A 54114-nucleotide genomic window follows, 5' to 3' on the forward strand; every position below is an offset into this window, starting at 1 on the left:
TGCCACCTCGCCGGTCAGCCGATCCTGGTCGGCACCGTGTCGATCGAGCGTTCGGAACAGCTGTCGGACCTGCTGAACCGTTACGAACACAAGGTCGAGGTCTCGCGCGAACTCAAGAAGGAGTTCGTCGGCAAGGCCAAGGAGGCCGAAAAGCTCGGCGACGCCGCCTATGACATCACCTACGAGACGAAGCTGCGCGGCATCCCGCACTCGGTCCTGAACGCGCGCCAGCACGAACAGGAGGCCTATATCGTCGCCGACGCCGGCCTGCCGGGCGTGGTGACCATCGCCACCAACATGGCCGGCCGCGGCACCGACATCCAGCTCGGGGGCAACCTCGAAATGAAGATGCAGAAATGGCTGCTGGAACAGCGCAACATGGCTGTCGAAGTGACCCATGAGGCCGAGATCGCCAAGGAGGCCGAGTTCAAGGCCGAGATCGCCGTCCAGAAGAAGATCGCCCTGGACGCCGGCGGCCTGTTCGTCCTGGGCACCGAACGCCACGAGAGCCGCCGGATCGACAACCAGCTGCGCGGCCGCACCGGCCGTCAGGGCGACCCCGGCACCTCGAAATTCTACCTGTCCTGCGAAGACGACCTGCTGCGGATTTTCGCCGGCGACCGTCTGGACTCGATCATGAAGACCTTCGGCGTGGCTGAAGGCGAGGCCATCACCCACCCCTGGCTGAACCGCGCCATCGAGACCGCCCAGAAGCGCGTCGAGACCCGCAACTACGACATCCGCAAGAACCTGCTGAAATACGACGACGTCGTGAACGACCAGCGCAAGGCCGTGTTCGAGCAGCGCCAGGAGTTCATGGACTCCGAGGATCTGTCGGAACTGGTCGGCGACTTCCGCCGCGACGTGGTGTCCGACCTGGTCGAACGCTACATGCCGCCCAAGGCCTATGCCGAACAGTGGGACATCGACGGCCTGGACGAGCGGGTCCGCACGACCCTGGGCCTGGAGCTGCCGCTGCACGACTGGGCCGCCGAGGAAGGCGTGTCGAACGAGGAGATCGAGGAGCGGCTGCTGGCCGCCGCCGACGCCCGCGCCGCCGAACGCCTGGAACAGATCGGCGCCGAACAGACGCGCGGTCTGGAAAAGCAGTTCATGCTGCAGATGATCGACATGCAGTGGCGCGAGCACCTGGTCCATCTGGACCACCTGCGCGGCGTCATCGGCCTGCGCGGCTATGGCCAGCGCGACCCGCTGAACGAGTACAAGACCGAGGCCTTCTCCCTGTTCGAGAGCCTGCTCTACGACCTGCGCCACAACGTCACCCGCTGGCTGATGACGGTCGAATTCCGCTTCCAGCCGCCGCCGGAACTGCCCGAGTTCCAGGAAATCCACCTGAACCCCGGCACCGGCGAGAACGAGATGGCCAATCCGTCGGCCCAGAACCCGGAAGGGACTCTGATCGGCGACGACCGTTCCAAACTGCCGGTCGACGCCCTGCCGGCCAACTGGGAAGTCACCGGCCGCAACTCGCCCTGCCCCTGCGGCTCGGGCCGCAAGTTCAAACACTGCCACGGAGCGCTGGTCTAAGCGCCCCGAACTCAACAATGGGGGCGCTGGTCTAAGCGCCACGCACCGCTAAACGACGAACGGCCCCGGGTTTCGATCCGGGGTCGTTTTCGTTCAGGTCAGCAGAGCCTTCAGCACCCCGTCCAGCACCGGCCGCCCGGCCGGTGTGGCGACCAGCCGCCCGTCCTCGACCGTCAGGAAACCGTCCGCGATCAGGTCCGCCGTCGCCCCGGCGGCCGGCGACAGACCCAGATGCGCCAGCAAAGCGACCGGCGCGCCCTCGACGGTGCGCAGGCCCAGCAGCAGCCGCTCCTCAGCCGCGCCGACGGCGTCCAGCCCCTCCCGCTCCGCCCAGGGAGTCCCCGCCCCGACCCCGGCGACATAGTCGGCGATGCGACGATGGGCGACGGTCGCCGTCCGCGTCCCGTCCAGGGTCAGCCGCCCATGGGCGCCCGGCCCCAGGCCCAGATAGTCGCCGCCACGCCAGACGTGCAGATTGTGGCTCGAGCGGGCGGCCACGCCCCGCGCATGGTTGGACACCTCATAGGCGTCGAAACCGGCGGCCTGCAGCACATCCTGCGTCGTCTCGTAGAGGGCGGCGGCCCTATCCTCGTCCGGCGGGGTCAGTCGGCCGCGCGCGAAGGCCCGGCCGAAGGCGGTCGTCGGCTCTATGGTCAGCTGATAGGGCGAGACGTGCTCGAACCCCATGTCTAGGGCCGTGCGCAGCTCCGCCGCCCAGTCGTCCGGCGTCTGGTCCGGGCGGGCGTAGATCAGGTCGATGGACAGGCGCGAGAAGGCCTGCCCGGCCAGACCGACCGCACGTCGCGCCTCGGCCGCCGAATGATCGCGGCCGAGGAAGCGCAGACTGTCGTCGTCCAGGGCCTGCACCCCCATCGACAGCCGGTTGATCCCCGCCTCGGCCAGGGCGGCGAAGCGGGACGACTCGGCGTCGGTCGGATTGGCCTCCAGCGAGACCTCGATCTCTCCCCGAGGCGGAAACAGCCCCCGCGCCGTCTCGACGATCCGGGCCACGGCCTCGGGCGCCATCAGCGAGGGCGTGCCCCCGCCGAAGAAGATCGAGGCCAGACGGCGCGGTCCCGCCAGCATCGCCTGGGCGCGCAGATCGGCCAGGATCGCCTCGACCAGCCCCGCCTGCTCCTCGCCGCGCCCCCGGTCGCGCACGACGTTGAAGTCGCAATAGGGGCAGATGCGCGAACAATAGGGCCAGTGGACGTAGAGGCCGACGTCCGATCCCGGATCGAGCAGATCAGTCAATCAGGGCGGCCCGCAGCTTGGCGAAGGCGCGGGTGCGGTGGCTGATCGCCTCCTTCTCGGCCGGGTCCATCTCGCCGAAAGTCCTGTCTCCGCCCTCCGGAATGAAGATGGGGTCGTAGCCGAAGCCCCGATCACCGCGCGGCGGGAAGACCAGTTCGCCCTTCACGATCCCCTCGACCACCACGCACGGCCCATCGGGCCAGGCCACGGCGAGCGCGGAGGTGAACCAGGCCGACCGATCGCCAGCCGTATTGGGCGCCCCGATCTCCTCCAGTCGCTCCTCGACCTTCTTCATCGCCATGGCGAAATCCTTGCCCGGCCCCGCCCAGCGCGCGGAGAAGATGCCCGGCGCCCCGTCCAGGGCCGTGACCGACATCCCCGAATCGTCGGCCAGCGACACCTCGCCCGACAGTTCCGCAGCATGGCGCGCCTTCAGCATGGCGTTGCCGACGAAAGTGGTCTCGGTCTCGTCCGGCTCGGGCAGATTCAACTGTCCGGCGGTGAGGATCTCGTAATCTTCACCAAGAAGGGCGGCGATCTCGGGGACCTTGCCGGGGTTGTGGGTGGCGGCGACGATCCGCATCCCCTTGATAAGCTTGAGATTCATCGACGATCACGTCCCTGAAACAGTCTATTGCCAAAGTTTAATATCGTTAAACGATATGTAACGTGCTTTTCCGTACCGCACGGCCTATCTATTGATCGTCAGGAACGGGGCCGCACCGTTCAGGACTTCCGGAAAAACCGGAATGATCGTGCGGGTTACAAAACCAACGGGCGATAATCGTCCAAACAAAACGACGGAGAAATACGATGCATACGATGAACACCTCGCTGTGGCTGGACAAGGTCGGCGCCGCTTTCGTCAACACGGTTCTGATCGCCGCCCTGCCGACCGCCCTGGTCGCCATCCTGGTCCAAGCCCTCTGATCGGCCCAAAGTCCACCCCTGTATCGATCACGAGAGCTTTGACGACCTTGAAGACAACCGCGATGTATAGCGTCACGCGCGGGTTCGCCGGACCCCGCGTGGCCATCGCGCCCTCGCCCCCGGCCTGAGACTTCTCGACCATGCGCCTGCCGACGCCGCGAAATCCATTCAAGCGAGGCGAGGCGCGCATTTCGAACCGACCCGGGCCGAACTGGCTCGGCGCGGTCAAGACGATGGGGCCGGGTTCGGTCTCCAGCGTCCTGAAGGTGGCTCTTGATGTCGCCTATGTTCTGCTCTGGCTGATCACCGGCGTTCTGCTGCTGCTGGTGATCGCCGCGATCTTCATCCCCCTGGACAATGTGAACATCACCGTGAGCGGCGATTCCGGCGGCCGACAGCTGCCGTTGACACGCCTGCTCCTGCTGTTCGGCCTGGGCGTGGCCACCGCCTATTTCGGCGGCTTCATGCTGATCCTGCGCAGCCTGCGCCGCATCTTCCGCACCCTGACCATGGGCGACCCCTTCCACCCCGACAATGTGCGCCGCCTGCGCCAGATCGGCCTGACCCTGGCGGTGGTGACCGGCGGCGTCTGGCTGGCCCAGGGCTATGTCGCCACCCGCCTGGCGCCGGGCGTCATGGACCCGCAGGGCCTGGGCGAGCTGCTGACCCCGATCTTCTCCGTCCTGATCGTCTTCGTCCTGGCGGAGGTGTTCCGCGAGGGTGCGCGCCTGCGCCGCGAATCCGAACTGACGATCTGAGCCGTTTCCAGTAGGACTACCCCATGGCCATCCGCGTCCAGCTCGATCGCGTTCTCGTCGAACGCCGCATGTCCCTGACCGAGCTGGCGGACCGCGTGGGCGTCACCGTGGCCAATCTGTCGATCCTGAAGACGGGCAAGGCGCGTGCGGTGCGTTTCTCGACCCTGGACGCCCTGTGCCGCGAACTGGACTGCCAGCCCGGCGACCTGCTGATCCACGAGCCCGGTCCGGCCGAGGCCTATGAGGACGACGAGGGCGGATGAAGCGGAAAGGCCCCGGCCGCGACGAGAACGGGCTAACGCCCGAGGACCGTCGCATCTGGACCCGGATCACCGGCACGGTCGTCGCGCCCCGCACCCGCAAGGCCGCGCGGGTCACACCCGGCGCCGAGGCCCCGGCCCATATCGTCGTGGCTCAACCGGCCGATCCCCGGCCTCTGGCCAAGCCCTCGCCCGCCCGCACCACGGCCGTCGCCAAACCGGTCGAACCCCGCCCCATCGGCAGCCGCCCAAAGCCGGCTCCCGAGGATCTGGAACCGCGCCGCAAACAGCGGCTGTCGCGCGAACGCGACCCCATCGAGGCGCGCATCGACTTGCACGGCTTCGGCCGGTTCGAGGCCGAGGATCAGCTCAAGGGCTTTCTGACATCCTGCCAGGCGCGCGGGATGCGGGCGGTCCTGGTCATCACCGGCCAGGGCCGGATGGGCGGCGGGGTGATCCGCTCGGCCTTTGCGGAATGGATGCAGTCGCCCGCCCTGCGCGGCGTGGTGTCCGGCTTCACGGTCGCTCACCAGAGGCACGGCGGCAACGGCGCCTTCTACGTCACCCTGAAACGCCGCGCCTGACTGCGGTCCGAATATCGAAGCCGGAACGACGTCTAGTCGCTGCTGCGATCCAGCACCGCCAGCAGGCGCCGGCCGCGATAGACCAGGGCCTCCGACGCATCCTTGCGCCCCAGCAGAAGCCGCAGGGCCGCCGCGCGCGCGTCCTCGTCGTCGGTCGCTCCGACCGGTTCGAAACTGGGCACCGACCGGCCGTCGATTTCGAGATAGATTTGGTATTCCATGCAATTCACCCCCGTGAGGCGAAAGCGTGCGGCCATATCCGCCGACTTCTTCCAGTCGCGACCGCCGAAAAACCCTGGCCGCGATGGATGTGAGAATGACTCTCGTCCGCCGCAATTCATAGTCCGGCGCCGGACACAAGGCCAAATAAAGCCAAGGCCCGCGCCGATCAAACGGACGCGAGCCTTGAACTTCTGAAAATTAGTCTTCCGAGTCCGTTACTTGGCGGACAGGGCTCCGGCCAGGATCACGTCGATCTGCTTGCCCATATGGTCGGACAGGGCCTGGGCGTCCCACTCGTCATAGGCGGCGCGGCGATAGTTCGACAGATAGGAGTCCCAGATCAGCTCGACCAGCAGGCGGATTTCGGCGTCCTGCTTCAGCTCGCCCTTGGCGACGGCCTCCTGCAGGATGTCGCCGATGGCCAGCAGCAGGTTCTTGGTGGCGGCGCGGGCGCGCATCTCGGCGGCCAGGGGCTGGAACCACGAACGAGCGACGATGGCCTGGAACAGCGGCAGCTGGTCCAGAGACGAATGATAGCCGGCGCTGAGAGCGCCCAGCAGACGCTGGCGAACCGGCTCGCCCTCGGGGGCGCCGGCCTCGACCACTTCGGCGAGACGCGACATGTCCTCGGTCAGGACCGCCTCGAACAATTCGGCCTTGTCCTGGAAGTTGGCGAAGACCGCCCCGGTCGACATGCCCGCGCCCTTGGCGATGTCGCGGATGGTGGCGGGCTCGTAGCCGCGCTCGGCGAACAGGCTGCGGGCGGCGTCCAGAACCTTCTGGCGGGTCCGGACCTTGGCGGCCTGGCGGCGGTTCAGACGGGGGGCGGCGTCGGCCGAGAGAACGGAATCGGTCATGAAATCAGGCTATACTCTACGCAATTTTCGGACGCCCAGACGGGATCCGAAGTTGACTTAAGGTGAAGCACTTAGGCCCGCGGGGAGAGACGTTCTGACCCTGCACCCGCTACCTGCGCGATACTTAGGCAAGGCTTGCATCACGGAACCATGACGAAAATGGGTCGCCCGCATAATCCTTGGGGATAGGGCGCCGATCTAAGCTTAACCGCTATCGTTACCTGTCCTATTCTGGGACATTCTCAACGCCCGGGTGGTTCTACCACGTCTTTCCACGGGAATTGCGGCCTGGAAGGTCTTGCGGAACTGGTCCCGTTTCTCGTGGATCGAGGCCAGGACCAGGCCCATGGGCACGCCCAGATCCACCAGGGTGTTTTCGGCCAGCTGCAGGCTGGCCTCCGTCGTCTCGGGCACGGCGTCGGTGACCCCCAGCCCGTACAGTCGGGCCGCGTGCTGGTCGTCCCGGGCGCGGGCGATCAGGATCAGGTCGTCGCGCAGGGCCCGCGCCGTGGTCACCACCTCGTCGACCTTGGTCGGCGCATCCATGGTCACGATCAGGGCGCGGGTCGAGCGGACGCCGCAATGCAGCAGCATCTCGCCCCGTCCCGCGTCGCCATAGAAGACGTCGAACCCGTCGCGCCGCCCGGCGGCGACAGCGGCCGCATCGGTGTCCAGGGCGATGAAGGTCTGACCGTGTTCCTTCAGCAGTTCGCCGATCAGCCGCCCGACCCGGCCGAAGCCGACGATGATGACGGCGCCGTCCGCCGCCTCCGGCGGGGCCGCGCCCTCGGGCGTCGTGGGGCGATCCGGCGCCTTGCGCCGCGACAATCTCTGGCCCAGAGCCGCCAGCAGCGGCACCGAGAAGATGCTCAGGGTCGCCGACAGGGCGACCGTGGTGGTCAGGCCGGCGGGGGCGATCCCCTCGACCATGCCGGTGGCGAAGACGACGAAGGCGAACTCGCCCGCCGGGGCCAGCACCAGGGCCGTCTCCAGCGCCGGCCGCGCGCCCAGCCCCCAGAGCCGCGCCAGGCCGAAGATCACCGCCGTCTTCAGCACGGTGATGGCCAGGGCCAGACCGAAGACGAAGACCGGATCGGCGGCGACCGCGCCCAGGTCCAGACCCAGACCGACCCCGACGAAGAAGACCCCCAGCAGCAGACCCTTGAACGGTTCGATCGAGACCTCGACCTCGCGCCGGAACTCGGTCTCGGCCAGCAGCACCCCGGCGACCAGGGCGCCGATGCTCATCGACAGGCCGCTGGCCTGGGCCGCCAGGCCGGCGCCGACCACGACCAGCAGGCTGGCGGCCACGAACAGTTCACCGCCCTGATCCGCCTTGCGCGCGCGCGCCACCGACCGGAACATCGGCCGCAGCACCACCCGCCCCAGCAGGACCAGCAGGCCCAGACCGATGGCGGCCGGGACCAGGGTGAACAGCGACCGGCCCAGAACCGCCGGGTCCAGCGCCCCGCCCGCCTGGGCCAGGGCCGCCATGACGCTGACGGTGATCAGGATGGGGGCGACGGACAGGTCCTGGGCCAGCAGGACCGCGAAGGTCGAGCGCCCCACGGTTCCCTTCAACCGCCCGCTCTCGGCCAGAACCGGCATGACCACCGCCGTCGAGGACAGGGCTAGGCCCATGCCCAGCACGGCGGCGCTGACCAGGGTCTGGCCCATCAGCAGGAACAGTCCCGACAGGACCAGGGTGCAGATCACCACCTGCATCAGCCCCAGGCCGAACACCAGCCGCCGCATGGCCCGGAGCCGTTCCCATGACAGCTCCAGCCCGATCATGAACAGCAGGAAGGCGACGCCCAGTTCGGACAGCTGGGCCAACTGGGCGGGATCGCTGATGGTGAAATAGGACAGCCACGGCAGGGCGCCCGAGAACCGGGCCAGCCCGTCCGGCCCCAGCAGCACCCCGGCCGCCAGAAAACCCAGCACCGGACTGATCTTCAGTCGATTGACCAGGGGCACGATGACCCCGGCTGCGGCCAGGAACACCACCAGATCCTTGTAGTCGCCGCCGTGCCCGTGCATCCGCCCTCCGTGTCGATTGCATCTGACCCGATCCGCCCGCCTGTGGCGAGACGTCGCGGCCGTTTCATGAATTTTTTTTAAGGCGACAGCCCCCGCCTCGGGTCTAGGGTCCGCGCCGACCCGCCCATTTCGGGGGCGGAGCCTAGGATCCAGTGATGAAAAGACTGCTTATCGGCGCCGCCGTCGGCGCCCTTCTGCTGCCCGCCAGCGCCGCCTTCGCCCAGGACGTCGACCACGACCATGCCTGCATCGACGAGACCTGCTCCATCGTTTCACTCTTCTCGGGCCAGGAGACCGCCAGCGGCTTCCAGGGCACCGTGGCGCCGAAATACGGAACCTGGGGCTTCGACCTGAACGGCCGCGACACCTCGGTGAAGCCGGGCGACGACTTCTTCCGCTACGCCAACGGCGCGGCCTTCGACAAACTGGTCATCCCGTCCGACCGCACCAGCTACGGCTCCTTCGCCCTGCTGCGCGAACTGTCGGACAACCGGATGAAGGAACTGGTGACCAGTCTCGCCGCCCGCACCGACCTGGCCGCCGGCTCGGACGAGGCCAAGGTGGCCGACGCCTACCGCTCCTACATCGACCAGGGCCGCGTCGATCAACTGGACGCCCAGCCGCTGCAGCCCTATCTGGCCGCCATCCGCGCCGCCGACAGCCATGAGAAGATGGCCGTCTATATGGGCCAGACCTCGGGCCGCTTCGGCGCCTCCTTCTTCGGCACCGGCATCACCATCGACGCCAAACAGCCGACCCGATACGCCGTCTCGACCGGCCAGTCGGGCATCGGCCTGCCGAACCGCGACTATTATCTGGACGCCCGCTACGCCGACAAGAAAGAGAAGTATCAGGCCTATGTCGGCCAGATGCTGGAGATGATCGGCTGGGCGAACCCGACCGAGACGGCCGCCCAGATCGTGGCCCTGGAAACCAGGATCGCCGAGGCCCACTGGACCCCGGTCGAGAACCGCAACCGCGACCGGACCTACAACGAATACACCATCGCCCGTCTGATCCAGGACGCGCCGGGCTTCGACTGGCAGGCCTATTATGACTCCGCCGAACTGGGCGGCGTGCCGCGCCTGATCGTGCGTCAGGACACGGCCCTGCCGAAGATCGCCGCCCTCTACGCCGAGACCCCGGTCGAACTGCTGCAGGCGTGGGAAGCCTTCCACACCGCCGACGACATGGCGCCCCTGCTGTCGCAACGCTTCTCGGACGCCCAGTGGGGCTTCCGCTCGCGCGATCTGTCGGGCCAGCCCGAACAGCGCACCCGCGAGAAGCGCGCCATCTCCTTCGCCGAAGGTTCGCTGGGCGAAGCCACGGGCCGTCTCTACGTCGCCCAGTATTTCCCGGCCGAATCCAAGGCCAAGATGGAAGAACTGGTCGCCAATCTGCGCACCGCCCTGTCGCACCGGATCGACAACCTGACCTGGATGGGCGCCGAGACCAAGGCGGCGGCCCAGGAGAAGCTGCGCAAATTCACCGTCAAGATCGGCTATCCGGACAAGTGGCGCGACTATTCGGGCCTCGACATCCGCGCCGACGACCTGGTCGGCAACGCCGAGCGCCGGGGCCTGTTCGAATGGAACTACGACCTGTCGCGCCTGAACGAGCCGGTCGACAAGTCCGAGTGGGGCATGACCCCGCAGACGGTCAACGCCTATTACAACTCGGCCAATAACGAGATCGTCTTCCCGGCCGCCATCCTGCAGCCGCCCTTCTTCGATCCGAACGGCGATCCGGCGGTCAACTACGGCGGCATCGGCGGCGTGATCGGCCACGAGATCGGCCACGGCTTCGACGACCAGGGCTCCAAGTCCGACGGCGACGGCGTGCTGCGCAACTGGTGGACGCCCGAGGACAAGGCCAACTTCGAGGCCCTGACCGCCCGCCTGGGCGCCCAGTACGACACCTACGAGCCCCTGCCCGGCTATCACATCCAGGGCGGTCTCACGATGGGCGAGAACATCGGCGACGCCTCCGGCGTGGCCGTGGGCCTGGAAGCCTATCACCTGTCGCTGAACGGCCAGCCCGCCCCGGTGCTGGACGGCGTGACGGGCGACCAGCGCTTCTTCTACGGCTGGGCCCAGGTCTGGCAGTCGAAGTATCGCGACGAGGCCCTGAAACAGCAGGTCGCCACCGACCCGCACTCGGCCGCCCAGTTCCGCGTCATCGGCCCGCTGCGCAACTCGGACGCCTGGTACGACGCCTTCGACGTCCAGCCCGGCACGAAATACTATCTGAAGCCGGAAGACCGCGTCCGCATCTGGTAAGGCGACGCTTCGTCGATAGGGTTAAAGGCCGGGGTTCGCCCCGGCCTTTTTCTTGACCGAAGCGCGAGAGGCCGCAAGGCGGGCGAACGACAGCGACAAAGTCCGTGAGCGCCTGGGTTCCAGGCGCGAAAAAGCCCGCTGCGGGGGATACATCGCAGCGGGCTTTCGCGCTCTTTAAAGAGCGGACGTTTCCTCCCCGAAACGCCTTCGAGTGCTGCGCGCTTGAGCAACGCTTGCCCTCGAGTGAGTTCATTTGGACCGAGGCCCCCGTGGCCGTCAACGGCCTTTTCAACACCAATCGAACTTTCTTCGACTTATCGCTGATAACCGATACCAGAAAGGGTTATTTATCGACGGTTATTCGATAATGGAACGAATGGCCGCGACCAGTCCTGCACGGCCGATCTTCATCTGCCCGGGGCGCTCGGCCTTCCAGGCGTCATTGTCGGTGATGGCGGCGGCGGCGGCGCGGCCGGCGTCCAGATCCTTGATGGTGACCTCCCCGGCGGCGATCTCGTCTCCACCCAGAATGACCACGGCGGGCGCGCCGCGTCGGTCGGCGTATTTCATCTGCGCCTTCATCCCCGCCCGCCCCAGATAGAGTTCCGCCGCGATCCCGGCGGCGCGCAGTTCGGCGACGGCCTCGAGGTAATGGGTCATGTCGTCCTCCGAGAAGACGATGACCACCACGGGCCCCCGCACGGCGTCTTCTGCGCCCCGTCCGGCCGCGCGCAGGGCCGAGGCCAGGCGCGAGACGCCGAAGGAGAAGCCGGTCGCCGGCACGCTCTGTCCGGTGAAGCGGGCGACCAGATCGTCGTAGCGGCCGCCGCCGCCGATCGAGCCGAAGCGGACCGGGCGGCCCTTGTCGTCGACGGTGTCCAGCAGCAGTTCGGCTTCGAAGACCGCGCCGGTGTAGTATTCGAGGCCGCGCACGATGGTCGGATCAAATTTTACGGCGTCCTGCCCCACCTTCATGGCGCTCAGCGCCCGGTCGATGGCCGCCAGTTCGTTCAGCGCCGCCTCGCCCGCCACGCCCAGATCACCCGACCGCGCCACCGCGTCCAGGGTCTCGGCCCGGGTGAGGCCAGGAGTGTTGGCCGAGGCCAGGAAGGCCTCGATGGCGGCCGTCACCTTGGCGGGCAGATTGGCGCCCTTGGTGTAGTCGCCGGACTCGTCGAGACGCCCCTCGCCCAGCAGCTGAACCACGCCGTCCCAGCCCAGCCGGTCGAACTTGTCGATGGCGCGCAGCGCCGTCAGCCGCTGACCGGCCTCGGTCACGCCGCCGGCGTCGAACAGGCCGTCGAACAGTTTGCGGTTGGAGACGCGGATCTGGGCCTGACCGGCGTCCAGACCCGCGCCCGCCAGACCTTCGCACGCCATGGCGATGATCTCGGCGTCGGCCTCGGGCCGGTCCGAGCCGACCGTGTCGGCGTCGCACTGCCAGAATTCTCGGAATCTACCGGGACCGGGCTTCTCGTTGCGCCAGACCGGGCCATAGGCGTAGCGGCGGAACGGCTTGGGCAGGGTTTCCCAGGTCTGGGCCGCGAACCGGGCCAGGGGCGCCGTGTGGTCGTAACGCAGGGCCGTCCATTCGCCCGGCTCATCCGAACCGGCGTCGTCCTGAAGCGCGAAGACGCCCTCGTTGGGGCGGTCGGCGTCAGGCAGGAATTTGCCCAGGGCGTCGGCGTATTCGAAGGCCGGCGTCTCCAGCGGCTCGAAGCCCCAGCGTTCATAGACCTCGGACACGCGCGCCACGATGCGGCGTTCAGCGGTCAGGTCGCGGCCGCGCTTGTCGGCGAAGCCGCGCGGATTACGGGCGAGCGGGCGGATGGGGGCGTCGGAGGTCATGGCGGGCGCTTAAGCCAAGGGGCGGATCACCGCAACTCGCCGAACGCGATCAGCGCTCCCAGACCTCGGCGTCTCCGACCGCCAGGGAGATGGGCTCGCCGTTCTTGCAGGTGCAGGCCACCTCGTCATGGCGATCGGTGGCGGACCAGAAGGTGGTGGTGAATCGGTCTTCGCCCGCAGGGCCGATCGCCAGAAACTCCTGCAGCCGGGAAGGGTCGGGTTCGCCCAGACGGATACTGAGCCTTGCGGCCTGCACGCGGCATTGTCCCACGGGGTCGGCGGCCATCTCGGGCGTGGTGGCGCAAGACGCCAAGGTCACGGCGACCGCGATCAGAACCCTGTTCGCCACTCCATCCATGGCAAGGAAACTCGCAGACCGACCCGTGGTTGCGCAAGCGGAAAGGCGCCCGCCGGCGACATCAGGCCTCCAGGGTCTCCACCGTCAGATTGCCGTTGGTGTAGACGCAGATCTCGGCGGCGATCTTCATCGCCTTGCGGGCGACCGCCTCGGCGTCGAGATCGGTCTCTTCGATCAGGGCGCGGGCGGCGGACAGGGCGTAGTTGCCGCCCGAACCGACGGCGGCGACGCCGTATTCCGGCTCCAGCACGTCGCCGACCCCCGTGACGGTGAAGATCGAGGTCTTGTCCGCCACCAGCAGCATGGCCTCCAGCCGACGCAGATAGCGGTCGGTGCGCCAATCCTTGGCCAGGTCGACACAGGCGCGCGCCAGCTGGTCCGGATACTGTTCCAGCTTGGCTTCCAGCCGCTCGATCAGGGTGAAGGCGTCGGCGGTGGCGCCGGCGAAGCCCGCCAGAACCTTGCCGCCGGCCAGGGTGCGCACCTTGCGGGCCGCGCCCTTGACGATGGTCGGCCCCATCGAGACCTGGCCGTCGCCGGCGATGACGGTGCGGCCGTTCTTGCGCACCGCCAGGATGGTGGTGCCGTGCCAGTCGGGAAAATTGGATTGGGTCATGGTTCGCAGATGGCGCGACGACGACCTTCGATCAAGTCCGCCCAAATTCGGATAACGGCGTCACATTTTGACCCCAGTCATCGCTATAACGCGCCAACCTTGGCTGTGGAAACCGGTATCGGAGATAGAGAATTGCTCTATCGGGTGCTTATTGTGAGTGAAACGGTCGGCATGACCGGACAGTCGGCCCTCAGCAAGGCCGCCATCCTCGGCGCGTCCGAACGCAACAATCGTCGCGACGAGATCAGCAGCGCCATGCTGTTCCACGAAGGCCAGGCGGCCCAGATGATCGAGGGCATGCGCGCCGACGTGGACCGGCTGATCGCCCGCCTGCTGACCGACAGCCGGCACCGGGATCTGCGGATCATCGCGGACCGCCCCATCGTCCATCGCCGCGTCACGGAACCCGTTCGACTCAACACCCTGTCAGCGCGCCAGGCGGTCGAATATCTGCGCGGTCGACGTCTCGGGGAAGTCGCGGCCGAGGGGCTGGAGCGCCTGTTGTCCTGTGACAAGCTGCGCGCCTCGGCCTGCGCCGCGTGAGGGCGGCTGCGCGTTTCGTTAACCCTATGGCCTTACCTCGGTTCACATCGGCCATCCGACGTAAAAGCGTATGAGTAATCAATGAGTTTGTTCCGCATTGTCTATGTCAGCGACGCCGTCGGCGACGCCGGCGCGGGCCTTCTGCCCCTGATCGACATCATCGGAGCCTCGGATCGGAACAATCGGCGCGACCATGTTACGGGCGTACTGATGCGACACGACAACCAGTTCTTCCAGGCCATCGAGGGCGCCCGGGTCGATCTGGACCGGCTGATGGGGCGTCTGCGCGCCGACCGCCGCCACATGAATATCCGCGTGCTGGCCGACGCCCGCATCGAACACCGCCTGTTCGCCGACTGGGCCATGGCCCAGGTCGACGCGCCGCCCGCCCTGGGGCGGCTTCTGTCCGGGATGCCGGCCGAGCCCATGGCGAAGACCCAGGTCGAACGGATTCTGTCGGACACCAGCCGGACGATGGCCTCCGCCTCCTGAGACGCCCCTCGCGCCCACGCCCCCGCATCGCTAGATGAGGCGGATGGTTTTCTCCGAAGATGAAGTCGAACGTTACGCCCGTCATCTGGTCCTGTCCGAAGTTGGTGGCCCCGGGCAGCAGGCGCTGAAACGCGCGCGCGTCCTGATCGTCGGCGCGGGCGGGGTCGGCGCGCCGGCGGCCCTGTATCTGGCGGCGGCGGGCGTCGGGACGCTGGGCCTGATCGACGACGACAGGGTCGGCCTGTCCAACCTGCAGCGCCAGATCGCCTTCTCCACGCCCGAGATCGGCCGCCCCAAGGTCGAGGCGGCCGCCGCACGGCTGGGCGACCTGAACCCCCATGTCACGATCGAGGCCCTTGCGGAGCGGCTGACCCCGGCCAATGCGGCCGCGCGGATCGGCGCCTTCGACATCGTGCTGGATGGAACCGACGATTTCGAGACCCGCCACCTGGTCAACGCCGCCTGTGTCGCGGCGGGCAAGCCGCTGGTGTCGGGCGCCCTGGGGCGCTGGACCGGCCAGGTCGGGGTGTTCACCGGACGCCCCTGTTATCAATGCCTGGTGCCGGACATCCCGCCCGACGCGGAGACCTGTTCCCGCGTCGGGGTGGTCGGCGCGCTGGCGGGGGTGATCGGATCCATGGCGGCGCTGGAGGTCATCAAGCAGATCACCGGCGCGGGCGAGCCCCTGGCCGGTCGACTGATGATCTATGACGGTCTGGCGGGAACTGCGCGGACAGTGCGGATCGCCGCCGATCCCGAATGCCCGGTCTGCGGCGCTTGAGGCGCCAGGCCAGCCCGGGGTCAGGCCGCCGTCGCGAACCTGACGTCGGCCAGACTCACGTCCGGCATGGGTTCGGCGAAGCCCAGGGCGGCATTGCCGACCACTGTCACCAGCCGTTCCCCGCAATAGAGATACAGGGTCTCGAATCCGACCCAGGCGCGGGACAGTGTCTCCAGCGCCTGATTGGCGGCTTGATCATCGCGCGCGTCGAGCACGCAGATGTCCCGCACCGGAACCCCGGGCAGGTTGACGATACAATAGTAGGAATCCAACGCACGCTTCCCCAGACAGGACGCCGGAAACGGTCTTCACCTCCGGCGGTTCCGCTCCTGCCCTTCAAATTCGACAGGCGCGTGAGTCGATTCCGACAATCATGTGAAAAGGAGACCGAATGGCCCGTCGCCCCGCCGCGCCCAAACGCCTGAACACCGCCAATCTGGTGGGTCTGGGCGCGGACCGTCTGGGCGAGCTGCTGATGCAGGCGGCCGACGCCGACGCCCTGTTGAAACGCCGCCTGCGACTGGTGCTGGCCGCCGAGGCCGGGCCGGACCTGCTGGCGGCCGAGTTGGACAAGCGCCTGACGGCGGTGGCGGCCAGCAAGGCGCGGGTGTCCTGGCGCAAGCGACCGGACCTGTTGCGCGATCTGGACATCCTGCGTCAGTCCATCGTGGAGAACCTGGGGCCTGCGGCCCCCGGCCAGGCGCTGGACCGGATGATCGCCTGGCTCGACCTGTTCCGAGGCCTGACCACGCGGGTCAAGGATCCTCGGGGCGAAGTGGCCGGAGCTTTCGAAAGCGCTGCGCCGGACCTGTGGAGACTGGCCCATGCGGCCGTAGAGGCCGACGCGACGGCGGCCGATCGGTTAGCGACGGCGATCGAGAGCCAACCGCTGGACTACGCCCGCTGGATCGGCGCGGCGGATGACGCCCTGACCCAAGACCTGGCCCGCGCCCTGCTCGACCGCCTGGATCCGGCCGTCAGCCTGGCCATCGGCCCGCGCGGGACGCGGACGGCGATCCGACGCCTGGCGGACCGGGCCGAGGATCTGGACCTGTGGCTGTCGCTGGCCACGTCGGAAGAGCGGGGATCGCCGGATTTCGCGGCGGCGGCGGCGACGCGGCTGCTGGCCGCCGACCGGGTGCATGAGGCGCGCGAGGCGCTGGAGACGGCGCTGGAACCCTCCCCGGCCAACAGACGCTGGACCTTCGGCCGGTCGGCGAACGGCGGGCCGCCCCGGCTGACTCCGGCCTGGGAGGCGGCGGCCATCGACGTGACCGAGGCCGAGGGCCGCAAGGACGAGGCCCAGACCCTGCGCTGGGCGATGTTCGAGCGGGACCTGTCGGCGCCCGTCTTGCGGACCTATCTGGCGCGCCTGCCCGATTTCGACGATGTCGAGGCCCTGGACCGCGCCCTGGCCCATGCCGCGGCCCATCCCGATTTCGAAAAGGCCCTGGGCTTCCTGATGGACTGGCCCGCTCACCGCGAGGCGGCGGCCCTGGTCGAGCGGCGCGTCCGAGAGGTCCGCACGCCCCTGCCGCTGAAATCCGACTGGGCCGCGCGCCTGGCGCAGAAATATCCCGAGGCGGCGGACCGGCTGCTGGCCGCGCCCTAGAGCATGGCCGGAATGACCCGATCCGGCGGGCGATGTCCGTTCTGGTAGGTCATCAGATTGGCGATGACCCTGTCGCCCATGTCCTGGCGCGCCTCCAGCGTCGCCGAACCCAGATGGGGCAGCAGGACGACATTGGGCTGGCCCAGCAGGCCGGGATGGATGTCCGGCTCGTTCTCGAACACGTCCAGGCCCACGCCGGATAGGGCGCGCATCGCCACGGCCTGGGCCAGGGCGGCCTCGTCGATCAGTTCGCCGCGCGCCGTGTTGATCAGGATGGCGTGGGGCTGAAGCCGGGACAGGCGTTCGACCGACAGCAGGTGATGGGTGTCCTTCGTCGCCGGGCAGTTCAGCGAGACCACGTCCATCCGCGCCAGCATCTGGTCCAGATCGTCCCAGTAGGTGGCGCCCAGCTCCTCCTCGATCAGGGCCGGGACCGGTTTGCGATTATGATAATGAACCTGCAGGCCGAAGGCCTTGGCGCGGCGGGCCAGGGCCTGGCCGATCCGGCCCATGCCGACGATGCCCAGGCGCTTGCCCCACAGTTTGCGGCCGCACATCCAGGTCGGGGTCCAGCCCTCGAACCGGCCCTCGGCCACCACCTGGGCGCCTTCGACGATGCGGCGGCTGACGGCCAGAATCAGGCTCATGGCCAGATCGGCCGTGTCCTCGGTCAGGACGCCGGGCGTATTGGTGACGATGATCCCGCGCGCCACGGCGGCGTCGACGTCGATATGGTCCACGCCTGCGCCGAAATTGGCGATCATCTTCAGCTGTTCGCCCGCGCCGTTGATAAGGTCGGCGTCGATGACGTCGGTGATGGTGGGCACCAGGACTTCGGCGCGCTGGACCGCCGCCTGAAGCGCCGCCCGGTTCATCGGCTGGTCTTTGAGATTCAGCTCCGCGTCGAAAAGCTCGCGCATCCGCGTCTCGACCGCGTCCGGCAGGCGTCTGGTTAATACGACCTTAAGCTTGCGGGCGGACATTGCGGGCCTTGGTTAGCGGGCGGCGAAATGGGGTCGAAGCCCGCGCGACGGGTCGTTCGAAACAGTGTCTAGCAAAGCCGCCGCCATCTTCCAAAACCTGCGACGCCGCGTCGTCATCGCCGGAGCCGTCCTGGGCCTGGGCGTGATGGCCGGCGCGGGGGCCACCATGCCCGACGGCCGCCCCACCCCGACCGGGCTGGAGGTGCCGCGCTGGATCTCGCTGAAGTCGTCGCACGTCCGCGCCCGCCAGGGGCCGGGGCTGGATTATCCGATCCTGTGGGAATACCGGGCCGCCGGCCTGCCCGTGCAGGTGATCGCCGAGACCACCGAATGGCGCAAGATCTGCGACCCGGAGGGCGCCGTGGCCTGGATCCACAGAACGGTGTCGTCGGGCCGCCGCTATGTGTTCAACGCCTCGCCGGAAGAGGTGATGATCCACGCCGGCAAGTCCCAGGCCTCGGCCGTGCGAGCCCGCCTGTCGCCGCGTTCCCTGGTCTCGCTGGACGAATGCGAGGACGGCTGGTGCCAGGTGCGGGCCCGACGCCTGCGCGGCTGGATCCAGGAACGGGCCGTGTTCGGCGTCCAGCAACGGGCGCTGTGCAACGCCAATCGCCCGGCGGGAACCGGACGAGGCTAGACCACCGCAAACACCCCCGCTGTTGAGCGAAGCGGCGGGGTCGTGTAACCCGCCAGCAACAGCAGACGTAAACGGAACCGCCTTGACCCAGTCCCAATACCCCTCGTCCTTCGATCACGAGGCCCTTCTCGCCTCGGGGCGCGGCGAACTGTTCGGTCCGGGCAACGCCCAGCTGCCCGCCCCGCCGATGCTGATGTTCGACCGCATCACGACGATCACCTCGGACGGCGGCGAATACGGCAAGGGCTATGTCGAGGCCGAACTCGACATCAATCCCGAGCTCTGGTTCTTCCAATGCCACTTCATCGGCGACCCGGTCATGCCGGGCTGCCTGGGCCTGGACGCCATGTGGCAGCTGGTCGGCTTCTATCTGGGCTGGATCGGCGGCCCCGGCCGCGGCCGCGCCCTGGGCGTCGGCGAGGTCAAGTTCACGGGCCAGGTCACCCCGGACATCAAGAAGGTGGTCTACAAGATCAACTTGAAGCGCGTCATCAACCGGAAACTGGTCATGGGCATCGCCGACGGCGTGCTCGAGGCCGACGGTCAGGTCATCTACACCTGCAACGACATGCGGGTGGGACTCTTTGGCGCCGCCAAGGACGAGCCAACCGGCGCCTAAGCGCCTATATAACCGCGGACAGCGCGGAAGACCCCCGGGTCGATAAGCATCAGAAGGAAACACCATGCGTCGTGTCGTCGTCACCGGCCTGGGCATCGTCTCCTCCATCGGCCACGGCGCCGAGGAGGTCACCCAATCCCTGCGTGAGGCCCGTTCGGGCGTCGTCCATGCGGCGGATCACGCCAAATACGGCTTCCGCAGCCAGGTCTGGGCGCCGCCCAAGATCGGCCCGTGGGAGGAGTTGGTCGACCGCCGCGCCGCCCGCTTCCTGGCCAACGGCACGGCCTGGGCGCACATCGCCTTCGAAGAGGCGCTGAAATCGTCGGGCATGACCGCCGACGAGATCAAGGACGACCGTATCGGCCTGATCGTCGGCGAGGGCGGCCCCTCGACCCAGGTGATCCTGCAGGCGGCGGCCACGACGGTCGAGCGCGGCTCGCCCAAGCGCATCGGCCCGTTCGCCGTGCCCAAGGCCATGGCCAGCGGCCCGTCGGCGGTCCTGTCGACCTGGTTCCAGATGCGCGGCGTCAACTATTCGATCAGCTCGGCCTGCGCGACCTCGGCTCACTGCATCGGTGCCGGGGTCGAACAGATCCAGTGGGGCAAGCAGGACGTGGTCTTCGCCGGCGGCTGCGAGGACATCGACTGGTCCATGTCGAACATGTTCGACGCCATGGGCGCCATGTCTTCCGACTTCAATGCGACCCCGTCGGTCGCCTCGCGCGCCTATGACGCCGCCCGCGACGGCTTCGTCATCGCCGGCGGGGCCGGCATCGTGGTGCTGGAGGAGTACGAGCGGGCCAAGGCGCGCGGCGCGACCATCTACGCCGAGGTCACCGGATACGGCGCCAACGCCGACGGCTACGACATGGTCGCCCCTTCGGGCGAAGGCGCCCAGCGCTGCATGAAGATCGCGCTGGAGCAGGCCGGCAATCCCAAGATCGACTATCTGAACCCGCACGGCACCTCGACCCCGGTCGGGGACTCCAAGGAGATGGAGGCCGTGCGCACCGTCTTCGGCGACCAGATGCCGATGATCTCCTCGACCAAGTCGCTGACGGGCCACTCGCTCGGCGCGGCGGGGGCCCAGGAAGCCATCTACTGCCTGCTGATGATGCAGAACGGTTTCGCCGCCGAGAGCGCCCATATCGAAAACCTCGATCCGGCCTTCGAAGGCATGCCGATCCTGCGCCAGCGCCATGACGGCGAACTGACCCACGTCATGTCCAACAGCTTCGGCTTCGGCGGCACCAACGGCACGCTGATCCTGTCGAAGGTCTGAGCCTGAGGGGCGGCAGACACGCGCCGTCGAAAGCCCCTAAAGCTTGACCTTATCGCCACGCTTCGGGCCGGTGTTATGATGGGTGAAGCCACTCATGCCGCCGGAGGTTCGTCTCGTGTTCGCCCTGCAAGTCGATGATCTGAGCGGGGAGGCGGTGCGCGCCCTGTTGACCTTCCACCTGTCGGGCATGCACGCCAGTTCTCCGGCCTGTCACGTCCATGCCCTGGACCTGACCGGCCTGCTGCAGCCGAACATCACCGTCTGGAGCGCCTGGGACGGCGAGGCCCTGGCGGGGATCGGGGCGCTGAAGCTGATCGATGCGGATCAGGCCGAGGTGAAGTCGATGCGGACCCATCCCGACCATCTGCGGCGCGGCGTGGCGGCTGTGCTGCTGGAACGGATCATCGAGACGGCGCGGATGGCGGGCGTGAAGCGGCTGAGCCTTGAGACCGGCCGAGGCGACGCCTTCGAACCGGCCCTGGCGATGTACCGGCGGCGCGGCTTCGTCGACGGCGGCCCGTTCGCCGGATATGAGGCCAATGATTTCAGCCAGTTCCTGCATCTGGATCTGTGAGCCGCCCGCTCGGACGGCGCGATTGTTGCGCGAAGCGGGCGTTCTGATCGGCCCGGCGCGACTTCATTTTCGATCCGGCGGTTTACAGGACCGATTTTCGCCCCTAGAGACCGCGCCGTGAACACGCCTATGACCAAAGCGATTACCTCGAAAACCACCGGCTTCGGCGGGGCGGTTTCGGGTGCGCGCACGGTCTAGCGCCAACCCGATCCCAAGCCCCGCCGATGCGCGGGGCGGTCGATCCGGCCGACACCCCGCGCCTCCCCTAGTTTCTGGAGACGCCTGAATGTCCTTTTCCCCGTCCAACCCTCCCCATGTCGGCCCCAACGTCGGCATCGTCGGCGCCACCGGCCTGGTCGGCGAGATGATGCGCGGCCTGTTGGCCGAGCGGAACTTCCCCCTGGCCTCGCTGCGCCTGTTCGCCTCGGCCCGGTCGGCCGGCAAGACGGTCCGTTTCGGCGAGACCGACATCGTGGTCGAGGACGCGGCGACGGCGGACTACGCCGGGCTGGACATCGTCTTCTTCTCGGCGGGCGGCGATACGTCCAAGGCCCTGGCGCCCAGGGTGGCGGCGGCCGGCGCCGTGGTGATCGACAATTCCTCGGCCTGGCGCTCGGACCCCGAGGTGCCGCTGGTGGTCGCCGAGGTGAACCCCCATGCGCTCGCGACCCTGCCCAAGGGGATCATCGCCAATCCCAACTGCACCACCATGGCCGCCATGCCGGTGCTGAAGCCCCTGCACGACGCCGCCGGTCTGAAGCGTCTGACCGTCTCGACCTATCAGGCCGTGTCGGGCGGCGGGGTCGAGGGCATTCGCGTGCTGGAAGACCAGTCCCGCGCCGCCGTCGGCAAGGGAGCGGATCTGGCCCGCGACGGCGCCGCCGCCGACTTCGGCGCGCCCGAGAAGTGGGTCGTGCCGATCGCCGCCAATGTCGTGGCCCTGAACTATGTGCTGGGTGAGGACGGCTATACGGACGAGGAGCTGAAGCTGCGCGACGAGAGCCGCAAGATCCTGGAAATCCCTGGCCTGCCGGTCTCGGGCACCTGCGTCCGGGTGCCGGTCTTCACCGGCCACTCCCTGTCGATCAATGTCGAGTTCGAGCGCCCCCTGTCCGCGACCCAGGCGCTGGAACTGCTGGGTCAGGCGCCGGGCGTGGTGGTGACCGCCGTGCCGAACCCGCTGGAGGCCACGGGCAAGGACCCGGTCTTCGTCGGTCGCATCCGCCCCGATCCGACCGTCGAACACGGCCTGGCCCTGTTCGTCTCCAACGACAATCTGAGGAAGGGCGCCGCCCTGAACGCCGTCCAGATCGCCGAGGTCCTGGTGCAGCAGCGCGGCTGATAGCCCCGCAAGCGGGGCTCAGTCGTAGCGCACGCCGCTGAGATAGAGCCCCGCCGAGGGGGCGACGGGACCGCACCGGGCGCGGTCCCTCGCCTCCAACGCCGCCTTGACGTCGTGGGCGGTCCAGCGACCCAGGCCGACCTCGACCAGGGTGCCGGCCATCGAGCGGACCTGACGGTGCAGGAAGCTGCGGGCCTGGAAGACCAGATGGACCTCCTCGCCGAAACGGGTGACGCGGGCCACGTCCAGCGACTTGACCGGGGACTTGGACTGGCAGGCCACGTCGCGGAAGGTGGTGAAGTCGTGATGGCCGACCAGGACCTGGGCCGCGTGGTGCATGGCCTCGGCGTCCAGGGTCTTCTTGACGTGCCAAACCCGGTCCCGCTCCAGCACCGGCTGAGGGCGGCGGTTCAGGATCCGGTATAGATAGCCCCGGCCCGTGGCCGAGAAACGGGCGTGCCAGTCGGGATCGGGCGCAAGCTCGGCCGACAGGATGCAGACGTCCTCGCGCACCAGATGGGCGTTCATCGCGTTCAGCACCGTATCGACCGGCCAGTCGCGCTCCAGATCGGCGTGGATCACCTGGGCCGTGGCGTGGACGCCGGTGTCGGTGCGGCCGGCGGCGGCGATGCGGATCCGCTCGCCCGAGAAGGCGTGGATGGCCGTCTCCAACGCGCCCTGGACTGTCGGCTGGCCGTCTTGGGCCTGGAAGCCGTTATAGGCCGTGCCGTCGTATTCGAGGGTCAGCTTGTAGCGCGGCATCAGCCGAGCACGGTCCCGGCCGGCAGGGCAAAGCCGCGCAGCATCTCCTCGGCCGACTGGGCCGCCTTGCCCTCGCGCTGGACGCGGATCAGACGCACCGCACCCTTGCCGCAGGCTACGGTCAGGCCGTCGTCCAGAGTCTGGCCCGGCGCGCCGGCCCCGGGCGCCAGGGCCGACAGCAGGACCTTCACCCGCACAGGACCGGTCTCTGACGGCGCCTCGAACCAGGCGCCGGGGAAGGGCGACAGGCCGCGGATATGGGCGTCGATTTCGGCCGCCGGGCGGGTCCAGTCGATCCGGGCCTCGGCTGGTGTGATCTTCTTCGCATAGGTCGGCTCGCCGACCTGTTCCGAAGGGGTCACGCCGCCCCGTTCGATGGCGGCCAGGGCGCGGGGCCACAGGCCGGCGCCGACATGGGCCATCCGTTCCGACAGGGTGGCGGCCGTGTCGTCGGGCAGGATGTCCATCAGTTCGCTGAGCAGGATGGGGCCTTCGTCCAGGCCCAGGCTCATCTGCATGATCTGGACGCCGGTCTGCCTGTCCCCGGCCATGATCGCCCGCTGGATCGGGGCGGCCCCGCGCCAGCGCGGCAGCAGGGAGCCGTGCAGGTTCAGACAGCCCAGGCGGGGCGCCTCCAGCACCTCGGTTTTCAGGATCTGGCCGTAGGCGACGACGCAGGCGGCGTCGAGGTCCAGGCTCCTGAAGATGTCGATCGCCTCCGGGTCCTTCAGGCTCTCGGGCGTGAAGACGGGCAGGCCCATGGTCTCGGCGAAGGCGTGAACCGGCGACGGCGTCAGCTTCTGGCCCCGGCCCCTGGGGCGCGGCGGCTGCGAATAGACGGCGACGATCTCGTGACCCGAGGCGATCAGCTCGGCCAGAGACGGCACGGCGAAGTCGGGAGTTCCCATGAAGGCAAGGCGCATGGGCACGCCTTTAGAGGTTTGCGGCGCTTACTGCCAGCGGGTGAAGACGCCGCCGCCCTCGTCCCACTCGCCGCCCGCATCCAGGGCGTCGTCGAAGTCCAGCAACTTGTCCAGCAGCAGACCCGCCACCACGCCCAGCAGGGCCACCCCGGCCAAGGTCGCCACGCTGGCCACGCCGATCTTCTGATTGCGGGTCAGGCGACGACGGCCCGAGGAATCGATGATCAGCGACTGGCCGCGGGGAATCGACGGGGCGATGCGCCGCGCCGCGCGGGCGATGGGGTCAGGGCGGGTGTTGATCTTGGTCATCAGGCGGCGATCCTGTCGCGCGCGGCCTTCTTGACCTTGGTCACGGCGCGATCCCGCTTCAGCCGCGACAGGTGGTCGATGAAGAGCACGCCGTTCAAATGGTCCATCTCGTGCTGGATGCAGACAGCGTAGAGACCCTCGGCCTCCTCCTCCACCGACTGGCCCTCGCGGTTCAGATAGCGAATGCGGACGCGGGCTGGGCGTTCCACCTTGTCGAAATACTCGGGGATCGACAGGCAGCCCTCTTCGTAGGTGTAAAGCTCGTCCGAGGTCCACAGGATTTCCGGATTGGCGAAGAAGCGCGGGTTCTTGCGCGCCTCGGCCGCTTCGGGCGTATCCTCTTCCTCGGTCTCGCAGACGGTTCCGTCGCGATCGCCCAGGTCCATGACGATCACGCGGTCCAGAGCGCCGATCTGCACGGCGGCCAGACCGATGCCCGGCGCGTCGTACATGGTGTCCAGCATGTCGTCCATCAGGGCGCGCACGGCGGCGTCCACGGCCGCGACGGGCTTGGACACCTGCTTCAGGATCGCCAGGTCGGCGGGGATGTCTATGGTGAGGATGCGACGAATGGCCATGGCCGGGACGTAGGCCCGCCCCGGCGTCAGGTCAAGATTTCCGACCCTGCGGGTCGGGTTTGTCGCGCCCTATTCCTTGCCCGGCAGGGGGCGCGGCTTGCGGTTCTGGTCGATGGCCACATAGGTGAAGACGCCCTCGGTGACGCGGACCGAGGTGGCCAGGGGCTGGCCCCGCGCACGCTTCCAGGCCTCGACGTGGACGCGGATCGAGGTCCGGCCCGAGCCGATGACGTCGGCGTAGATGCTGACCTCGTCGCCGACCGCGACAGGCTGATGGAAGACCATGCCGTCCAGGGCCACGGTGGCGCAGCGGCCCTGGGCCAGTTCGAAGGCCGGGGTGGCGCCCGCCACGTCCATCTGCGCCAGCAACCAACCGCCGAAGATGTCGCCTTCGGGATTGGTGTCCGCCGGCATGGCGATGATGCGGCCGACCGGACGGGTCTCGGGCGGATATTCTGGGGCGTCGGGCATTCGAAACCTCTGGCGTTCGGGGAGGTCGCGTTCCTAGCGCGGCTTTACCGACTTGTCGCGCCTGGCGCGGCGCTTCTTCGGCGCGGCGGCGGAAGCGGGGGGATCGGCGTCCGGAACCGTCAGGGTCAGGCGCGACGCCCTCCGGGCCCTGGAATCCCGCAGGGCGCGCCAGGCGCCGCCCAGTTCCATGGCCGCGAGCAGGTGATCGTCGGTCAATACGCCCCGACGCGCGACGCGAAGATCGGCGATTTCATTCAGCAGGCGCGAAGCCGCAACCAGATCCGGCCGCCCCGACCTGGCCCCCAGGTCCTGCAGCCGCGCGAACCGCCAGCCCGCGTCGGACGTATGGGCCAAAACCAGGGCGAACCGGTCCTCGGGCGAGACGGACGCGCCGATAAAGGTCCAGTCGGCGGCGTTCGGATCCTTGCGATAATGGCCGGGCTGCGTCGGCAGGCCCGCCGCCGCATAGACCTCCAGCGCGCCGGCCTCGATTTCGTCGAGCGCCGAGGCGAGCGCTTCCGGCGGTGCGGACTCGGCTGTTTCCGGACGGTCGAACGGATCGACGTCCGGTGTGTCATTGACGGCCGAAGGCCGGCGCGCGCCGTCCGCCAGACGGGACAGCAGGATGCGCCAGCCCTTCATGAAATCAGTTATTGAGCGTGCTGGTCACCGACACATCATAGACGACACGAGTCAGGCTCTGAACCACCTCGAAGAATTTGCGCATCTCGGCGGCGCCGGCCAGAGGCACATAGATCACGTCTTCCGGCATGATCTGCATATTGGTGGCGGCGAAGACGTTGGCGGCGTCATTGAAGTCCAGCTGATAGACCACCGGCACCCCCTTCGGCGTCGCCGGCTGGGTAATGCCCAGGGCCTGGGCCACTTCCGGCCGCTCGAAGCGGAAGACCATGACGCGGCGCGCGTTGGCGGTATTGGTGTTCAGGCCGCCGACCTTGGACATGGCCCCCGTCAGGGTCATCGGACCGGCCGGCATGTCGACCTGGGTCACGGCGTTCAGGGCGCCGAAGGTCGAGAAGCGGCGCGGCTTGTATTGGACATTGATGACATCGCCACGCTGCAGGCGGACGTTCTCGTTGAACTCGGTCGTCACCGCCGTCATCGGCGCCAGATAGGTCTGGCCGCCGCGCTGGATGCTGATGGTCAGATCGTCAGTCTCGCGCGCCGAGCCGCCGGCCGCCGCGATGACGTCGAGGATGCGGTCGCTGCTGACGCCCAGAGGCGCGCGGCCGGGACGGCGCACGTCGCCGAAGACATTGACGGTGTTGGAGGCGTTGGCAGCGATGCCGACCAGGACCTGCGGATTAGCGACCTTGCCCACCAGGGCGCGGCGGATGGCGGCTGCCGCCTGAGGCGGGGTCAGGCCCTCGACGCGCACTTGGCCGGCGAAGGGTACGGCGACCGAGCCACTACGATCCACGGTCAGGCCCTGCAACGCCTGCGCGCCCCCCAAAGTCGGCGCGACTCCCCCGACTGCACTGCCAAGCGCGCCGCCGAACAGGCCGCCGCTCGGATCATAGATCGACACAGAAAGCGTATCGCCCTCGCCGATCAAATCGACCGCCTGCTCGCTGGACGCGGCCACCAGAGTGCCGAAGAACTGTGGCGGCACCATTTTGATACGCTCAGTGACTTCATAAGTCAGAGGCACCAGCGCATAGCTGCCCTCGCGCGCCGCCGCCGCCGCGCCCGCATTAATAGATGCCCCGGAGGGCCCGTCGCGCGGCAAAGTGGAGCAGCCGCCCAGAATGGCGACGATGGCAAGCGGCAGGATGGTGCGAGTCATGAAGCGAGACGGCCCTTGTTCGCGGATTGATTACAAGCCTTTGGGCGCACCCGCCAGAGGCGAAACGGCGGGCAGGCCGATCGCCTGGGCCACGATATCGAAATGCCCGGGCCAGTCGGGCGCGGCATAGGCGGTCGAGGCCTTGGGCGCGGTCCGCGTCGCCAGTTCGACGGCCGCGATCCAGCCTGGCCCGTCGAGGGGATCGATCAAGGTCGCATCCGGCGTCAGCTCTCGGTGCGGCGGAATGTCAGAGGCTATCAGCGGCACGCCCATGGCCCTCGCCTCGACGGCCGGAAGGTCGAATCCCTCGACCGAGGACGGCGCCAGGACCGCTCGCGCGCCGCGCATCAGCCTCGTCAGCAGGACATCGGACACGTCGGACGCCTGGTGCACCAGACCGCGCAGATTAGGCGACCGTTCCAGATGGTCCAGCACCGCCTCGTTCTCCCAGCCGTAACGACCGACCAGAACCAGGGAAGGGGCGTCCGGGCCCATCCGCTCTTCAAGCCGTCGCCACAGAGCCAGCAGAAAGGCCAGGTTCTTGCGCGCCTCTATGGTGCCGACATGGACGAAATAGGGGCGGGTCGTCGCGACCGCCTCGCCGGCGACGAAGGCGGGCTCCAGCCCGAGATGGGCGACGTGGACCGGCGGCTGCGGCAGGCCCTCGCACGAGGCGAAGGCGCGCAGTTCGTCCCCCGTATAGGCCGAGTTGACGATGATCCGGCTGGCGTGACGAAGGGTGTTGGCCACGCGGTCGTGATGTTTGTCTCCGTCGCCAGGGCGGCAGAACTCGGGATGGGTGACGGGGATCAGGTCGTGGATCAGGACCACCCGCTCTACGCCCATCGTCTCCAGCTCATGCAGGGCGGCCGGGTCGTGCAGGGTGGTGTGGCCCACGTTCAGATAGAGATCGGCCGACGGCAGGGCGGCGACATGGCGCGACCGAAAGAACTGTTTGAACACCCGACTCTTGGCGGCGGGCCTGGCCGGGACTGGCTCGGGCGGCGGGCTGATCACCGAGGCGGCAGGCCGGGTCGAAGCCGTGAGGGCGGCCAGCAGACGCGCCTCGTGTGCCGGATCGCCGGATGCGTTTTCGGCGCCGTTCCAGCGCGTGCGCAGGTCGAGGATGAAGCGTCGGAACCAGTCGCCCTTGACCGCGACCAGTCGCCCTTTGCGGCCGCGCACCGGAATGACGGTCACATCCGGCCGCGACAGCAGCCACTCGGCGTAGGCCAGACAGACCCGGTCCACGCCTGTCGGGGCGGAACGGTCGGCCCGGCTCATCAGCCGACTGGCGTCGTAAAGGATGCGCATGGTCCGGCCCTCAGGCGACGTAGCCGGCCTGCATCAGTTCGGCGATGTGGACGATGGCGGTCGGCCGCCCGTCCTCGACCACGAACAGGTTGGAGATCTTGTTGGCGCTCAAGAGATCGACGACGTCGCTCATCCGGGCGTCCGGATCGACGGTGATCGGGTTGGCGCCCATGATGTCGGCGGCCGTCAGGCCGGTGATGTCGCGCTGGAAGGCGCGGCGAAGGTCGCCGTCGGTGACGATCCCGGCCAGGGTTCCATCGGGATTCAGCACGGCGACCGCGCCCTTGCGCCCCTCGGTGATGGCCGAGACGACCGCGCTGAAGCTGGCGTTCAGCGGCACGCTGGCGGGGGCGGCGGCGTTGTCGCCCATCCATTCGCGCACGCTTTGCAGGCTCATGCCCAGGGCGCCGCCCGGGTGGTGCAGACCGAAGTCCATGGCGCTGAATTGGCGGCGGTCCATCAACACCATGGCCAGAGCGTCGCCCAGGGCCAGGGTCATCAGGGTCGAGGTGGTCGGCGCCAGGCCGTTGGGGCAGGCCTCGGCCACCTTGGGCATGGTCAGGCAGACAGCGGCGTTGCGGCCAAGGAAGCTGGTCGGGCGCTGGGTGATGGCGATCACCGGAATGCCGTTGCGCTGGCAATAGATCAGCGGGTCGCGCAATTCGCGGCTCTCGCCCGAATTGGAGATGGCCAGGACCGTCACGTCGGGCCGCAGCATGCCCAGGTCGCCGTGGCTCATCTCGGCGGGATGGACGAAGAAGGCGTTGGTGCCGGTCGAGGCCAGGGTGGCGGCGATCTTGCCGCCGATATGGCCCGACTTGCCCATGCCGGTCACGACCACATAGCCGGGGCGGCTCATGATCACGTCGACGGCGCGGGCCATGGAGACGTCGATGGACCGCTCCAGAGCCTCCAGGGCCTCGATGTTCAGCCGCATCACCTCGCGGGCGCGGTCGGTCATCACGGCGATGTCTTCGGGCGACGAATGGACGATCTCGGTCATAGTCTGCAGGCCCGTCGTCGGGCTCTCCTTGGTGCGAGGCGCGCGATCTGCCCCATCCCGACGAAGCGCGCAACCTGACCTTTCAGACGACTTTGTCGCTTTCGGGTCAACCTTTGCCGGACTGGCGCGTTAGGTGACCTCGGGGAAGTCGAAAAGAGTTCAAGTCCACATGCCGTCTCACGCCGGATCTGCCGATCTGTTGCTCGCCGCGCCGCCCGTCCGCGCGGACGGGATCGCCCTGTTCCTCGACATGGACGGGGTCCTGGCGCCGATGGCGCCGACGCCGGACGCTGTAGGGCCGGTCGCGCGACGCACCGCCGCCCTGAAGGCGGTCGAGGCGCGGCTGGGCGGCCGCGTCGCTATCGTCAGCGGCCGGACCATCTTGGAGATCGACCGGATTTCCGACCATGCCCTGACCTCGGCTTCGGGCGTGCACGGATTGGAGCGTCGACTGAAGGACGGTTCGATCCGGCGCGGCGAACCCGATCCCGGCGTGGCGCGCGCCCTGGCTGCCTTCAAGGCCTTCGCCGCCGAACGCCCCGGCATGATCGTCGAGGACAAGAGCGTGTCAGCCGGTCTGCATTACCGTCAGGCGCCGGATCAGGCCGCCGCCGCCAGGGATCTGGCGCATCTGCTTCAGGCCGAGACCGGCCTGTCTCTGCAGCCCGGCCATATGGTCCTGGAACTGAAGACGCCCGGCGCAGACAAGGGAACCGCCGTGACCGAATTCATGCAGGACGACGCCTTCAAGGGCGCAATCCCCGTCATGCTGGGCGATGACCTGACCGATGAATACGGCTTCGAAGCCGCCGCCGCCCTGGGCGGCTATGGCGTGCTGGTCGGGCCGCAGCGCAAGACCGCAGCCCGTTATCGACTGGACGACGTCGACGCCGTCCTGACCTGGCTTGAAGCCGTGGCGGAGGCCTGATTCCATGAAGCCCAATCTCGACCTCTTCCCCATCGGCAACTGCGCCATCAGCGCCCTGATCGACCGCCAGGGTCGGTTCGTCTGGGCCTGCGCCCCGCGCGTGGACGGCGATCCGGTCTTTTCGGCCCTGATGAACGGCGAGGATCCGGACCACGGCTACTGGTCCGTCGAACTGGAGGGGCTGAAACACGTCAGCCAGGCCTATGTCCGCAATACGCCGGTGCTGCGCACCGTCCTGACGGCCGAGGACGGCGCATCGGTCGAGATCATCGACTTCGCGCCGCGCCATCCGAAACATTCGCGCACCTATCGCCCCCTGGCGTTCGGGCGGATCGTCCGGCCGCTGGAGGGAACGCCGCGCATCCGCATCCGGCTGCGGCCGTCGGCCGACTGGGGCGCCAAGCCCGCGCCCCATACATCCGGCTCGAACCATATCCGCTTCATCTGCCCGGACGTGACCTTCCGACTGACCACCGACTGCCCGGTGTCGCATGTGCTGGACGAGCGGGTCTTCCGGCTGGAGCGCCAGCACGCCTTCTTCTTCGGCCCGGACGAGGGCTATGATCAGGACGTCGGTCCGGGCGTCCAGGTCGCCCTGGATCGCACCGTCGCCTATTGGCAGGAGTGGGTGCGCAAACTCTATCTGCCGCTCGACTATCAGGACGCGGTCATCCGCGCGGCCATCACCTTGAAGCTCTGCGCCTATGAGGAGACGGGGGCCATCGTCGCCGCCATGACGACTTCGGTGCCGGAGTTCAGGGAGAGCGGGCGCAACTGGGACTATCGCTACTGCTGGATCCGCGACGCCTATTATACGGTGCGGGCGCTGAACCGTCTGGGCGCGGTCGATATCTTGGAGAACTACCTCGTCTATCTGAGGAACCTGGTCGACGATTCCGCCGGCGGCCACGTCCAGCCCGTCTATGGCGTGGGGCTGGAGCCCGGCATCGGCGAGAGCATCGTCGACACGGTCGAGGGCTATCGCGGCATGAAGCCCGTGCGGATCGGCAACCAGGCCCACGAACATCTGCAGCACGACGTGTACGGACAGATCGTCCTGCCGCTGGTCCAGTCCTTCTATGACCAGCGCCTGCTGCGGCCCGGCACCATCGACGACTTCTACGCTCTGGAAAAGGTCGGCGAGCGGGCCTTCGCCATGCACGACCAGACCGACGCCGGCCTGTGGGAGTTCCGCACCATCGCCCGGGTCCACACCTATTCGTCGGTCATGTGCTGGGCCGCCTGCGACCGCCTGGCCAAGGCGGCGGACCATCTGGGCCTGACCGGGCGCGCCGACACCTGGCGCACCCGCGCCGACATCATCCGCCAACGGATCGAGAAAGAGGCCTATCTGCCCGAAGAGGGCCGGTTCGCCGCCAGCTATGGCGGGACCGAGCTGGACGCCTCTCTGCTGCAGATGACAGACCTGGGCTTCCTTGACGCCCACGATCCGCGCCAGGTCGCCACCTTCGACGCCATCGAGCGCGACCTGAAGAAGGGCAGCCACCTGTTCCGCTACGTCGAGCCGGACGATTTCGGCGCGCCGGAAACAGCGTTCAACTTCTGCACCTTCTGGTTCATCGAGGCCCTCTATCAGAACGGACGCGTCGATGAGGCGCGCGAGATCTTCGAGGAAATGCTGGGTCGCAGGACCCATGCCGGTCTGCTGAGCGAGGACATATCGATCGAAGACGGCGAATTGTGGGGCAACTACCCCCAGACCTATTCCCTGGTCGGCATCATCAATTGCGCCGTGATGTTGAGCCGTTCCTGGACCGATGTGCGTTAACTCGCCGAACGCCGTGTTTGGCCCCAGGGCTGGGGTCGCCGCCAAAGTGAAGTCATGAGTCGTCTAATCGTCGTATCCAATCGGGTCTCCGCCCCCACAGACCCGGCCGCAGGCTCCGCCGGCGGCCTGGCCATGGCCCTGTCCGCCGCCCTGCGAAAATACGATGGACTGTGGTTCGGCTGGTCCGGCGAGACGGTCGAGGAATTCACCGGCGAGATGAAGGTCGAGGATCGGGCCGGGGTCACTGTCGGCCTGGTCGATCTGGAGCCCCAGGACGTCGACGAATATTACAACGGCTACGCCAACAAGACCCTTTGGCCCCTGTTCCACCATCGGATCGATCTGGCCCAGTATGAGCGGACCTATGGCGAGGGCTACGAGCGGGTGAACCGCCGCTTCGCCGAGGTCCTGGCTCCGGTGATCGAGCCGGACGACATCATCTGGATCCACGACTATCACATGATCCCGATGGCGCGGGATCTGCGCCGCCTTGGCGTGAAGAATCGGATCGGCTTCTTCCTGCACACCCCCTGGCCGGCCCGCCAGCTGCTGGTCACCCTGCCCCATCACCGTCGCCTGGTGGAGTCGATGTTCGACTTCGACCTGATCGGCTTCCACACCCGTGAATGGAGCGACCTGTTCACCGACTATGTGGTCAGCGAGGCCCAGGGCGAGCTGTTCGGTCACGGCGGACTGGAATGTTTCGGGCGGCGGGTCCAGACCGGCGTCTTCCCCATCGGCATCGACGTGGACGGCTTCCTGCAGGCGCGGAACTCGACCCTGGGCGCCCGCACCTATGACCGGATGGCGGCCTCGGCGGCCTTTCGGGCCATGATCGTCGGCGTCGACCGGCTGGACTATTCCAAGGGGCTGGAGGAGCGGCTGCTGGGCTACGAGCAGTTCCTGCACGACAACCCGTCGATGAGGGGCGAGGTCTTCCTGCTGCAGGTCACGCCGATCTCGCGCGACGACGTGGACTCCTATCAGGATCTGCGGGCGCGGCTGGATTCCCTGGCCGGGCGGGTCAACGGCGCCTTCGCCGACATGGACTGGCAACCGATCCGTTATCTGAACCGCACCTATCGCCGCGACCAGTTGGCGGGCATCTATCGCGCGTCCAAGGTCGGGCTGGTGACGCCGCTGCGCGACGGCATGAATCTGGTGGCCAAGGAATATGTCTGCGCCCAGAATCCCGAGGATCCGGGCGTGCTGATCCTGTCGCGCTTCGCCGGGGCGGCCGAGCAGATGCGGGAGGCCCTGCTGGTCAATCCCTATAGCCGCGAGGAGTTGTCGGACGCCATCCAGAAGGCGCTCACCATGCCTCTGGCCGAACGGATCCGGAAATGGGAGGCCCTGATGCAGGTGGTGCGCGACACCGATGTCGGCATCTGGCGCGACGACTTCGTCCAGGCCCTGCAGGCCACCGAGGAAGCCCCCCTGGCGACCCAGTGGGCCGGCGCGGCCTGAGTTTTCTCCCTAGCGGACGTCGAAGGCCAGCATCAGGGTGCGCTGGGCCGGATTGAAATTGTCGTCGGACAGGATGTAGAGGCGCGTCGCCCCGTGGCGCGCCTCGGCGGCGATCCCCTCGAAATTGTCGGTCGTGCCGGGCAGTTTCAGCTCGACCAGCACAGGCCCCAGCGTCCCGTCCGGCGCCATGCGGCGAATGCGGGCGCGGGCGTCGAAGGGCAGTCGGAACAGGCGCTCGACCACATACCAGCCGTCGCCGGACGGGTCGCGATCCATGCCGGTGATCCGGTACTGTTCGGTCGGGACCGGCGTCGCGGGCGGCGGCGTCACCTCGACGCAGCGGGCAGGCGAACAGTCCCACAGACCGCCCGCCTCGCCCGCTACGCGCCAACCATTGGGCGCGGCGGACAGGCCTTCCATGCCGTCGTTCTCGGCGAAGGCGAAGCCGGGGATGCGCAGGGCGCGCGGCGCGGCGTTCAGGGCCGCCAGCGGGCCGTAGTTCCAGATCCGATGCTTGCGTTCAAAACTGACCAACAGGTCGCCGCCGTCGGTGACGGCCAGGCCCTCGGCGTCGCCGTCCTGCTTGTCCGCAATCGGTTTTCCGTCCTGCAGGGTCAGTCGCCGTGAACGGAATCGGTCAAGACCGACCAGACGGCCCGCAGCGTCCAGACGAAGATCGGCGCGCACCAGATCGCCGGTGTCCGACACGGTGACGACGCCGCCGTCGCCGGTCAGTTTCAGGTCCGACAGGCTGTGCAGCGGCGAGGTGGGGGTCGCAACGATCTCGATCCCGCCGGCGTAATCCACATTGCCCGCCAGCCGCGCCCCGCCAGGGAAGCCCAGGCCGACCTGTTTCAGCTGCGCGCCCACGGCGGTCCAGCCGTTCTCGGGCCGGGCGTCCGGCGCCGGCGCGCCCAGCGAGGCGGCGCAGGCGGTCAGGGCCAGAGCGGCCCAGACGACGCCCAGACGACGGAACTTCGCGGCGGGCGAGTTCACGCCGCCAGCTTCCTGCGCGTTCGGCGGGCCGGACCGGCGGCGGGCTCGGTCTCGAACAGTTCGGCCAGCTTCTCGGTCATGGCGCCGGCCAGCTGTTCCACATCGACGATGGTCAGGGCCTTGCGGTACCAGCGGGTCACGTCGTGGCCGATGCCGATGGCCAGAAGCTCGACCGGCGACCGGTTCTCGATCTCGGCGATGACCTGACGCAGGTGTTTGTCCAGATAAAGGGCGGCGTTGGCGCTCTGGGTCGAGTCGTCCACCGGTGAGCCGTCGGAAATCACCATCAGGATGCGGCGCTGTTCGGTGCGCGCCAGCAGGCGGCCGTGCGCCCACTGCAGGGCCTCGCCGTCGATATTCTCCTTCAGCAGGCCTTCTCGCATCATCAGGCCCAGGTTCTTCTTGGCCCGGCGCCAAGGCGCATCGGCGGCCTTGTAGATGATATGGCGCAGGTCGTTCAGGCGGCCCGGATTGGCGGGCTTGCCGGCGCTGATCCAGGCCTCGCGGCTCTGCCCGCCCTTCCAGGCGCGCGTGGTGAAGCCCAGGATCTCGACCTTGACCCCGCACCGCTCCAGCGTCCGCGCCAGGATGTCGGCGCAGACCGCCGCCACCATGATCGGCCGACCGCGCATCGAGCCCGAATTGTCGAGCAGCAGGGTCACCACCGTATCGCGGAACGGGCTCTCGCTCTCGGCCTTGAACGACAGGGGGGCGGTCGGGTCGGTGACGATCCGCGTCAGTCGGGCCGTATCCAGCATCCCCTCTTCCAGATCGAACATCCAGGATCGGTTCTGCTGGGCCAGCAGGCGCCGCTGCAGCTTGTTGGCCAGACGCGAGACCACGCTGGAGAGAATGGTCAATTGCTGGTCCAGCAGGTTGCGCAGCCGGTCCAGCTCCATCGGGTCGCACAGGTCGGCGGCGTCCACCACCTCGTCATAGGCCGTGGTGAAGACGCGGTAGAAGTCGACCGCCCGCCCGTCGTCGGCGTTCTGCTGGCGGTTGGGCTGCTGGCCCTCGTTCAGTTCGGGACCGTCCTCGGAGCCGTCGCCGTCCGGATCGGCGGGCGCGCCCTCCGGCCGGCTCTCGCGTTCCTGTTCGGCGGAGGGGTCGTCGGAATCGCCCTCCATCGACTGGCCGCCTTCGCCGCCGTCCTGTTCCTCGTCGTCCTGATCGGCGTCGTCCTGGGCCTCCGGCTCCTGCGGATCGGGTTCTTCTTCGCTGGGATCCTCGGAAGCGTCGTCGCCCCGTCCGTCTCCGGGGTCCAGATCCAGGGCGCGCAGCACCTCCCGCATCTTCTCGGCGAAGGCTTCCTGATCGCCGGCGGTCGCGGCCAGGGCGTCCAGCTTTGCGCCGGCCCTGGCCTCGATATTGGCGCGGACCAGATCCAGCATGGCCTTTGCGCCGTCAGGCGCCTGACGGCCGGTCAGACGTTCGCGCACCAGAAGCGCCACGGCCTCGGACACCGGCACCCGGTCCGCCTCGGCGACGCGCAGGGCGCCGGTCTTCTCCAGTCGGGTGATCAGGGCGGCGCCCAGATTGTCGCGCACGCCGGCCAGATATTCGGAACCCACGGCCTCGACCCGCGCCTGTTCGACGGCGTCGAACACCTCCGCTGCCTTGCTGTCGAGCGGCCGCATCCGGGCGTTGATCGTCTCGTCGTGATTGGCCAGGCGCAAGGCCAGTCGGTCGGCCTGCCCGCGCAGCGAGGCGCTCTCGGGCCCCGAGGGATCGCGCGGCGGATGCGGCAGGGTCAGGACGCCGCCGACCAGACGGGGCCCCTCCGAACCGAACAACACCTCCAGTTCGGGCTGTTCGGCCAAGGCCCGGGCCGCGTGACCCAGGGCGCGCTTGAAGGTTTCGGCGGGAGTATCCGGGGCGGCCATGGCCCCCAGTTAATCCCTTCGCGCCTGCGATAAAAGCGGCGTCAGACTTCTTTTCGGATCGGCACCAGACGGCCGTAGGTCAGGCAGCGCCAGACCCATTCCAGCGGCCCCATGCTGAACCTCGACAGCCACAGCGGCGACCAGATCAGTTGAAGGATCCAGATCGCGATCACCATGCCCCACAGGGCGGGCCGATCGACCTGGCCCATCAGCCCCAGGCCGCGCCCGCCGTAGAAGATGGTGGTCATGATCAGGGACTGGGTCAGATAGTTGGTGAAGGCCATCCGCCCGGCGGCGGCCAAGGGCGACAGAAACCGGGCCGCCCCTCCCTTCCACAACAGGATCAGCACCGCCGCATAGCCCAGGCTGACCAGCGGATTGAGCAGCCCCTCGACCCCGCCGGCCCAAAGGAATTTGGCGCCCGCCATCTGGTCCTGCCAGGTCAGCCACACCACCACCGCCAGGGCGGCCGCGCCGACGACCAGGGTCACGACATAGACGCCGACGCCGCGCTCGCCCTTGAAGAAGCCGGTCTTGAACAGACCCAGGCCGATCATCATCAGGCCGACGGTGGGAAAGACGAAGGCCAGGACGCTGGGCAGTTGCAGGGCGACCCAACCCGCGAAATTCTGACGATAGGCCCCGGCCAGCGACCCGGCGGCGTCGGCGAACTGGGCCCGGACCTCGGCGATCCGCTCGGCGCTGGGGTGCAGCTGGGCCATCACCTCCGCCTGGGTCTCGGGCGGAGCGAACTGAAGCGTCAGCGGTCCGACGATCTGCAACGCGGTGAACAGGCCGTACAGGATCACGCCCAGGATGAAGAGGGTGCGCGGCCGCCAGGAACGGGCGAACATGACGAACAGGCCGGACCAGGCATACAGCAGCAGCACATCGCCCCACCAGATCGCCAGGCCATGCAGCAGGGCGAAGACGAACATCCAGAACAGTCGCCGCCGCAACAGCTTGCCGCGCGGCCTGTCCCCACGCTCTCCGCCGACCAGATACAGAGACACCCCGAACAGCATCGAGAACAGGGTGATGAACTTCTGGTGGAAGAAGGCGTCCACGATCCAGATCGACAGCGCCGACCAGCCTTCGTCGGGGAAGGGCCAGAGCTCGGCGTTGCCATAGGCGGACATGGTCACGGCGAAACCGCCGACATTGACCGCCAGAATGCCCAGGATGGCCAGGCCGCGGATCAGGTCCAGCGGAGCGATCCGCTGTTTCGGCCCGACCGGCGCCAGGGCGGGACTCGGCGCCAGAGCCGGCTGTGTGTGAATGTCTTCGGCCGCCATCTGGATCCCCCAATCCTTGCAGCGAGATCCTCAGCCCTTGGGCATCAGACCCAATCTGTCCTTGACCGCCGGCCTCGCCTCGAAAGCGATGAAGGCGGCGCAAAGACCCGCCCAGAGTGCATAGCTGACGCCCACGATCATGGCGATGGGCAGACCGCCGACGCCGAAGATCAGCAGGGTCGTCTCGGTCGCGCCCAGGGCCTGCATGAAGTCGCCGGCCTCGAGCCAGCCCGCCGCCACCATGCCCAGGGCCAAGACCACCTGCAGCACAGCTGCGACCAGACCGCCGAACAACATGAAGCGCCAGACCACGCCCAGGCGGGTGCCAGGCCGGCCGTCGCGCCGGCGTTCGACGATGATCCGCCAGAGGCCCAGCGGCACGGCGACCAGTCCGACCAGCAGCACCATCAGCCGCCAGTCCAGATCACGCCCCGCCGCGATCGCGTGCGGCGGCCAGAACGGCAGGGTCAGCAGCAGCGGCGGCCATGCCGCGCCCGCCAGAGAGGCCAGGATCGGGTACAGGGGCGCCGGCCGCGAATGGATGGTCGCCTGTCCCGGCAGGTCCGAATAGGTCTCGAACCGGCTCATCGCGTCGGCACCGGGGTCTCGCCGGAATAGTCATAGAAGCCGCGGCCGCTCTTGCGGCCCAGCCAGCCGGCTTCGACATATTTCACCAGCAGCGGGCAGGGCCGGTATTTGCTGTCGGCCAGACCGTCGTACAGCACGTTCATGATGGCCAGGACCACGTCCAGCCCCATGAAGTCGGCCAGCTCCAGCGGCCCCATCGGATGATTGGCGCCCAGGCGCAGGGCCTTGTCGATCGAGGCGACGTTCCCGACCCCTTCGTACAGGGCGAAGATGGCCTCGTTCATCATCGGCACCAGGATGCGGTTGACGATGAAGGCGGGGAAGTCCTCGGCGTCCGTGGTCGTCTTGCCCAGGCTCTCGGCGAAGGCGACGGCCGCGGAATGGGTTTCGGCCGAGGTGGCGATGCCGCGCACGATCTCGACCAGTTTCATGATCGGGGCCGGCTTCATGAAGTGCAGGCCGATGAACCGGTCGGGCCGGTCGGAGGCCGACGCCAGGCGGGTGATCGAAATAGACGAGGTGTTCGAGGCCAGCAGGGTCTGCGGGCCCAGATGGGGCGCGACCTGGGCATAGACCGCCTTCTTGACCGCCTCGTCCTCCAGCGCGGCCTCGATGACCAGGTCGGCGCCGGCGACGGCGTCGGCGATCACATCGGTCACGGTGATGCGGGCCAGGGCGGCGTCGGCGTCGGCCTGGCTGACCAGACCCCGGCCGACATGGCGCGCCAGACTGGCGGCGATCTCGCCCTGGGCCAGCGGCAGCCGGGCGGCGGCCACGTCGTAGAGCCGAACCGAATAGCCGCCCAGCGCCACCGCATGGGCGATGCCTGCGCCCATCTGTCCGGCGCCCAGGACGGCGACTGTGGTGATCGTGCTCATGAACCGTGGTCAATAATGGTCGGGGCGGGCACCTTTAGGAACCCAGCGGATCGGCGCAAGGGCGGAATCGCGCTTCGCCGCCAGAATCCCGCCGCCCGTGTCCGCCCGACCTCTCGGAATGGGCCTCAGCCCAACAGACCGATCAAGGCCGGCGCGGCGGCGCGATTGAACAGCACGCTGGCGAACTGCAGCAGCAGGATGACCACGATCGGCGAGATGTCGATCCCGCCCAGGTTCGGAATGATGCGGCGGAACGGCTCCAGCAACGGCGCGGTGACCCGGTCCAGGAAGGTGCCGACCGAATAGACGAAGCGGTTGCGATAGTTGACGACGTCGAACGCGACCAGCCAGCTCAGGATCGCCTGGGCGATGATGAACCAGATCATCAGACTGATGACGGCGTTGACCAGCCAGACGATGGCGAAACCCATGGACGCTTCTCCTGCTCCGAGCGAACGGCGCTTCTAGCCCGTCCGGGGCCCCTCAGACAACGCCCCTCACGGCCCTGCTTCATTTGCGCGCACAAGGCCGTTGACACCTGGCCCGCCCGCCTTCTATGTCCCGCCCTCGCCTGGAGGCCCGGTCCAGCACTGGAAACGGGGCCGTAGCTCAGTTGGTAGAGCGCGTCGTTCGCAATGACGAGGTCAGGGGTTCGACTCCCCTCGGCTCCACCAGGCGGCTTTTCGGAAAATCTATTTCAGCGCGACATAGCCGCGCTCGACCATGCGGCGCAGGGCTTCGTAGGCTTCGGCCAGTTCGTCGTAGGCGGTGCGGGCGGCGGTCAGGCGCGCGACCTGGTCGGCGGTGACCGGGGATCCCGAATGAGCCAGCCGCAGCGCCTCCGCACCCCATTTGGCGCGGGCGCCGGCGGTCATGACGGCCAGTTTCTGCAGGGATCCGGCGTCCAGGCCGGTCAAGGCCTGACCGATCAGCTCCTTGTTGGCGACATAGGCGGCGTAGTCGATCTGCTCCAGTTGGCCGCGCAGACGGCGCTGTTCGTGCGGATCGGTGTCCTGGGGTTCGAAATGGTCGCTGTGGCGACGCACGCTCGAGGTCATCTTGGTCGACATGGGCCGGCCCTCCCCGGCCTGTCCAGACGGCTGCTGGCGGCCGCATGGGGATGAAGGTGCGCCGCGTCGGTTAACGCCGCGTTGCGTCGGGAGGCCGGACGCCCGATATCCGAGACCTGACCAGACACACGGAGCCGACCATGGACCTGAAACTCGCCCGCAAACGCGCCCTCGTCTGCGGCGGCTCCTCCGGGCTCGGTCGCGCCGTCGCAACAGCTCTGGTGGCCGAAGGCGCCCATGTCGCCCTGCTGTCGCGCGACGCGACCACCCTTCAGCTCGTAGCGGACGAGCTGAACGCCATGGGTCCGGGCAAGGCGGTGATCGTCACGGCCGACCTGGCCGACCACGAGGCCCTGCTGAAAGCCGCCGACCTGGCCGAGGAACTGCTGGGCGGCCATATCGAGATCCTGCTGAACAACACCGGCGGCCCGCCGCCGTCGGGCGTGTCGAACCTGGATCCGTCGGTCTGGCGTGATCATTTCGAGTCGATGGTCTTGTCGATCTTCCGCCTGACCGACCGGGTGCTGCCACGGATGCGGGCCGCCGGCTGGGGACGCATCCTCAACGTCGCCTCGATCACCGTGGTCGAGCCTTCGGCCGCCCTGGGCGTGTCCAACACCCTGAGGGCCTCGGTCGCCGCCTGGGCCAAGACCCTGGCCAACGAGGTCGGGCCGGACGGGGTGACGGTCAACACCCTGCTGCCCGGCCGGATCGACACCCCGCGCATCGAACGCCTGGACAAGGCGACGGCCGAACGCACGGGCACGACGCCCCAGGAAGCCCGTGCGGAATCCGTCAAGACCATCCCCGTCGGTCGTATCGGCACGACCGAGGAGTTCGGCGCCGTCGCCGCCTTCCTGGCCAGTCCGCTAGCGGCCTATGTCACCGGGTCGCTGATCCGGCTGGACGGCGGGGCGATCAAGGCCATCTAGTCAATCCGCGGTTGCAGGTCTAACATCGGGTCCGAAACGGGAGGATCCGATGCTGGCCTTGCTCATTCTGGCGCCCCTGATGCTGGACCCGCCCGACGATGCGAGGCGGGTTCCCCGGGCGCCGATGGTCGATCAGGCCATGGCGTGGAACGTCAATCATGAGAGGGCGCGCTGCGACAATCTCCTGATCGAGGCGGAAGACGCGAACGGCCCGGCGGTGCGGCTGGATCGCTCGCTCGACGACGGGCAGGTGCGGAAATATCTGCTGCTGGACCGACGCGACCAGAACAACTGTCCCCTGCCGATCAGCTATCCCGTCCTGGACCAGCCCCAGGCCCTTGGCCGCAACCTCGCCGCGCCGCAACCGATCACGCCGACGCGGCCCGCCAGGCCGGCGCGGCCCGGCCAGTAGGTCAGCCCGGAACCGGGGTGACCGGCGGCCTGTCCGCCAGGACGGCCTCCAGATTGGACATCATCAGTTCGGCCATGGCGTTGCGCGTCTGGACCGTGGCCGAGGCGACGTGGGGCGTCAGGACGCAGCGATCGCTGTCGATCAGGGCCTGGGGCACGTTCGGCTCGTCGGCGAAGACATCCAGACCCGCGCCGCCCAGTCGACCAGCGGCCAGGGCGGCGACCAGGGCGTCCTGGTCCACCACCTCGCCGCGCGCGACATTGACCAGGACGCCGGTCGGGCCCAGCGCCTCCAGAACCTCGGCCGAGACTAGGCCCCGGGTGGCGTCCCCGCCGGGCACGATGACGATCAGCACGTCGACCGCCGACGCCAGCGCCACCAGGTCCGGAACGTGCCGCCACGGCGCGTCCGCGACCGGTCGGCGGGTGTGATAGGCGATGTCCCCGGCGAAGGGCTCCAGCCGCCGGGCGATGGCCTGGCCGATCCGGCCCAGGCCCAGGACGCCGTAGCGCAGGCCGGTGGCGCTGCGCGACAGGGGCGGCGGCCCTTCGGCGGCCCAGCGGCCGGCGCGGACATAGGCGTCGACCACGGTCAGCCTGCGCAGAACCGACAGGGCCAGAAGCACGGCCAGATCGGCGACGTCGTCGTTCAGAACGTCGGGCGTATGGGTGACGACCACGCCGCGCGACCGAGCATGGGCGACGTCGGTCAGGTCGTAACCGACCGCATGGACCGAGATGATCTTCAGCGCCGGCAGGGCGTCGATCAGCCGGGCGTCGACGGTCGTGGCCCCGGAGGCGGCGACGGCCGTGATCCGGTCGGCGACCTCCGGCGGCGGCAGGCCGTCCGGGCCGGGGCGATGCAGGGTCCAGCCGAGGGCGGGGGCGCACTCGGTCAGCAGCTTGTCGGCGAGGGCGGGGAGGCCGATCGCGAGGATGTCGATGCTCATCCGCCCGTTCTAGGCGCGGGGATGGGCCGCCGCATAGGCGTTCAAAAGTCTATCGGCGTCGACGCCGGTGTATTTCTGGGTCGTCGACAGACTGGCGTGGCCCAGCAGTTCCTGGATCGAACGCAGGTCGGCGCCGGCGCCCAGCAGATGGGTCGCGAAACTGTGGCGCAGGGCGTGGGGCGTGGTTCGCTCGGGCAGGCCCAGCCGGCCGCGCAGCCGCTGGACCGAGGCCTGGACATGGCGCGGACTGAGCGGGCCGCCGCGCCGGGCGCGGAACAGGGCGTCGGCCGGCTGCAGCGGAAAGGGCTGCAGCGCCAGATAGGAGTCCACCGCCTGGCGCACGGCGGGAAGTATGGGCGCGATCCGGGTCTTTGAGCCCTTGCCGAGAATACGCAGGGTCTCGCCCAGGGGCGCATCGGCGCGAGTCAGGGCCATGGCCTCGGATATGCGCAGGCCGCAGCCGTAGAGCAGGGTCAGGACGGCGCGGTCGCGCGCCGCCTCCCAGGGTTCAGCGTCGGGATCGGCGTCCGGTTCGGCCAACAGGCCGCGCGCCTGGTCCTCGGTCACCGGCCGAGGCAGGGAGGGCTTGATCCGGGGGCCGCGCACCAGGGCCAGCTGGGGCGTCGGCGTGTCCAGCCGCCGGTCGAGAAAGGCGTGAAAGCCGCGAATGGCCGACAGGCTCTGGCTCAGCGACCGGGCGCCCAGAGGATGATCGCCGGATCGACGCTCGGCCATGTGGGCGCGGACCTCGGCGGCGGTGACGGCTCCCATGTCCTTCAGCGACAGGGTCTCGCCGCGATGACGTTCCAGGAAGGCGAGATAGAGCCGACCCACATGGCCATAGGCTTCCAGCGTGCGGGGCGACAGCCGCCGCTCGTGCGCCAGGTGGTCGAGCCAGGCGCGCAAGGCCTCGGAGGCGGTCATTCGCCCCCCTCGTGCGGGGTTTGGGGGGTCAGTTCAGAACCGGCCATCGCTCGGCCATCCGCTCCACCACCCGGGCGATGAAGGCCGCCAACTCGCACCCCATGGTCGGGGTGAAGCCCTCTTCCTCGAGTGAGCCGAAGGCGCAGATGCAGGGACGCGGCGGTTCGCCGGGCGTCAGATGCGGAGCCATGCGGATCAGGGCGATCGACCGGACCTCATCCCCGGCGGCGCCGAACAGGTCCAGCCCGTCGAAGGCCGGGCCCAGCCAGGTCAGACCGTGCTCGCCCAGCAGATTGTCGACGGCCCCCGCCTCCAGCGCCTTCCAGCCAAACGGCACCCCCCCGGGCTTTTCCAGCGCGATGGCGGCGGCGGCGAGGCCGAACCGGCCCTGGGCCGCGCCGTCCAGCCGCCGCGCCAGGTCCGAATGATTGCGCGCCTCCATCAGGTCCAGGGTCGCGACATGGGTCTGGGTCTGGGCGGCGAAATTGGCGCGGGCGATCAGCTCGATCTCGCGCCGGGCGCCGGTCTCGCGCTCGACCACGGCCTCGAGCCGCGTCAGGGCGGCGGCGCCGAATTCGACCACGTTGCGGCCATGCGGACGCAGGCCGATCTCCTCCAGAAGGGAGCGGTCGTCGAGCAGGGTCTGCGGATGGGTCTGCAGCCAGCCGCGCACGTCGGGCCAAAGCAGGCCGTCGCCGATATGCGGCGTTACGTCCGATTCCGACGTTTCGAACAGGTCCAATGAGCCGCTCAACAGACCTCTCCGGGAAGTACGATGCTACAGAATAGACTGGCCGGTCTTGGCCCAGTCCGCCACGAAGGCATCAAGCCCCTTGTCGGTTAACGGGTGGTTCACCAGGGCCTTGAATGTGTCGGCGCCGAAGGTGGCGGCGTCCGAACCGGCGACGGCGGCGGCGGCCACATGGGCGACGTTACGCAGGCTGGCGGCCAGGATCTGGGTCTCGAAACCGTGGACGTCGTACAGGACGCGGATCTCTTCCAGCAGGCCGATGCCGTCGGCGCCATTGTCTTCCAGTCGGCCGACGAAGGGCGAGACGAAGGTGGCGCCGGCCTTGGCGGCCAGCAGGGCCTGGGCGGCCGAGAAGCACAGGGTGACATTGGTCTTGATCCCCTTGTCGGTGAAGACGCGGCAGGCGCGCAGACCGTCCCAGGTCAGGGGCAGTTTGACGACGACGTTGGGGGCGATGGCCGCCAGCTTGTCACCCTCCTTGACCATGGTCTCGAAATCGAGCGAGACGGCCTCGGCGGAAATCGGCCCCTCGACCAGGGCGCAGATTTCGGCGATGACCTCGGCGATGTTCCGACCCGACTTGGCGATCAGCGACGGATTGGTGGTGACTCCGTCCACCATGCCGGTGGGGATCATGTCCTTGATGACGGCGACGTCGGCGGTATCGAGAAAGAGTTTCATGGGCGGCTTCATAGCCGAGGGCGCGGTCTGGTGAAAGTCGCCTCGGTCCTCATTCCCCTGCCGGTGCCGGAAGCCTTCGACTACGAGGTTCCGGAGGCGCTGACGCTGGCGCGCGGCGACCAGGTGGCCGTGCCCCTGGGGCCGCGGCTGATGCGCGGTATCGTGTCAGAGGTGTTCGAGACCACCGGCTCCAACCGCCGGCTGAAGGCGGTCGAGCAGAGACTGGACGATCCGGCCCTTCCGCCCCGCGTGGTCGATTTCGTCGAATGGGCGGCGCGCTGGACCCTGTCGGCGCCCGGCGAGATGGCGGCGACGGCTCTGAAGGGGCTGCGCGCGCCGCGTCCTCGGCCCGAGCGTCGAGTGCGTCGGATCAGCGACCGTCTGCCCGTCCGCGCCACTCCGGCCCGGACCGGAGTTCTGGAGGCCCTGGGCGACCGCGCCATGCCCGCCGGCGACCTCGCCCGCGCAGCCGGGGTCTCGTCCGGCGTGGTCAGGGGACTGGTCGACGAAGGCGTTCTGGAGATCATCGAGATCGCCGCCGAGGCGGCTTTCGATCTTCCCGAACCTGACCATGCCCCGGCGGCCTTGAACAGCGACCAGGCGGCGGCGGCCGCGGCCCTGTCCGAGGGGGGGGCCCGTGGCGGATTCCGCCCCTTCCTGCTGGACGGGGTCACCGGCTCGGGCAAGACCGAGGCCTATCTGGAGGCGGTGGCGCGGGTGCTGCGCGCCGACCCGGCGGCCCAGATCCTGATCCTCCTGCCCGAGATCGCCCTGACCCAGGCCCTGATCGAGCGGATCACCGCCCGGTTCGGCGCCGCACCGGCCGAATGGCATTCCGGCGTCGCCCCGCCGCGCCGTCGCCAGGTGTGGGAGGCTGTGGTCGCCGGCCGCTGCAATATCGTGGTCGGCGCCCGCTCGGCCCTGTTCCTGCCCTTCGTCAATCTGCGACTGATCATCGTCGACGAGGAACACGACGGCTCGTTCAAACAGGAGGAGGGGCTGGTCTATCACGGCCGCGACCTCGCCGTGGCCCGGGCGCGGATCGAACAGGCGGCCGTGGTCCTGGCCTCGGCGACCCCGTCGCTGGAAACCTTGTGGAACGCCCAGAGCGGTCGTTACGAGTGGCTGAAGCTGGGCGCACGCCACGGGACGGCGGTTCTGCCCGACATCGATCTGGTGGACCTGCGCCAGGCTCCGCCCGATCCCCAGACCTGGCTGTCCCAGACCCTGCGCGAGGCGATCGGCGAGACTCTGGCGCGCAGCGAACAGACCTTGCTGTTCCTGAACCGGCGCGGTTATGCGCCCGTGGTCCTGTGCCGCGTCTGCGGCCATCGGTTGACGGCGCCGGACACGGATTCCTGGCTGGTGGAGCATCGCTACACCGGCCGGCTGGTCTGCCACCTGACCGGCTTCTCCATGCCGCGACCGAAACTGTGCCCGTCGTGCGGGGCCGAGGATTCCCTGGTCTCGGTCGGTCCCGGCGTCGAACGGGTCGAGGAGGAGGTGCGCCAGCTGTTTCCCGAGGCGCGGACGGCCGTGTTCAGCTCAGACACCGTGCCGGACGCCAGGTCGGCGCGCGCGTTGATCCAGCGGATGACGGACGGCGAGATCGACATCCTGGTGGCCACCCAGGCGGCCGCCAAGGGCCACAACTTCCCGCGCCTGACCCTGGTGGGGGTGGTGGACGCGGACCTGGGCCTGCGCGGCGGCGACCTGCGTGCGGCGGAACGGACCTATCAGCTGCTGGCCCAGGCCACGGGACGCGCAGGGCGGGCCGACCGGCCGGGACGCGCCCTGCTGCAGACCTGGACCCCCGAACATCCGGTCCTTCAGGCCCTGTCGGCCGGCGACCGCGACGCCTTCATCGAGGCGGAGATGGCCGAGCGCGAGGCGGCCTCCCTGCCGCCCTACGGCCGGTTGGCGGCGATCATCCTGTCCAGCGAGAACGCGGCGGCGGTAGAGAAAGTCGCCGCCGACCTGGCCCAGGCCATTCCCAACGCCGAACGACTCGAGGTCTATGGACCAGCCGACGCCCCTCTGGCCCTGGTGCGCGGGCGACGCCGCAAGCGGCTGCTGGTGCGGGCCGATCGGGACGTGAATATCCAGGCCTTCCTGCGGGCCTGGCTGGCGCGGGTGAAGCTGCCGGGGTCGGTCCGCCTGACGGTGGACGTGGATCCCTATTCCTTCCTCTGACGGCTCAGACCGCCATCACCGTGCCGAGCAGCAGGCGGGCGCCGGCCCGGCCCAGGGTGGCGTTGGTCGCCGCCTGCAGGGCGCCGGCCAGTTGGTCGATGTTGGGCACCGCGCCGGGACGCAGGCCGCTGGCGAACCTCTGGGCGGCGGTGTTGTAGGCGGCGCGCAGGCGCGGGGCTGACTGCTGGGCGCGGGTGCGCAGGGCCGCGTCGGGCACGTCCACCCCGGTCTCGATCGACAGGACCCCGCGACGACCGTCCGCATGGATGATCGAGGCGGTCACCACCGGCAGGCGGAAGTAGGTCTCGGCCGACGCGCCCCCGCCACTCTCGCTCGACGAGGCGGAGACAGGGGTCGAGGCGGCGGCTGTCGCGACGACGGCGAGACCGAGAAGGGCGCGGCGTTCCATGCGCCCGTCCTAACGGCGATCGCTTAAGAAAAGGCTGAGCCACGCATATAAGGACATCCTTATATGTTTATTGCTCCTTCACGTCTGCCGGGCTATGAGGCCCGAAACCTCTTGCGGCCAGGAGCCCCTGCCATGACCGACTACATCATCCGCGACATCACCCTGGCCGACTGGGGCAAGAAGGAAATCGCGATCGCCGAGACCGAGATGCCGGGCCTGATGGCGCTGCGCGACGAGTTCGGCAAGGATCAGCCGCTGAAGGGCGCCCGTATCGCCGGCAGCCTGCACATGACCATCCAGACGGCGGTCCTGATCCAGACCCTGGAAGCCCTGGGCGCCGAAGTGCGCTGGGCCTCGTGCAACATCTTCTCGACCCAGGACCACGCCGCCGCCGCCATCGCCGCGGCCGGCACCCCGGTCTTCGCCACCAAGGGCGAGACCCTGGAAGAATACTGGGACTACGCCCACAAGATCTTCGAATGGGCCGACGGCGGCTATCCGAACCTGATCCTGGATGACGGTGGCGACGCCACCCTGCTGTGCGTGCTCGGCCCGAAGGCCGAGAAGGACATCTCGCTGCTGTCCAACCCGCAGAACGAAGAGGAAGAAGCCCTCTTCAAGGTGATGAAACGCTATATCGCCGAGAAGCCCGGCTTCTATTCGGCCATCCGCGACGCCATCGGCGGCGTGTCGGAAGAGACGACCACGGGCGTGCACCGCCTGTACCAGATGGCCGAAAAGGGCGACCTGCCCTTCCCCGCCATCAACGTCAACGACAGCGTCACCAAGTCGAAGTTCGACAACCTGTACGGCTGCCGTGAATCCCTGGTCGACGCCATCCGTCGCGGCACCGACGTCATGCTGTCGGGCAAGGTCGCCGTGGTCTGCGGCTACGGCGACGTGGGCAAGGGCTCGGCCGCCTCGCTGCGCCAGGGCGGCGCCCGCGTGATCGTGACCGAGATCGACCCGATCTGCGCCCTGCAGGCGGCGATGGAAGGCTACGAGGTCCAGACCCTGGACGACGCCGCCGAGCGCGCCGACATCTATGTGACGACGACCGGCAACAAGGACGTCATCACGGTCGAACACATGCGCCGGATGAAGAACAACGCCATCGTCTGCAACATCGGCCACTTCGACTCGGAGATTCAGGTGGCCGGCCTGAAGAACTTCAAGTGGGACGAGATCAAGCCGCAGGTCCACCACGTCGAATTCCCGGACGGCAAGAAGATCATCCTGCTGTCGGAAGGCCGTCTGGTGAACCTGGGCAACGCCACGGGTCACCCCTCCTTCGTGATGTCGGCGTCCTTCACCAACCAGACCCTGGCCCAGATCGAACTCTGGACCAACATCAAGGCCTACGAGAACAAGGTCTACACCCTGCCTAAGCACTTGGACGAGAAGGTCGCCTTCCTCCACCTGGCCAAGCTGGGCGCCAAGCTGACCGTCCTGTCCAAGGAGCAGGCCGACTATATCAACGTGCCGGTCGAAGGCCCGTTCAAGGCGGACCACTACCGTTACTAAGACCCTCTCACGCCTGAGAGACCCGAAATGACGAGGACGTCTGTCGATGTCCTCGTCGTCGGCGCCGGCGCGGCCGGCATGATGACGGCCATCGAGGCCGGACGGCGCGGCCGTCGGGTTCTGGTGGTCGACCACGCCGACCGGCCCGGCGAGAAGATCCGCATTTCCGGCGGCGGCCGCTGCAATTTCACCAATCTGGGCTGCGGGCCGGCGAACTTCCTGGGCGAGAACCCCCGGTTCGCCACCTCCGCCCTGAAGCGTTTCACCCAGCACGACTTCGTCAAGCGGATCGACCGCGCCGGCATCGCCTGGCACGAGAAGACCCTGGGTCAGCTGTTCTGCGACGACAGCGCCAAACAGATCGTGCGGCTGCTGACCGACCAAATGGCCGAGGCCGGGGTCGAGCTGCGGATGAAGACCGGCGTGGGCCGGATCGCCCGCGCCGACGACGGCTGGTCCGTCGCCCTGTCGGACGGGACACAGGTCGCGGCGGCGTCCCTGGTCGTGGCGACCGGCGGCAAGTCGATCCCCAAGATGGGCGCGACCGGCTGGGCCTATGAAATCGCACGTCAGTTCGACATCCGCGTCACCGAGACCCGCCCCGCCCTGGTCCCGCTGACCTTCGAGGCCGGCCTGCTGGAGACCCTGACGCCGCTGGCGGGGGTGGCGGTGGACGCCGTCGTCGCCCCGGCGCCGGAAACCAAGCCAGACGCCAAGGCGCGCAAAGTCCGTTTCACCGAAGCCATGCTGTTCACGCACCGCGGGCTCAGCGGACCGGCCATTCTGCAGATCAGCTCCTACTGGCGCGAAGGCGAGGCCATCGTCGCGTCGATGGCGCCGGGGCGAGATGTATTCGAGGAGTTGAAGGCCGCGAAGGCGGCGAACGGACGCCAGGCCGTGCACACGGCCCTCGGCCATATCGTGCCGCGTCGCCTGGCCGAGAGCCTGTGCGCACGCGAGGGGGCGGCGGGCAATCTGGCCGATCTGTCGGACAAGACGCTGCGGCGGCTGGATCAGGCCGTCAACGCCTGGAGCGTCAAGCCGGTCGGATCCGAAGGCTATCGCACCGCCGAGGTGACCTTGGGCGGCGTGGACACCGCCGTCCTGGACCAACAGACGATGCAGGCCAAGGCCCTGCCCGGCCTGTTCTTCGTCGGCGAGGCGGTCGATGTCACCGGCTGGTTGGGGGGCTATAATTTCCAGTGGGCCTGGTCATCGGGCTGGGCGGCCGGCCAGGTCTGCTAGAGACCGCCTCGACAGCGACGAAACGTCCTGCGTCCGCGGGACGCATGGCGGCGAGGGATCACGGCGCCTAGTTTCGGGATGCGGGACGGGCCCCTCTGGCGTCGTTGCGATCTGGCGTGTCCCCCTCTGTTCGCCAGGCCGTACGACGCGATGTCGGACCGCACGGGCAAGCCGATGCGACGCCGTCCCGATCCTCCTCGGACCCGTCGCGTCGGCCCCCGTTCCCCCGGACCGACATGGAGCCCGCATGCCCCTTCTGATGTGCCCCAACGACAATGCCGCCATGCAGACGCTGGATCGCAACGGCGTCCAATTCGACATGTGCCCCACCTGCAGGGGCGTCTGGCTGGATCGCGGCGAGCTGGAAAAACTGATGGCGTCAGCCGTCGAGGAGGGCCGCGCCTCGGCGCCCGCCCCCGCGGCGCAACCCGCGCCCCAGGCCTATGTTCCGCCGCCCCAGCCCTATGCCCAACCCCAAAGTCAGCCTTGGGGCGGACAACAGCCCTATCGCGACGACCGGGGCTACAAGAGCGACAAATACCGCGACGATCGCCATCGCGACGACGACTATCGCTACAAGAAGAAGAAGCGCGACAGCATCTTCGACATCTTCGACTGAGGCCTAGAGCTTCAGCCCGGCCGCCCGCATCTGCCCCTGAAGCGCCGCGCTGGTCTCCGGATCGGCGTTCACGGCGTCGCGAACCTCGGGCAGGCGCAGCATCCGGACCGCCTCGCTGCGCGCCCGGTCGGCCGCCGGACCCAGGGGCGCGGCGTCGCCGCTGGCCATCTTCAGCAGGGCGCCGAGTTTCTGCACCGGCGTGGCCTGGGCCCGAGCAATCTGGGCCATGAGTCCGGCGTCTGCCTCCAGCGTGCCTCCGAGGGCCCCGATGGCCGTGGAGATCTGTTTCTCGTCCAGTTCGCCCAGCTGCACGGCCCGAACCGATCGCTGCAGGCGCGCCAGGACGAGCAGCTTGTGCGAAATCCCAGGCGCGCCCGGCGCCGACTGACGCATTTCACTTTCAAGCCGCAAAGAGGTGATGCAGGCGCTGAGCCAACGCGCCGCCGCCCGCTTGTTGGCGCCGCCGGTGACGTTCTCGCACAGCCGGGTCAGGTGCTCGGCCTCGGCCAGAACCGTCGAACAGTGCTGGACATAGGCGGCGACGAAATCCGGGGTGACCAGACTCTTGGACCGGTCGACGAAGGCGTTCTGCACCTCCTCCAGCGTCAGCAGACGTCCGGCCGCGGCCGTCAGCGCCATGGCCAGGGTCCGCAGTATGTCGATCTCGCCGACCGGATCATTCGGTCGCAACCGGCGCGGGCTGGCCAGTTCGCGCGTCACCATCCGCGCCAGGGCGGCCGACAGCAGCGGAAACTCGCCGGCCGACAGATGCTGCCCCAAACGGGCGGCGGCGCCCTCGACCGGCGGGGTCATCAGGGCCATGCGCGGGTCCATGGCGATCAGCTTCTCGACCTCCCGCGGCGCCACCATTCGCACCACGGCGGCCAGACTGGCCCCGTGATCCAGCGACGGCCCCAGGATTTCCGCCAGGTTGGAGCGCACCGCCAGCATTTCCGCCGCGATCTGCTCGACGGGCACCACCACCAGGGCGCGAGGCGGCCCCTCGGGCGGGGCGGCCTCGATCAGGTCCATCAGCGCATCCAGCCGTTCGCGGGCGCCCTGGCGTCCGGCAATCGCCTGGCAAACGACGCCGCCCATGATGAAGGCCCGGTCTGCGGAACCGCTCAGCCGATGCGCCAGGTCGGCGACAGACTGGTTTTTCAGGGACGGAAACTGGCCCGAACGACCGGCCTTGAGCAGGCGCGCCACCGCCGCTTCCGACAGGCGCTGATAGTGACGGACCATGGCGTGCAGGTCCTGGCCGCTGGCCTGGCTTTCCGGCACGGCGACCTTCTGGACCGCATGCTGCAGTTCGACGCCCGAGGCTTCCAGACGCTCCGCCAGGTCCGGCCTGTGCAGGAGTTCGAAGGCCGTGACGCCCTGCCGCTTCAGCCATTCCTCCAAGACCCGCCCGATCAGGCCGCGGGCGTGGGGGGTGTAGAGTTCGGCCGGGGCGCTGCAGGCAGGGCGCGGGGCGGCCTCGACCTTCTTCTTCTTCTTTTCTTCCGGCGCGCCCAGCGTCAGGATGGTGAGACTGTTGAATTCCATGGTGTCCGGATCCAGCGTCTCCTTGGTGACGCGGGCGGCGGCGGCCAGACGGTTCGACAGTTGATCCTCAGCCGTCTCCATGGCGTGTTTGCGGTCTTCGGTGGCGATCAGCAGGCTCCAGGCCGCAGGAGCGGTCTTGCGCACATAGACTTCGTAATGAATCGGACCGGCCATCCGCAGACCCTAGGGCCAAGCCTTTAAGGCGGGGTTTTCGCGATGAATTTTCCGCGAGCCGACGGAATAGAAGCCCGTTATCGTTGAAACACGCGGGGTGGCGGCCCATCTGCCTTGGCCCTAATGTGACCGTGATCGAACGGTTACGCTTGCCGTGCGTTCTCGTACGCGGGAACGGGAAGTTCAGGAGAAGACACCCTTGGCCAATATCACCCTGGTCGACGACGACGAGAACATCGTGGCGTCCGTCTCACTGGCGCTGGAAAGCCATGGCCACACGATCACCGCCTATCACGATGGCGCATCGGGCCTGGCGGCACTGGAAGCCACGCCGCCCGACCTGGCCATCCTCGACGTGAAAATGCCGCGCATGGACGGAATGGAGGTGCTGCGCCGCCTGCGCCAGACCTCGCAGATCCCGGTCATCATGCTCACGTCCAAGGACGAGGAGATCGACGAGATACTCGGCTTCAACCTCGGCGCAGACGACTATATCCACAAGCCGTTCAGTCAGCGCCTGCTGATCGAACGGGTGAAGGCCCTGCTGCGCCGCACCGGCGCCGACGGCGTCGAGCCCGAACCCTCGGCCGAAATTTCGGGCAAGGCGATCAAGCGCGGCAAGCTGAGCATGGACCCGGCCCGTCACGAATCCATGTGGGACGGAAAACCGGTCAAGCTGACCGTCACCGAATTCCTGCTGCTGCAGGCCCTGGCCCAGCGTCCCGGTTTCGTGAAGAGCCGCGACAACCTGATGGACGCCGCCTATGACGATCAGGTCTATGTCGACGACCGCACCATCGACAGCCACGTGAAGCGGATGCGCAAGAAGTTCCGCGCCGTGGACAACGAGTTCGACGCGATCGAGACCCTGTATGGCGTGGGCTACCGCTACCGCGAAAGCTGATCCCCCGGTCGGGCGCGAGCCCGAGGAGGAGACCATGCGCCAGCCGAGGTTCCGCTTCGGCGGCTCGCGGCTGGGCGGCTTCATCCTGGCGCTCAACCTGCTCAGCATCCTTATCCTGTTCGGCGGCGCCCTGCTGCTGAACGAGTTGAGCCAGGGGCTGATCCAGGCGCGCCAGGAGTCGCTGAAGGTTCAGGCCGAACTGCTGGGCAATGTGCTGGGCCAGCTCAGCATCACCCGAGGCGAACCCACCCCGGAACTGGATGTCGGCGAGGCCGCCAAATGGCTGCGCGACAATTTCGTGCCCGCTGGTCAGCGGGTGCGGCTGTACGACATCAACGGCCTGCAGGTCATCGATTCCTATCAGGTCAC

General features: G+C 68.2%; 57 protein-coding genes and 1 tRNA gene (2 of these 58 only partly in view). 26 read left to right on the forward strand and 32 right to left on the reverse strand.

Annotated elements, in window-relative coordinates; genetic code table 11:
- On the forward strand, window positions 1-1548 hold the 3' portion of the coding sequence (gene secA / locus ACIQ1T_RS08530) for a preprotein translocase subunit SecA (RefSeq protein WP_395944110.1). It extends 1302 nt beyond the left edge of the window; the window shows 1548 of its 2850 coding nt (coding positions 1303-2850); its start codon lies off the left edge, out of view; its stop codon occupies window positions 1546-1548.
- Window positions 1549-1641: 93 nt separating this feature from the next.
- On the opposite strand, the gene hemW is transcribed toward secA, so the two are convergent.
- Both hemW and rdgB read right to left on the reverse strand, forming a co-directional pair.
- A complete protein-coding gene (gene hemW, locus ACIQ1T_RS08535) occupies window positions 1642-2793 on the reverse strand; it encodes a radical SAM family heme chaperone HemW (RefSeq protein WP_395944265.1) in 1152 nt (383 codons plus the stop codon).
- 1 nt (window position 2794) lies between these two features.
- Window positions 2795-3409: an RdgB/HAM1 family non-canonical purine NTP pyrophosphatase gene (gene rdgB, locus ACIQ1T_RS08540; protein WP_395944111.1), complete on the reverse strand. Its 615-nt coding sequence runs from the start codon at window positions 3407-3409 to the stop codon at window positions 2795-2797.
- Window positions 3410-3872: 463 nt separating this feature from the next.
- Between rdgB and ACIQ1T_RS08545 the strand changes: the two genes are divergently transcribed.
- The 3 genes from ACIQ1T_RS08545 to ACIQ1T_RS08555 are packed head-to-tail and all read left to right on the forward strand — an operon-like array spanning window position 3873 to window position 5334.
- Complete coding sequence (locus tag ACIQ1T_RS08545; protein ID WP_395944112.1) at window positions 3873-4490, forward strand: DUF2975 domain-containing protein; 618 nt, start codon at window positions 3873-3875, stop codon at window positions 4488-4490.
- Between the two features lie 23 nt (window positions 4491-4513).
- Entirely contained in the window at window positions 4514-4753 is a 240-nt protein-coding gene (locus tag ACIQ1T_RS08550; protein WP_395944113.1) for a helix-turn-helix domain-containing protein, read from the forward strand.
- Window positions 4750-5334: a Smr/MutS family protein gene (locus tag ACIQ1T_RS08555; RefSeq protein ID WP_395944114.1), complete on the forward strand. Its 585-nt coding sequence runs from the start codon at window positions 4750-4752 to the stop codon at window positions 5332-5334. The genes ACIQ1T_RS08550 and ACIQ1T_RS08555 overlap by 4 nt, the downstream gene beginning before the upstream one ends.
- Before the next feature lie 32 nt (window positions 5335-5366).
- Here ACIQ1T_RS08555 and ACIQ1T_RS08560 read toward each other — a convergent pair whose 3' ends face one another.
- The 3 genes from ACIQ1T_RS08560 to ACIQ1T_RS08570 all read right to left on the reverse strand — a co-directional run bounded on the left by ACIQ1T_RS08560 (window position 5367) and on the right by ACIQ1T_RS08570 (window position 8453).
- The gene (locus tag ACIQ1T_RS08560) at window positions 5367-5555 is read right to left on the reverse strand and encodes a hypothetical protein (protein WP_395944115.1); all 189 of its coding nucleotides are present in this window, start codon (window positions 5553-5555) and stop codon (window positions 5367-5369) included.
- Window positions 5556-5771: 216 nt separating this feature from the next.
- A complete protein-coding gene (locus tag ACIQ1T_RS08565; RefSeq protein ID WP_395944116.1) occupies window positions 5772-6413 on the reverse strand; it encodes a TetR/AcrR family transcriptional regulator in 642 nt (213 codons plus the stop codon).
- Window positions 6414-6617: 204 nt separating this feature from the next.
- Window positions 6618-8453: a cation:proton antiporter gene (locus tag ACIQ1T_RS08570; protein WP_395944117.1), complete on the reverse strand. Its 1836-nt coding sequence runs from the start codon at window positions 8451-8453 to the stop codon at window positions 6618-6620.
- Window positions 8454-8608: 155 nt separating this feature from the next.
- Here ACIQ1T_RS08570 and ACIQ1T_RS08575 point away from each other — a divergent pair, with 155 nt between their 5' ends.
- Window positions 8609-10732 carry a M13 family metallopeptidase gene (locus ACIQ1T_RS08575; protein ID WP_395944118.1) on the forward strand — a complete coding sequence of 708 codons (2124 nt, stop codon included), beginning with the start codon at window positions 8609-8611 and terminating at the stop codon, window positions 10730-10732.
- A 357-nt stretch (window positions 10733-11089) separates the two neighbouring features.
- Here ACIQ1T_RS08575 and hisS read toward each other — a convergent pair whose 3' ends face one another.
- From hisS to hslV, 3 genes are all read right to left on the reverse strand, one after another.
- The gene (hisS, locus tag ACIQ1T_RS08580; RefSeq protein WP_395944119.1) at window positions 11090-12580 is read right to left on the reverse strand and encodes a histidine--tRNA ligase; all 1491 of its coding nucleotides are present in this window, start codon (window positions 12578-12580) and stop codon (window positions 11090-11092) included.
- A gap of 49 nt (window positions 12581-12629) precedes the next feature.
- Entirely contained in the window at window positions 12630-12929 is a 300-nt protein-coding gene (locus ACIQ1T_RS08585) for a hypothetical protein (protein ID WP_395944120.1), read from the reverse strand.
- A gap of 70 nt (window positions 12930-12999) precedes the next feature.
- The gene (gene hslV / locus ACIQ1T_RS08590; protein ID WP_395944121.1) at window positions 13000-13554 is read right to left on the reverse strand and encodes an ATP-dependent protease subunit HslV; all 555 of its coding nucleotides are present in this window, start codon (window positions 13552-13554) and stop codon (window positions 13000-13002) included.
- Between the two features lie 144 nt (window positions 13555-13698).
- Between hslV and ACIQ1T_RS08595 the strand changes: the two genes are divergently transcribed.
- The 3 genes from ACIQ1T_RS08595 to ACIQ1T_RS08605 all read left to right on the forward strand — a co-directional run bounded on the left by ACIQ1T_RS08595 (window position 13699) and on the right by ACIQ1T_RS08605 (window position 15370).
- The gene (locus ACIQ1T_RS08595) at window positions 13699-14097 is read left to right on the forward strand and encodes a BLUF domain-containing protein (protein ID WP_395944122.1); all 399 of its coding nucleotides are present in this window, start codon (window positions 13699-13701) and stop codon (window positions 14095-14097) included.
- Between the two features lie 81 nt (window positions 14098-14178).
- A complete protein-coding gene (locus ACIQ1T_RS08600; RefSeq protein WP_395944123.1) occupies window positions 14179-14589 on the forward strand; it encodes a BLUF domain-containing protein in 411 nt (136 codons plus the stop codon).
- Between the two features lie 43 nt (window positions 14590-14632).
- Window positions 14633-15370, forward strand: a complete 738-nt coding sequence (locus ACIQ1T_RS08605) for a HesA/MoeB/ThiF family protein (RefSeq protein ID WP_395944124.1) — start codon at window positions 14633-14635, stop codon at window positions 15368-15370.
- Window positions 15371-15390: 20 nt separating this feature from the next.
- On the opposite strand, the gene ACIQ1T_RS08610 is transcribed toward ACIQ1T_RS08605, so the two are convergent.
- Window positions 15391-15642, reverse strand: coding sequence for a hypothetical protein (locus tag ACIQ1T_RS08610; protein ID WP_395944125.1), 252 nt, complete (start codon window positions 15640-15642; stop codon window positions 15391-15393).
- A 119-nt stretch (window positions 15643-15761) separates the two neighbouring features.
- Between ACIQ1T_RS08610 and ACIQ1T_RS08615 the strand changes: the two genes are divergently transcribed.
- Window positions 15762-16982: a DUF6880 family protein gene (locus ACIQ1T_RS08615; RefSeq protein WP_395944126.1), complete on the forward strand. Its 1221-nt coding sequence runs from the start codon at window positions 15762-15764 to the stop codon at window positions 16980-16982.
- Here ACIQ1T_RS08615 and ACIQ1T_RS08620 read toward each other — a convergent pair.
- Complete coding sequence (locus ACIQ1T_RS08620; RefSeq protein WP_395944127.1) at window positions 16979-17965, reverse strand: 2-hydroxyacid dehydrogenase; 987 nt, start codon at window positions 17963-17965, stop codon at window positions 16979-16981. The genes ACIQ1T_RS08615 and ACIQ1T_RS08620 overlap by 4 nt on opposite strands.
- 64 nt (window positions 17966-18029) lie before the next feature.
- Here ACIQ1T_RS08620 and ACIQ1T_RS08625 point away from each other — a divergent pair, with 64 nt between their 5' ends.
- The 5 genes from ACIQ1T_RS08625 to ACIQ1T_RS08645 all read left to right on the forward strand — a co-directional run bounded on the left by ACIQ1T_RS08625 (window position 18030) and on the right by ACIQ1T_RS08645 (window position 22419).
- Entirely contained in the window at window positions 18030-18602 is a 573-nt protein-coding gene (locus tag ACIQ1T_RS08625; protein ID WP_395944128.1) for an SH3 domain-containing protein, read from the forward strand.
- Between the two features lie 82 nt (window positions 18603-18684).
- A complete protein-coding gene (gene fabA, locus ACIQ1T_RS08630; RefSeq protein WP_395944129.1) occupies window positions 18685-19221 on the forward strand; it encodes a 3-hydroxyacyl-[acyl-carrier-protein] dehydratase FabA in 537 nt (178 codons plus the stop codon).
- A gap of 64 nt (window positions 19222-19285) precedes the next feature.
- On the forward strand, window positions 19286-20503 hold the full coding sequence (fabB, locus tag ACIQ1T_RS08635; protein WP_395944130.1) for a beta-ketoacyl-ACP synthase I: 1218 nt from the start codon (window positions 19286-19288) through the stop codon (window positions 20501-20503).
- Window positions 20504-20618: 115 nt separating this feature from the next.
- Window positions 20619-21077, forward strand: a complete 459-nt coding sequence (locus tag ACIQ1T_RS08640) for a GNAT family N-acetyltransferase (protein ID WP_395944131.1) — start codon at window positions 20619-20621, stop codon at window positions 21075-21077.
- Between the two features lie 286 nt (window positions 21078-21363).
- The gene (locus ACIQ1T_RS08645; RefSeq protein ID WP_395944132.1) at window positions 21364-22419 is read left to right on the forward strand and encodes an aspartate-semialdehyde dehydrogenase; all 1056 of its coding nucleotides are present in this window, start codon (window positions 21364-21366) and stop codon (window positions 22417-22419) included.
- A gap of 18 nt (window positions 22420-22437) precedes the next feature.
- Here ACIQ1T_RS08645 and truA read toward each other — a convergent pair whose 3' ends face one another.
- From truA to ACIQ1T_RS08690, 9 genes are all read right to left on the reverse strand, one after another.
- On the reverse strand, window positions 22438-23181 hold the full coding sequence (truA, locus tag ACIQ1T_RS08650; protein WP_395944133.1) for a tRNA pseudouridine(38-40) synthase TruA: 744 nt from the start codon (window positions 23179-23181) through the stop codon (window positions 22438-22440).
- Window positions 23181-24104: a methionyl-tRNA formyltransferase gene (gene fmt / locus ACIQ1T_RS08655; RefSeq protein WP_395944134.1), complete on the reverse strand. Its 924-nt coding sequence runs from the start codon at window positions 24102-24104 to the stop codon at window positions 23181-23183. The genes truA and fmt overlap by 1 nt, the downstream gene beginning before the upstream one ends.
- A 27-nt stretch (window positions 24105-24131) precedes the next feature.
- Window positions 24132-24413 (reverse strand): hypothetical protein, encoded by a 282-nt coding sequence (locus ACIQ1T_RS08660; RefSeq protein ID WP_395944135.1) that lies wholly within the window; start codon window positions 24411-24413, stop codon window positions 24132-24134.
- Complete coding sequence (def, locus tag ACIQ1T_RS08665) at window positions 24413-24991, reverse strand: peptide deformylase (protein WP_395944136.1); 579 nt, start codon at window positions 24989-24991, stop codon at window positions 24413-24415. The genes ACIQ1T_RS08660 and def overlap by 1 nt, the downstream gene beginning before the upstream one ends.
- 69 nt (window positions 24992-25060) lie before the next feature.
- Window positions 25061-25462, reverse strand: coding sequence for an acyl-CoA thioesterase (locus tag ACIQ1T_RS08670; protein ID WP_395944137.1), 402 nt, complete (start codon window positions 25460-25462; stop codon window positions 25061-25063).
- Window positions 25463-25495: 33 nt separating this feature from the next.
- Complete coding sequence (locus ACIQ1T_RS08675; RefSeq protein WP_395944138.1) at window positions 25496-26104, reverse strand: hypothetical protein; 609 nt, start codon at window positions 26102-26104, stop codon at window positions 25496-25498.
- Window positions 26105-26108: 4 nt separating this feature from the next.
- Complete coding sequence (locus ACIQ1T_RS08680; RefSeq protein WP_395944139.1) at window positions 26109-27269, reverse strand: polysaccharide biosynthesis/export family protein; 1161 nt, start codon at window positions 27267-27269, stop codon at window positions 26109-26111.
- A 30-nt stretch (window positions 27270-27299) separates the two neighbouring features.
- Window positions 27300-28583 (reverse strand): glycosyltransferase family 4 protein, encoded by a 1284-nt coding sequence (locus ACIQ1T_RS08685; protein WP_395944140.1) that lies wholly within the window; start codon window positions 28581-28583, stop codon window positions 27300-27302.
- 10 nt (window positions 28584-28593) lie between these two features.
- Window positions 28594-29586, reverse strand: a complete 993-nt coding sequence (locus ACIQ1T_RS08690) for an SIS domain-containing protein (RefSeq protein WP_395944141.1) — start codon at window positions 29584-29586, stop codon at window positions 28594-28596.
- A gap of 169 nt (window positions 29587-29755) precedes the next feature.
- Here ACIQ1T_RS08690 and otsB point away from each other — a divergent pair, with 169 nt between their 5' ends.
- The 3 genes from otsB to ACIQ1T_RS08705 are packed head-to-tail and all read left to right on the forward strand — an operon-like array spanning window position 29756 to window position 33770.
- Window positions 29756-30514 carry a trehalose-phosphatase gene (gene otsB / locus ACIQ1T_RS08695; RefSeq protein WP_395944142.1) on the forward strand — a complete coding sequence of 253 codons (759 nt, stop codon included), beginning with the start codon at window positions 29756-29758 and terminating at the stop codon, window positions 30512-30514.
- Window positions 30515-30518: 4 nt separating this feature from the next.
- A complete protein-coding gene (locus ACIQ1T_RS08700; protein ID WP_395944143.1) occupies window positions 30519-32303 on the forward strand; it encodes a glycoside hydrolase family 15 protein in 1785 nt (594 codons plus the stop codon).
- A gap of 54 nt (window positions 32304-32357) precedes the next feature.
- Window positions 32358-33770: a trehalose-6-phosphate synthase gene (locus ACIQ1T_RS08705; protein WP_395944144.1), complete on the forward strand. Its 1413-nt coding sequence runs from the start codon at window positions 32358-32360 to the stop codon at window positions 33768-33770.
- Window positions 33771-33779: 9 nt separating this feature from the next.
- Here ACIQ1T_RS08705 and ACIQ1T_RS08710 read toward each other — a convergent pair whose 3' ends face one another.
- From ACIQ1T_RS08710 to ACIQ1T_RS08735, 6 genes are all read right to left on the reverse strand, one after another.
- Window positions 33780-34766 (reverse strand): esterase-like activity of phytase family protein, encoded by a 987-nt coding sequence (locus ACIQ1T_RS08710; RefSeq protein WP_395944145.1) that lies wholly within the window; start codon window positions 34764-34766, stop codon window positions 33780-33782.
- Window positions 34763-36649, reverse strand: a complete 1887-nt coding sequence (gene cobT, locus ACIQ1T_RS08715; RefSeq protein ID WP_395944146.1) for a cobaltochelatase subunit CobT — start codon at window positions 36647-36649, stop codon at window positions 34763-34765. Before cobT ends, ACIQ1T_RS08710 begins: the two co-directional genes overlap by 4 nt.
- A 41-nt stretch (window positions 36650-36690) precedes the next feature.
- Complete coding sequence (locus ACIQ1T_RS08720) at window positions 36691-37944, reverse strand: DUF418 domain-containing protein (protein WP_395944147.1); 1254 nt, start codon at window positions 37942-37944, stop codon at window positions 36691-36693.
- 30 nt (window positions 37945-37974) lie between these two features.
- Window positions 37975-38532, reverse strand: coding sequence for a phthalate transporter (locus tag ACIQ1T_RS08725; RefSeq protein ID WP_395944148.1), 558 nt, complete (start codon window positions 38530-38532; stop codon window positions 37975-37977).
- Entirely contained in the window at window positions 38529-39410 is an 882-nt protein-coding gene (locus ACIQ1T_RS08730) for a 3-hydroxybutyryl-CoA dehydrogenase (RefSeq protein WP_395944149.1), read from the reverse strand. The genes ACIQ1T_RS08725 and ACIQ1T_RS08730 overlap by 4 nt, the downstream gene beginning before the upstream one ends.
- 125 nt (window positions 39411-39535) lie before the next feature.
- Window positions 39536-39841: a YggT family protein gene (locus ACIQ1T_RS08735; protein WP_395944150.1), complete on the reverse strand. Its 306-nt coding sequence runs from the start codon at window positions 39839-39841 to the stop codon at window positions 39536-39538.
- Between the two features lie 167 nt (window positions 39842-40008).
- Here ACIQ1T_RS08735 and ACIQ1T_RS08740 point away from each other — a divergent pair.
- Window positions 40009-40084, forward strand: a tRNA-Ala gene (locus tag ACIQ1T_RS08740).
- 18 nt (window positions 40085-40102) lie between these two features.
- On the opposite strand, the gene ACIQ1T_RS08745 is transcribed toward ACIQ1T_RS08740, so the two are convergent.
- Window positions 40103-40480 (reverse strand): hypothetical protein, encoded by a 378-nt coding sequence (locus ACIQ1T_RS08745; RefSeq protein WP_395944151.1) that lies wholly within the window; start codon window positions 40478-40480, stop codon window positions 40103-40105.
- Between the two features lie 140 nt (window positions 40481-40620).
- Here ACIQ1T_RS08745 and ACIQ1T_RS08750 point away from each other — a divergent pair, with 140 nt between their 5' ends.
- The gene (locus ACIQ1T_RS08750) at window positions 40621-41412 is read left to right on the forward strand and encodes an SDR family oxidoreductase (protein WP_395944152.1); all 792 of its coding nucleotides are present in this window, start codon (window positions 40621-40623) and stop codon (window positions 41410-41412) included.
- Between the two features lie 49 nt (window positions 41413-41461).
- On the forward strand, window positions 41462-41824 hold the full coding sequence (locus tag ACIQ1T_RS08755) for a hypothetical protein (protein WP_395944153.1): 363 nt from the start codon (window positions 41462-41464) through the stop codon (window positions 41822-41824).
- Between the two features lies 1 nt (window position 41825).
- Here ACIQ1T_RS08755 and ACIQ1T_RS08760 read toward each other — a convergent pair whose 3' ends face one another.
- The 4 genes from ACIQ1T_RS08760 to fsa are packed head-to-tail and all read right to left on the reverse strand — an operon-like array spanning window position 41826 to window position 45129.
- A complete protein-coding gene (locus ACIQ1T_RS08760; protein WP_395944154.1) occupies window positions 41826-42773 on the reverse strand; it encodes a 2-hydroxyacid dehydrogenase in 948 nt (315 codons plus the stop codon).
- Between the two features lie 9 nt (window positions 42774-42782).
- The gene (locus tag ACIQ1T_RS08765; protein ID WP_395944155.1) at window positions 42783-43697 is read right to left on the reverse strand and encodes a tyrosine recombinase XerC; all 915 of its coding nucleotides are present in this window, start codon (window positions 43695-43697) and stop codon (window positions 42783-42785) included.
- Between the two features lie 28 nt (window positions 43698-43725).
- On the reverse strand, window positions 43726-44439 hold the full coding sequence (locus ACIQ1T_RS08770; protein WP_395944266.1) for a DUF484 family protein: 714 nt from the start codon (window positions 44437-44439) through the stop codon (window positions 43726-43728).
- 36 nt (window positions 44440-44475) lie between these two features.
- Complete coding sequence (gene fsa, locus ACIQ1T_RS08775; RefSeq protein ID WP_395944156.1) at window positions 44476-45129, reverse strand: fructose-6-phosphate aldolase; 654 nt, start codon at window positions 45127-45129, stop codon at window positions 44476-44478.
- Between the two features lie 30 nt (window positions 45130-45159).
- Between fsa and ACIQ1T_RS08780 the strand changes: the two genes are divergently transcribed.
- Window positions 45160-47322 carry a primosomal protein N' gene (locus tag ACIQ1T_RS08780; protein WP_395944157.1) on the forward strand — a complete coding sequence of 721 codons (2163 nt, stop codon included), beginning with the start codon at window positions 45160-45162 and terminating at the stop codon, window positions 47320-47322.
- Window positions 47323-47326: 4 nt separating this feature from the next.
- Here ACIQ1T_RS08780 and ACIQ1T_RS08785 read toward each other — a convergent pair whose 3' ends face one another.
- A complete protein-coding gene (locus tag ACIQ1T_RS08785) occupies window positions 47327-47731 on the reverse strand; it encodes a Tat pathway signal protein (protein WP_395944158.1) in 405 nt (134 codons plus the stop codon).
- Between the two features lie 132 nt (window positions 47732-47863).
- Between ACIQ1T_RS08785 and ahcY the strand changes: the two genes are divergently transcribed.
- The 3 genes from ahcY (at window position 47864) to ACIQ1T_RS08800 (ending at window position 51119) form a co-directional block, all read left to right on the forward strand.
- On the forward strand, window positions 47864-49255 hold the full coding sequence (ahcY, locus tag ACIQ1T_RS08790; protein WP_395944159.1) for an adenosylhomocysteinase: 1392 nt from the start codon (window positions 47864-47866) through the stop codon (window positions 49253-49255).
- Between the two features lie 27 nt (window positions 49256-49282).
- A complete protein-coding gene (locus ACIQ1T_RS08795) occupies window positions 49283-50500 on the forward strand; it encodes an NAD(P)/FAD-dependent oxidoreductase (protein ID WP_395944160.1) in 1218 nt (405 codons plus the stop codon).
- A 247-nt stretch (window positions 50501-50747) separates the two neighbouring features.
- Window positions 50748-51119, forward strand: a complete 372-nt coding sequence (locus tag ACIQ1T_RS08800; protein ID WP_395944161.1) for a zf-TFIIB domain-containing protein — start codon at window positions 50748-50750, stop codon at window positions 51117-51119.
- A 3-nt stretch (window positions 51120-51122) separates the two neighbouring features.
- Here ACIQ1T_RS08800 and ACIQ1T_RS08805 read toward each other — a convergent pair whose 3' ends face one another.
- Window positions 51123-52841 (reverse strand): hypothetical protein, encoded by a 1719-nt coding sequence (locus ACIQ1T_RS08805; protein ID WP_395944162.1) that lies wholly within the window; start codon window positions 52839-52841, stop codon window positions 51123-51125.
- A 199-nt stretch (window positions 52842-53040) separates the two neighbouring features.
- Between ACIQ1T_RS08805 and ACIQ1T_RS08810 the strand changes: the two genes are divergently transcribed.
- Both ACIQ1T_RS08810 and ACIQ1T_RS08815 read left to right on the forward strand, forming a co-directional pair.
- Window positions 53041-53745: a response regulator transcription factor gene (locus ACIQ1T_RS08810; protein WP_395944163.1), complete on the forward strand. Its 705-nt coding sequence runs from the start codon at window positions 53041-53043 to the stop codon at window positions 53743-53745.
- Window positions 53714-54114, forward strand: the beginning of a protein-coding gene (locus ACIQ1T_RS08815; RefSeq protein WP_395944164.1) for a stimulus-sensing domain-containing protein. Its footprint extends 1234 nt past the window's final position; 401 of the gene's 1635 nt are visible here — the first part of the coding sequence; its start codon is at window positions 53714-53716; the stop codon falls past the right edge of the window. The genes ACIQ1T_RS08810 and ACIQ1T_RS08815 overlap by 32 nt, the downstream gene beginning before the upstream one ends.

Origin of the sequence: Brevundimonas sp. (assembly GCF_044336875.1) — a bacterium.
Taxonomy (GTDB): Bacteria; Pseudomonadota; Alphaproteobacteria; order Caulobacterales; family Caulobacteraceae; genus Brevundimonas.

Coding starts and splice junctions, on each gene's coding strand:
- rdgB (WP_395944111.1), bottom strand. CDS start 3,409: ATGAATCTCAAGCTTATCAAGGGGATGCGGATCGTCGCCGCCACCCAC.
- ACIQ1T_RS08685 (WP_395944140.1), bottom strand. CDS start 28,583: ATGCGCATCCTTTACGACGCCAGTCGGCTGATGAGCCGGGCCGACCGT.
- ACIQ1T_RS08550 (WP_395944113.1), top strand. CDS start 4,514: ATGGCCATCCGCGTCCAGCTCGATCGCGTTCTCGTCGAACGCCGCATG.
- fmt (WP_395944134.1), bottom strand. CDS start 24,104: ATGCGCCTTGCCTTCATGGGAACTCCCGACTTCGCCGTGCCGTCTCTG.
- ahcY (WP_395944159.1), top strand. CDS start 47,864: ATGACCGACTACATCATCCGCGACATCACCCTGGCCGACTGGGGCAAG.
- ACIQ1T_RS08690 (WP_395944141.1), bottom strand. CDS start 29,586: ATGACCGAGATCGTCCATTCGTCGCCCGAAGACATCGCCGTGATGACC.
- def (WP_395944136.1), bottom strand. CDS start 24,991: ATGGCCATTCGTCGCATCCTCACCATAGACATCCCCGCCGACCTGGCG.
- ACIQ1T_RS08725 (WP_395944148.1), bottom strand. CDS start 38,532: ATGAGCCGGTTCGAGACCTATTCGGACCTGCCGGGACAGGCGACCATC.
- ACIQ1T_RS08560 (WP_395944115.1), bottom strand. CDS start 5,555: ATGGAATACCAAATCTATCTCGAAATCGACGGCCGGTCGGTGCCCAGT.
- ACIQ1T_RS08735 (WP_395944150.1), bottom strand. CDS start 39,841: ATGGGTTTCGCCATCGTCTGGCTGGTCAACGCCGTCATCAGTCTGATG.
- truA (WP_395944133.1), bottom strand. CDS start 23,181: ATGCCGCGCTACAAGCTGACCCTCGAATACGACGGCACGGCCTATAAC.
- fsa (WP_395944156.1), bottom strand. CDS start 45,129: ATGAAACTCTTTCTCGATACCGCCGACGTCGCCGTCATCAAGGACATG.
- ACIQ1T_RS08730 (WP_395944149.1), bottom strand. CDS start 39,410: ATGAGCACGATCACCACAGTCGCCGTCCTGGGCGCCGGACAGATGGGC.
- ACIQ1T_RS08565 (WP_395944116.1), bottom strand. CDS start 6,413: ATGACCGATTCCGTTCTCTCGGCCGACGCCGCCCCCCGTCTGAACCGC.
- ACIQ1T_RS08605 (WP_395944124.1), top strand. CDS start 14,633: ATGGTTTTCTCCGAAGATGAAGTCGAACGTTACGCCCGTCATCTGGTC.
- ACIQ1T_RS08600 (WP_395944123.1), top strand. CDS start 14,179: ATGAGTTTGTTCCGCATTGTCTATGTCAGCGACGCCGTCGGCGACGCC.
- ACIQ1T_RS08675 (WP_395944138.1), bottom strand. CDS start 26,104: ATGAAGGGCTGGCGCATCCTGCTGTCCCGTCTGGCGGACGGCGCGCGC.
- ACIQ1T_RS08680 (WP_395944139.1), bottom strand. CDS start 27,269: ATGACTCGCACCATCCTGCCGCTTGCCATCGTCGCCATTCTGGGCGGC.
- ACIQ1T_RS08555 (WP_395944114.1), top strand. CDS start 4,750: ATGAAGCGGAAAGGCCCCGGCCGCGACGAGAACGGGCTAACGCCCGAG.
- ACIQ1T_RS08700 (WP_395944143.1), top strand. CDS start 30,519: ATGAAGCCCAATCTCGACCTCTTCCCCATCGGCAACTGCGCCATCAGC.
- hslV (WP_395944121.1), bottom strand. CDS start 13,554: ATGACCCAATCCAATTTTCCCGACTGGCACGGCACCACCATCCTGGCG.
- ACIQ1T_RS08800 (WP_395944161.1), top strand. CDS start 50,748: ATGCCCCTTCTGATGTGCCCCAACGACAATGCCGCCATGCAGACGCTG.
- ACIQ1T_RS08645 (WP_395944132.1), top strand. CDS start 21,364: ATGTCCTTTTCCCCGTCCAACCCTCCCCATGTCGGCCCCAACGTCGGC.
- ACIQ1T_RS08805 (WP_395944162.1), bottom strand. CDS start 52,841: ATGGCCGGTCCGATTCATTACGAAGTCTATGTGCGCAAGACCGCTCCT.
- ACIQ1T_RS08705 (WP_395944144.1), top strand. CDS start 32,358: ATGAGTCGTCTAATCGTCGTATCCAATCGGGTCTCCGCCCCCACAGAC.
- cobT (WP_395944146.1), bottom strand. CDS start 36,649: ATGGCCGCCCCGGATACTCCCGCCGAAACCTTCAAGCGCGCCCTGGGT.
- otsB (WP_395944142.1), top strand. CDS start 29,756: ATGCCGTCTCACGCCGGATCTGCCGATCTGTTGCTCGCCGCGCCGCCC.
- ACIQ1T_RS08660 (WP_395944135.1), bottom strand. CDS start 24,413: ATGACCAAGATCAACACCCGCCCTGACCCCATCGCCCGCGCGGCGCGG.
- ACIQ1T_RS08545 (WP_395944112.1), top strand. CDS start 3,873: ATGCGCCTGCCGACGCCGCGAAATCCATTCAAGCGAGGCGAGGCGCGC.
- ACIQ1T_RS08795 (WP_395944160.1), top strand. CDS start 49,283: ATGACGAGGACGTCTGTCGATGTCCTCGTCGTCGGCGCCGGCGCGGCC.
- ACIQ1T_RS08755 (WP_395944153.1), top strand. CDS start 41,462: ATGCTGGCCTTGCTCATTCTGGCGCCCCTGATGCTGGACCCGCCCGAC.
- ACIQ1T_RS08615 (WP_395944126.1), top strand. CDS start 15,762: ATGGCCCGTCGCCCCGCCGCGCCCAAACGCCTGAACACCGCCAATCTG.
- ACIQ1T_RS08670 (WP_395944137.1), bottom strand. CDS start 25,462: ATGCCCGACGCCCCAGAATATCCGCCCGAGACCCGTCCGGTCGGCCGC.
- ACIQ1T_RS08750 (WP_395944152.1), top strand. CDS start 40,621: ATGGACCTGAAACTCGCCCGCAAACGCGCCCTCGTCTGCGGCGGCTCC.
- ACIQ1T_RS08620 (WP_395944127.1), bottom strand. CDS start 17,965: ATGTCCGCCCGCAAGCTTAAGGTCGTATTAACCAGACGCCTGCCGGAC.
- hisS (WP_395944119.1), bottom strand. CDS start 12,580: ATGACCTCCGACGCCCCCATCCGCCCGCTCGCCCGTAATCCGCGCGGC.
- ACIQ1T_RS08760 (WP_395944154.1), bottom strand. CDS start 42,773: ATGAGCATCGACATCCTCGCGATCGGCCTCCCCGCCCTCGCCGACAAG.
- ACIQ1T_RS08575 (WP_395944118.1), top strand. CDS start 8,609: ATGAAAAGACTGCTTATCGGCGCCGCCGTCGGCGCCCTTCTGCTGCCC.
- ACIQ1T_RS08745 (WP_395944151.1), bottom strand. CDS start 40,480: ATGTCGACCAAGATGACCTCGAGCGTGCGTCGCCACAGCGACCATTTC.
- fabB (WP_395944130.1), top strand. CDS start 19,286: ATGCGTCGTGTCGTCGTCACCGGCCTGGGCATCGTCTCCTCCATCGGC.
- ACIQ1T_RS08570 (WP_395944117.1), bottom strand. CDS start 8,453: ATGCACGGGCACGGCGGCGACTACAAGGATCTGGTGGTGTTCCTGGCC.
- ACIQ1T_RS08720 (WP_395944147.1), bottom strand. CDS start 37,944: ATGGCGGCCGAAGACATTCACACACAGCCGGCTCTGGCGCCGAGTCCC.
- ACIQ1T_RS08785 (WP_395944158.1), bottom strand. CDS start 47,731: ATGGAACGCCGCGCCCTTCTCGGTCTCGCCGTCGTCGCGACAGCCGCC.
- ACIQ1T_RS08765 (WP_395944155.1), bottom strand. CDS start 43,697: ATGACCGCCTCCGAGGCCTTGCGCGCCTGGCTCGACCACCTGGCGCAC.